The sequence below is a fragment of the Microbacterium nanhaiense genome (assembly GCF_014646015.1).
Classification (GTDB): Bacteria; Actinomycetota; Actinomycetes; order Actinomycetales; family Microbacteriaceae; genus Microbacterium; species Microbacterium nanhaiense.
Genome location: NZ_BMMQ01000008.1, coordinates 57,672 through 113,277 on the forward strand (window position 1 = coordinate 57,672; position 55,606 = coordinate 113,277).

General features: G+C 68.4%; 58 protein-coding genes, 3 tRNA genes and 1 riboswitch (2 of these 62 only partly in view). Of the genes, 20 read left to right on the forward strand and 41 right to left on the reverse strand.

Annotated elements, in window-relative coordinates:
* On the forward strand, nt 1-231 hold the 3' portion of the coding sequence (locus tag IEX05_RS12265) for an NAD(P)-dependent alcohol dehydrogenase (protein WP_188702279.1). It extends 810 nt beyond the left edge of the window; the window shows 231 of its 1,041 coding nt (coding positions 811-1,041); the start codon falls outside the window, past its left edge; the stop codon is at nt 229-231.
* 13 nt (nt 232-244) lie between these two features.
* Here IEX05_RS12265 and IEX05_RS12270 read toward each other — a convergent pair whose 3' ends face one another.
* Nucleotides 245-997: a lytic transglycosylase domain-containing protein gene (locus tag IEX05_RS12270; RefSeq protein WP_188702280.1), complete on the reverse strand. Its 753-nt coding sequence runs from the start codon at nt 995-997 to the stop codon at nt 245-247.
* A 234-nt stretch (nt 998-1,231) separates the two neighbouring features.
* On the opposite strand from IEX05_RS12270, the gene IEX05_RS12275 reads away from it, so the two are divergent.
* Complete coding sequence (locus IEX05_RS12275; protein ID WP_188702281.1) at nt 1,232-2,671, forward strand: XRE family transcriptional regulator; 1,440 nt, start codon at nt 1,232-1,234, stop codon at nt 2,669-2,671.
* Nucleotides 2,672-3,752: 1,081 nt separating this feature from the next.
* On the opposite strand, the gene IEX05_RS12280 is transcribed toward IEX05_RS12275, so the two are convergent.
* From IEX05_RS12280 to IEX05_RS12290, 3 genes are all read right to left on the reverse strand, one after another.
* Entirely contained in the window at nt 3,753-4,634 is an 882-nt protein-coding gene (locus tag IEX05_RS12280) for a bifunctional methylenetetrahydrofolate dehydrogenase/methenyltetrahydrofolate cyclohydrolase (RefSeq protein WP_188702282.1), read from the reverse strand.
* Nucleotides 4,631-5,935 (reverse strand): serine hydroxymethyltransferase, encoded by a 1,305-nt coding sequence (gene glyA / locus IEX05_RS12285; RefSeq protein ID WP_188702283.1) that lies wholly within the window; start codon nt 5,933-5,935, stop codon nt 4,631-4,633. The genes IEX05_RS12280 and glyA overlap by 4 nt, the downstream gene beginning before the upstream one ends.
* Nucleotides 5,936-5,975: 40 nt before the next feature.
* Nucleotides 5,976-6,063, reverse strand: a riboswitch (ZMP/ZTP riboswitch).
* Between the two features lie 89 nt (nt 6,064-6,152).
* Nucleotides 6,153-8,435 (reverse strand): hypothetical protein, encoded by a 2,283-nt coding sequence (locus IEX05_RS12290; RefSeq protein WP_188702285.1) that lies wholly within the window; start codon nt 8,433-8,435, stop codon nt 6,153-6,155.
* A gap of 350 nt (nt 8,436-8,785) precedes the next feature.
* Here IEX05_RS12290 and IEX05_RS12295 point away from each other — a divergent pair, with 350 nt between their 5' ends.
* The gene (locus tag IEX05_RS12295) at nt 8,786-9,175 is read left to right on the forward strand and encodes an META domain-containing protein (RefSeq protein ID WP_188702286.1); all 390 of its coding nucleotides are present in this window, start codon (nt 8,786-8,788) and stop codon (nt 9,173-9,175) included.
* Between the two features lie 303 nt (nt 9,176-9,478).
* Nucleotides 9,479-12,946 (forward strand): sigma-70 family RNA polymerase sigma factor, encoded by a 3,468-nt coding sequence (locus IEX05_RS12300; RefSeq protein ID WP_188702288.1) that lies wholly within the window; start codon nt 9,479-9,481, stop codon nt 12,944-12,946.
* 103 nt (nt 12,947-13,049) lie between these two features.
* Here IEX05_RS12300 and rplL read toward each other — a convergent pair whose 3' ends face one another.
* From rplL to IEX05_RS12315, 3 genes are all read right to left on the reverse strand, one after another.
* On the reverse strand, nt 13,050-13,436 hold the full coding sequence (gene rplL, locus IEX05_RS12305; protein ID WP_188702290.1) for a 50S ribosomal protein L7/L12: 387 nt from the start codon (nt 13,434-13,436) through the stop codon (nt 13,050-13,052).
* A gap of 54 nt (nt 13,437-13,490) precedes the next feature.
* Entirely contained in the window at nt 13,491-14,012 is a 522-nt protein-coding gene (gene rplJ, locus IEX05_RS12310) for a 50S ribosomal protein L10 (RefSeq protein WP_188702292.1), read from the reverse strand.
* Nucleotides 14,013-14,257: 245 nt separating this feature from the next.
* Nucleotides 14,258-14,938: a YqaJ viral recombinase family protein gene (locus tag IEX05_RS12315; RefSeq protein WP_188702293.1), complete on the reverse strand. Its 681-nt coding sequence runs from the start codon at nt 14,936-14,938 to the stop codon at nt 14,258-14,260.
* A gap of 169 nt (nt 14,939-15,107) precedes the next feature.
* Between IEX05_RS12315 and IEX05_RS12320 the strand changes: the two genes are divergently transcribed.
* The 5 genes from IEX05_RS12320 to IEX05_RS12340 all read left to right on the forward strand — a co-directional run bounded on the left by IEX05_RS12320 (nt 15,108) and on the right by IEX05_RS12340 (nt 19,515).
* Nucleotides 15,108-16,844 carry an MDR family MFS transporter gene (locus IEX05_RS12320; RefSeq protein WP_229661296.1) on the forward strand — a complete coding sequence of 579 codons (1,737 nt, stop codon included), beginning with the start codon at nt 15,108-15,110 and terminating at the stop codon, nt 16,842-16,844.
* Nucleotides 16,841-17,341 (forward strand): MarR family winged helix-turn-helix transcriptional regulator, encoded by a 501-nt coding sequence (locus IEX05_RS12325; protein WP_229661297.1) that lies wholly within the window; start codon nt 16,841-16,843, stop codon nt 17,339-17,341. Before IEX05_RS12320 ends, IEX05_RS12325 begins: the two co-directional genes overlap by 4 nt.
* 55 nt (nt 17,342-17,396) lie before the next feature.
* Nucleotides 17,397-17,861: a MarR family winged helix-turn-helix transcriptional regulator gene (locus tag IEX05_RS12330; RefSeq protein ID WP_188702295.1), complete on the forward strand. Its 465-nt coding sequence runs from the start codon at nt 17,397-17,399 to the stop codon at nt 17,859-17,861.
* Between the two features lie 46 nt (nt 17,862-17,907).
* Nucleotides 17,908-18,793 (forward strand): IS5 family transposase gene (locus IEX05_RS12335; protein WP_188702297.1). Its coding sequence is split into 2 segments (ribosomal slippage): nt 17,908-18,258 and nt 18,260-18,793, totalling 885 coding nucleotides; the frame shifts between segments, so codons are not numbered across the junction.
* A 170-nt stretch (nt 18,794-18,963) separates the two neighbouring features.
* Complete coding sequence (locus IEX05_RS12340; protein ID WP_188702299.1) at nt 18,964-19,515, forward strand: hypothetical protein; 552 nt, start codon at nt 18,964-18,966, stop codon at nt 19,513-19,515.
* Between the two features lie 18 nt (nt 19,516-19,533).
* Here the strand turns inward: IEX05_RS12340 and IEX05_RS12345 are convergent, their stop codons facing one another.
* From IEX05_RS12345 to IEX05_RS12375, 7 genes are all read right to left on the reverse strand, one after another.
* Entirely contained in the window at nt 19,534-20,112 is a 579-nt protein-coding gene (locus IEX05_RS12345) for a hypothetical protein (protein WP_188702301.1), read from the reverse strand.
* Nucleotides 20,109-20,657, reverse strand: a complete 549-nt coding sequence (locus IEX05_RS12350) for a signal peptidase I (RefSeq protein WP_188702303.1) — start codon at nt 20,655-20,657, stop codon at nt 20,109-20,111. The genes IEX05_RS12345 and IEX05_RS12350 overlap by 4 nt, the downstream gene beginning before the upstream one ends.
* Complete coding sequence (locus IEX05_RS12355; RefSeq protein ID WP_188702305.1) at nt 20,654-21,277, reverse strand: SipW-dependent-type signal peptide-containing protein; 624 nt, start codon at nt 21,275-21,277, stop codon at nt 20,654-20,656. The genes IEX05_RS12350 and IEX05_RS12355 overlap by 4 nt, the downstream gene beginning before the upstream one ends.
* Nucleotides 21,277-21,885 (reverse strand): SipW-dependent-type signal peptide-containing protein, encoded by a 609-nt coding sequence (locus IEX05_RS12360; protein WP_188702307.1) that lies wholly within the window; start codon nt 21,883-21,885, stop codon nt 21,277-21,279. The genes IEX05_RS12355 and IEX05_RS12360 overlap by 1 nt, the downstream gene beginning before the upstream one ends.
* A gap of 167 nt (nt 21,886-22,052) precedes the next feature.
* Complete coding sequence (locus IEX05_RS12365) at nt 22,053-23,555, reverse strand: tripartite tricarboxylate transporter permease (protein WP_188702309.1); 1,503 nt, start codon at nt 23,553-23,555, stop codon at nt 22,053-22,055.
* A gap of 3 nt (nt 23,556-23,558) precedes the next feature.
* Entirely contained in the window at nt 23,559-24,098 is a 540-nt protein-coding gene (locus IEX05_RS12370; protein WP_188702311.1) for a tripartite tricarboxylate transporter TctB family protein, read from the reverse strand.
* A complete protein-coding gene (locus IEX05_RS12375; protein WP_188702312.1) occupies nt 24,095-25,093 on the reverse strand; it encodes a tripartite tricarboxylate transporter substrate binding protein in 999 nt (332 codons plus the stop codon). Before IEX05_RS12375 ends, IEX05_RS12370 begins: the two co-directional genes overlap by 4 nt.
* A 113-nt stretch (nt 25,094-25,206) precedes the next feature.
* On the opposite strand from IEX05_RS12375, the gene IEX05_RS12380 reads away from it, so the two are divergent.
* Entirely contained in the window at nt 25,207-26,427 is a 1,221-nt protein-coding gene (locus IEX05_RS12380; RefSeq protein ID WP_229661298.1) for a sensor histidine kinase, read from the forward strand.
* Nucleotides 26,424-27,143 carry a response regulator gene (locus IEX05_RS12385; RefSeq protein WP_188702313.1) on the forward strand — a complete coding sequence of 240 codons (720 nt, stop codon included), beginning with the start codon at nt 26,424-26,426 and terminating at the stop codon, nt 27,141-27,143. Before IEX05_RS12380 ends, IEX05_RS12385 begins: the two co-directional genes overlap by 4 nt.
* A 52-nt stretch (nt 27,144-27,195) precedes the next feature.
* Here IEX05_RS12385 and rplA read toward each other — a convergent pair whose 3' ends face one another.
* The 5 genes from rplA to IEX05_RS12410 form a co-directional block, all read right to left on the reverse strand.
* Entirely contained in the window at nt 27,196-27,888 is a 693-nt protein-coding gene (rplA, locus tag IEX05_RS12390; RefSeq protein WP_188702314.1) for a 50S ribosomal protein L1, read from the reverse strand.
* 12 nt (nt 27,889-27,900) lie between these two features.
* Nucleotides 27,901-28,332 (reverse strand): 50S ribosomal protein L11, encoded by a 432-nt coding sequence (gene rplK / locus IEX05_RS12395; RefSeq protein ID WP_114118738.1) that lies wholly within the window; start codon nt 28,330-28,332, stop codon nt 27,901-27,903.
* 188 nt (nt 28,333-28,520) lie between these two features.
* A complete protein-coding gene (nusG, locus tag IEX05_RS12400) occupies nt 28,521-29,486 on the reverse strand; it encodes a transcription termination/antitermination protein NusG (RefSeq protein WP_188702315.1) in 966 nt (321 codons plus the stop codon).
* Between the two features lie 19 nt (nt 29,487-29,505).
* Nucleotides 29,506-29,769: a preprotein translocase subunit SecE gene (gene secE, locus IEX05_RS12405; RefSeq protein WP_188702316.1), complete on the reverse strand. Its 264-nt coding sequence runs from the start codon at nt 29,767-29,769 to the stop codon at nt 29,506-29,508.
* A 38-nt stretch (nt 29,770-29,807) separates the two neighbouring features.
* Nucleotides 29,808-29,880, reverse strand: a tRNA-Trp gene (locus tag IEX05_RS12410).
* Nucleotides 29,881-30,048: 168 nt separating this feature from the next.
* Here IEX05_RS12410 and IEX05_RS12415 point away from each other — a divergent pair.
* Nucleotides 30,049-31,248, forward strand: a complete 1,200-nt coding sequence (locus tag IEX05_RS12415) for a pyridoxal phosphate-dependent aminotransferase (protein ID WP_188702317.1) — start codon at nt 30,049-30,051, stop codon at nt 31,246-31,248.
* A gap of 99 nt (nt 31,249-31,347) precedes the next feature.
* Here the strand turns inward: IEX05_RS12415 and IEX05_RS12420 are convergent, their stop codons facing one another.
* The 15 genes from IEX05_RS12420 to IEX05_RS12490 form a co-directional block, all read right to left on the reverse strand.
* The gene (locus tag IEX05_RS12420) at nt 31,348-32,460 is read right to left on the reverse strand and encodes a UDP-N-acetylmuramate dehydrogenase (protein ID WP_188702318.1); all 1,113 of its coding nucleotides are present in this window, start codon (nt 32,458-32,460) and stop codon (nt 31,348-31,350) included.
* Entirely contained in the window at nt 32,457-32,861 is a 405-nt protein-coding gene (locus IEX05_RS12425) for a MaoC/PaaZ C-terminal domain-containing protein (protein ID WP_188702320.1), read from the reverse strand. Before IEX05_RS12425 ends, IEX05_RS12420 begins: the two co-directional genes overlap by 4 nt.
* Nucleotides 32,861-33,310 (reverse strand): FAS1-like dehydratase domain-containing protein, encoded by a 450-nt coding sequence (locus IEX05_RS12430; RefSeq protein ID WP_188702322.1) that lies wholly within the window; start codon nt 33,308-33,310, stop codon nt 32,861-32,863. The genes IEX05_RS12425 and IEX05_RS12430 overlap by 1 nt, the downstream gene beginning before the upstream one ends.
* Before the next feature lie 9 nt (nt 33,311-33,319).
* Nucleotides 33,320-34,108, reverse strand: coding sequence for a sulfite exporter TauE/SafE family protein (locus IEX05_RS12435; protein ID WP_188702323.1), 789 nt, complete (start codon nt 34,106-34,108; stop codon nt 33,320-33,322).
* A 193-nt stretch (nt 34,109-34,301) separates the two neighbouring features.
* Complete coding sequence (locus IEX05_RS12440; protein ID WP_188702325.1) at nt 34,302-35,168, reverse strand: DUF4097 family beta strand repeat-containing protein; 867 nt, start codon at nt 35,166-35,168, stop codon at nt 34,302-34,304.
* Nucleotides 35,165-35,857 (reverse strand): response regulator transcription factor, encoded by a 693-nt coding sequence (locus tag IEX05_RS12445; RefSeq protein WP_188702327.1) that lies wholly within the window; start codon nt 35,855-35,857, stop codon nt 35,165-35,167. Before IEX05_RS12445 ends, IEX05_RS12440 begins: the two co-directional genes overlap by 4 nt.
* Complete coding sequence (locus tag IEX05_RS12450) at nt 35,845-37,104, reverse strand: sensor histidine kinase (protein ID WP_188702330.1); 1,260 nt, start codon at nt 37,102-37,104, stop codon at nt 35,845-35,847. The genes IEX05_RS12445 and IEX05_RS12450 overlap by 13 nt, the downstream gene beginning before the upstream one ends.
* 64 nt (nt 37,105-37,168) lie before the next feature.
* The gene (locus IEX05_RS12455) at nt 37,169-37,573 is read right to left on the reverse strand and encodes a GGDEF domain-containing protein (RefSeq protein ID WP_188702332.1); all 405 of its coding nucleotides are present in this window, start codon (nt 37,571-37,573) and stop codon (nt 37,169-37,171) included.
* 114 nt (nt 37,574-37,687) lie between these two features.
* Nucleotides 37,688-38,110, reverse strand: coding sequence for a DUF6098 family protein (locus tag IEX05_RS12460; RefSeq protein WP_188702334.1), 423 nt, complete (start codon nt 38,108-38,110; stop codon nt 37,688-37,690).
* 58 nt (nt 38,111-38,168) lie between these two features.
* Nucleotides 38,169-38,846, reverse strand: a complete 678-nt coding sequence (locus IEX05_RS12465; RefSeq protein WP_188702335.1) for a DUF6766 family protein — start codon at nt 38,844-38,846, stop codon at nt 38,169-38,171.
* A gap of 578 nt (nt 38,847-39,424) precedes the next feature.
* Nucleotides 39,425-39,498, reverse strand: a tRNA-Met gene (locus IEX05_RS12470).
* Between the two features lie 23 nt (nt 39,499-39,521).
* Nucleotides 39,522-39,593 (reverse strand) — tRNA-Thr (locus IEX05_RS12475).
* 96 nt (nt 39,594-39,689) lie between these two features.
* Nucleotides 39,690-40,694: a M23 family metallopeptidase gene (locus IEX05_RS12480; RefSeq protein ID WP_188702336.1), complete on the reverse strand. Its 1,005-nt coding sequence runs from the start codon at nt 40,692-40,694 to the stop codon at nt 39,690-39,692.
* A 125-nt stretch (nt 40,695-40,819) separates the two neighbouring features.
* Nucleotides 40,820-41,602, reverse strand: a complete 783-nt coding sequence (locus IEX05_RS12485; RefSeq protein WP_188702337.1) for an inositol monophosphatase family protein — start codon at nt 41,600-41,602, stop codon at nt 40,820-40,822.
* Between the two features lie 52 nt (nt 41,603-41,654).
* Nucleotides 41,655-42,521: a hypothetical protein gene (locus IEX05_RS12490; RefSeq protein ID WP_188702338.1), complete on the reverse strand. Its 867-nt coding sequence runs from the start codon at nt 42,519-42,521 to the stop codon at nt 41,655-41,657.
* 238 nt (nt 42,522-42,759) lie between these two features.
* Here IEX05_RS12490 and IEX05_RS12495 point away from each other — a divergent pair, with 238 nt between their 5' ends.
* From IEX05_RS12495 to IEX05_RS12530, 8 genes are read left to right on the forward strand one after another with little or no spacing between them, the layout of a single operon-like run.
* Nucleotides 42,760-43,911: an ABC transporter ATP-binding protein gene (locus IEX05_RS12495; RefSeq protein ID WP_188702339.1), complete on the forward strand. Its 1,152-nt coding sequence runs from the start codon at nt 42,760-42,762 to the stop codon at nt 43,909-43,911.
* Between the two features lie 34 nt (nt 43,912-43,945).
* The gene (locus IEX05_RS12500; RefSeq protein WP_188702340.1) at nt 43,946-45,310 is read left to right on the forward strand and encodes an extracellular solute-binding protein; all 1,365 of its coding nucleotides are present in this window, start codon (nt 43,946-43,948) and stop codon (nt 45,308-45,310) included.
* A gap of 28 nt (nt 45,311-45,338) precedes the next feature.
* Nucleotides 45,339-46,697 carry an extracellular solute-binding protein gene (locus IEX05_RS12505; RefSeq protein WP_188702341.1) on the forward strand — a complete coding sequence of 453 codons (1,359 nt, stop codon included), beginning with the start codon at nt 45,339-45,341 and terminating at the stop codon, nt 46,695-46,697.
* A gap of 8 nt (nt 46,698-46,705) precedes the next feature.
* Nucleotides 46,706-47,470 (forward strand): tyrosine-protein phosphatase, encoded by a 765-nt coding sequence (locus IEX05_RS12510; protein WP_188702343.1) that lies wholly within the window; start codon nt 46,706-46,708, stop codon nt 47,468-47,470.
* Nucleotides 47,471-47,504: 34 nt separating this feature from the next.
* Nucleotides 47,505-48,443 carry a phosphodiesterase gene (locus tag IEX05_RS12515; protein ID WP_188702345.1) on the forward strand — a complete coding sequence of 313 codons (939 nt, stop codon included), beginning with the start codon at nt 47,505-47,507 and terminating at the stop codon, nt 48,441-48,443.
* 5 nt (nt 48,444-48,448) lie between these two features.
* Nucleotides 48,449-49,447: a carbohydrate ABC transporter permease gene (locus tag IEX05_RS12520; RefSeq protein WP_188702347.1), complete on the forward strand. Its 999-nt coding sequence runs from the start codon at nt 48,449-48,451 to the stop codon at nt 49,445-49,447.
* 21 nt (nt 49,448-49,468) lie between these two features.
* Nucleotides 49,469-50,398 carry a carbohydrate ABC transporter permease gene (locus IEX05_RS12525; RefSeq protein WP_188702349.1) on the forward strand — a complete coding sequence of 310 codons (930 nt, stop codon included), beginning with the start codon at nt 49,469-49,471 and terminating at the stop codon, nt 50,396-50,398.
* Between the two features lie 60 nt (nt 50,399-50,458).
* Entirely contained in the window at nt 50,459-51,346 is an 888-nt protein-coding gene (locus IEX05_RS12530; RefSeq protein WP_188702351.1) for a MurR/RpiR family transcriptional regulator, read from the forward strand.
* 526 nt (nt 51,347-51,872) lie between these two features.
* Here the strand turns inward: IEX05_RS12530 and rplQ are convergent.
* The 7 genes from rplQ to IEX05_RS12565 all read right to left on the reverse strand — a co-directional run.
* A complete protein-coding gene (rplQ, locus tag IEX05_RS12535) occupies nt 51,873-52,547 on the reverse strand; it encodes a 50S ribosomal protein L17, sunset domain variant (protein WP_188702353.1) in 675 nt (224 codons plus the stop codon).
* Nucleotides 52,548-52,583: 36 nt separating this feature from the next.
* Nucleotides 52,584-53,576: a DNA-directed RNA polymerase subunit alpha gene (locus IEX05_RS12540; RefSeq protein WP_188702355.1), complete on the reverse strand. Its 993-nt coding sequence runs from the start codon at nt 53,574-53,576 to the stop codon at nt 52,584-52,586.
* Nucleotides 53,577-53,715: 139 nt separating this feature from the next.
* Nucleotides 53,716-54,114 (reverse strand): 30S ribosomal protein S11, encoded by a 399-nt coding sequence (gene rpsK / locus IEX05_RS12545; protein ID WP_114118757.1) that lies wholly within the window; start codon nt 54,112-54,114, stop codon nt 53,716-53,718.
* A gap of 24 nt (nt 54,115-54,138) precedes the next feature.
* A complete protein-coding gene (gene rpsM, locus IEX05_RS12550) occupies nt 54,139-54,510 on the reverse strand; it encodes a 30S ribosomal protein S13 (RefSeq protein WP_188702358.1) in 372 nt (123 codons plus the stop codon).
* A gap of 140 nt (nt 54,511-54,650) precedes the next feature.
* The gene (rpmJ, locus tag IEX05_RS12555; protein WP_114118759.1) at nt 54,651-54,767 is read right to left on the reverse strand and encodes a 50S ribosomal protein L36; all 117 of its coding nucleotides are present in this window, start codon (nt 54,765-54,767) and stop codon (nt 54,651-54,653) included.
* 65 nt (nt 54,768-54,832) lie between these two features.
* The gene (gene infA, locus IEX05_RS12560; RefSeq protein WP_188702360.1) at nt 54,833-55,051 is read right to left on the reverse strand and encodes a translation initiation factor IF-1; all 219 of its coding nucleotides are present in this window, start codon (nt 55,049-55,051) and stop codon (nt 54,833-54,835) included.
* Between the two features lie 151 nt (nt 55,052-55,202).
* Nucleotides 55,203-55,606, reverse strand: partial view of a DsbA family protein gene (locus IEX05_RS12565; RefSeq protein ID WP_188702362.1) — the 3' portion only. The gene runs 307 nt beyond the window's last position; 404 of the gene's 711 nt are visible here — the last part of the coding sequence; the start codon falls outside the window, past its right edge; it ends in the stop codon at nt 55,203-55,205.

The following is a 55,606-nucleotide window of genomic DNA, read 5'->3' on the forward strand; positions in this document are numbered from 1 at the left end:
CCGGAGGCGCTGTCGATGCACATCGGCTCGGTGATCAGCGGCCGCAAGGTGCTCGCCGGGTCGAACATCGGCTCGATCAAAGAGACGCAGGAGATGCTCGACTTCTGCGCGGAGAAGGGCATCGCGCCCGAGACCGAGCTCATCTCGGCGGACCAGATCAACGAGGCCTACGACCGCACGGTCGCGGGCGACGTGCGATACCGCTTCGTCATCGACACCGCGACGCTGTGAAACGCGCCGAGCGCTACGCGGCGGGGATGTCGGCCTCGCGGGCGTAGCGCTCGGCCCTCGTCGCGACCTTCGTCTGATAGTCGAGCGTGTCGTTGTACGAGCGGATCGCGCGGATCCACGTCTCGTCGCTCGCGAGCGTGCCGTCGAGCCGGCAGAGGTAGCGCGCCGCGGTCGCCGCCGCGTCGTCGATGTTGTGCGGATCCGCGACGCCGTCGCCCGAGACGTCGACGCCCCAGATCCGCCAGGTCTCCGGGATGAACTGCATGGGGCCGACGGCGCGGTCGTAGACGGTGTCGCCGTCGAAGGATCCGCCGTCGGTGTCGCGGATCTCCATGGTGTTGTTCGTGCCGTCGAGCGGGATGCCGATGATCGCGGGGCGCGCGACGCCATCGGCGTCGATGGATCCGCCCTGCAGGGTGCCGTGGTGGCTTTCGATCCACCCGATGCCCGCGAGGGTGTTCCAGCCGACCTCGCACCCGTCCGCTCCCGCGCGGTTGGCGGCCGCGACGTATGCGGACAGCGCCCGGCGCGGGATCCCCGTCGCCTCGGCCGTCTGCTCGAGCCAGGCGCCGTCTCCCGCGACGGCAGGGGTCGCGGCGGTTTCGACCGCCTCGGGGGTGTATTCCGCCAGCGCATCGATGCCGGAGAAGTCGGGCGGCTCGATCCACGAGATTAGCCAGGTCACGGCGCCCACGCCGATGGCGCCGACGCCGCCAAGCACGGCGACGGCGACGGCCGTGACGCCGATGGCCTTCTTTACCCCCACCCGTCTATTGTGAGGGACGAAGATATGACAACAGCCGCCCCGGATCGGTGGGGCGGCTGTTGTCAGCGTGGTCGGCGTGCGGTCCGTCCAGCGCTTCGAAGGATCCGAGTGCGGTCGGAATGCACTTCGAGAGTCCGCTTGAGGTTTCCCTCCATTCAAGAATCGCTCATGACGGAGAGCGCTTACCGACGTGGGCACTGGTAATAAATCTGATTCTTTCGATATTGTGAAGGAATGACCCCCTCGCGCATCGAGCTAACCACGCTCGGCCATCGGATCCGCCACCACCGCCTCGAGAAGCGCCTCACGCTCGACGAGCTCGGCGCCCTCGTCGGCGTCGCCGGCAGTCAGCTCAGCCTTATCGAGAACGGCAAGCGCGAACCAAAGCTCACCCTGTTGCAGGCCATCGCCGAGGCGACGGACACCACGGTCGGCGACCTCATCTCTCACGAGCCCCCGAACCGGCGGGCGGCTCTCGAGATCGAGCTCGAGAAGGCCCAGCAGACCCATTCCTTCCTCCAGCTCGGCGTGCCGCCGATCAAGGTGACCAAGGGCCTCAGCGACGAGGCCATCGAGACCGTGCTGGGCCTGCACCGCGAGCTGCAGCGGCGCGACCGCGAGGCGAACGCGACGCCGGAGGAGGCCCGCCGCGCGAACACCGAGCTGCGGATCCGCATGCGCGAGAAGAACAACTATCTTCCGGAGATCGAACGCCTCGCGGAGGAGCAGCTCGCGGCCGCGGGGCACACGCGCGGCGCGCTGACGCACCGCACCGTGAGCATCATGGCCGAGCGACTCGGCTTCCAGCTGATCTACGTCAACGACCTGCCGAGTTCGACGCGGTCGATCACAGATCTCGAACACGGGCGCATCTACCTGCCGCCGGCGTCGATCCCGGGAGGCCACGGCCTGCGCTCGATGGCGCTGCAGGCGATCGCGCACCGGCTCCTCGGGCACAAACCGCCGACCTCTTACGCGGACTTCCTCGAACAGCGGCTCGAGATCAACTACTTCGCCGCCTGCTGCCTCATCCCGCAGACCCCGGCGGTCGAGTTCCTGCAGCAGGCGAAGAAGGACCGCAACCTCGCCGTCGAAGACTTCCGCGACGCCTTCGGCGTCACGCACGAGTCGGCCGGCATGCGCATGACGAACCTCATGACCGAACACCTCGGCATGCGGCTGCACTTCCTGCGCGTCGGCGCTCAGGGTCAGATCGAGCGCGTGTACGTCAACGACGGCCTCCCCGTTCCGGAGGACGTCACGGGCGCCGTCGAGGGCCAGATCGCCTGCCGCAAGTTCTCGGCCCGCCGCGCCTTCGACCGCCAGAACCGCACGACCGAGCACTACCAGTACACCGACACCCCCGCCGGAACGTTCTGGTGCGCGACGCAAACCGGTGCCGCCGACGTCGGTGAACACTCGATCACGGTCGGCGTTCCCTTCGACGACTCGCGGTTCTGGCGCGGGCGCGAGACGCAGGCTCGCGAGGTCTCGACCTGCCCCGACGAGAACTGCTGTCGCAAGCCCGCACCCGAGGTTCTCGAGCGCTGGGGCGAAAAGGCATGGCCGAGCGCCCGCGTGCACACCCACATCTTCAGCCCTCTCCCCCGCGGCCGCTTCCCGGGCGTCAGCGAGACCGACGTCTTCGACTTCCTCGAGCGCCACGCGGACTGAGGCCCGGGGTCCCAGGTTCGGGTGCGCGTGCGGGTGCGCCGCGTGCACGAAACTCGGAAAAATCACGAGAATCGGGAGATTCCGACCCAGGGATCCGAGATTCGTGATTTCTCCGAGTCTGGTGCGCGCTGCGCGCGCACACCGGCCGGGGAGTCCGCGGCCCCGGCTGCACGAAACTCGGAACAATCACCAGAATCGGAGGAATCTGTGCCGGGGCTCCGACATCCGTGATTTCTCCGAGTTTCGTGCGGCCGACAGCCAGGCGGAGGGCGGATCCGCACGCACGAGAAGCGGAAGAATCACGAGAATCGGGAGATCCCACGCCAAGGAGCCGAGGTCCGTGATTTCTCCGAGTCTGGCGCGCCATGCGCATGCGCCCCGGCTGGGGAGGCCGCGGTCCCGGCTGCACGAGACTCGGAAGAATTACAAGAATCGGGAGATCCCACGCCAGGGATCCGAGATCCGTGATTTCTCCGAGTTCCGTGCGCCGCGCGGCCGCGCGGAGGCGGATTCGCACTCACCAAACTCGGATAGATCACGAGACTTGGACGAATCCGCCCCAGAGATCCGAGACTCGTGATTTCTCCGAGGTTCGTGCTGCGGACAGCGAGGCGGCGGGCGGGCCCGCACGCACGAGAATCGGAAGAATCACGAGAATCGGGAGATTTCACACCAGGGATCCGAGATCCGTGATTTCTCCGAGTTTGGTGCGCGCTGCGCGTACGCATCGGGCCGAGCGAGCCCGCGGCCCGGAAGGCACGAAACTCGGAGAAATCACGAGGATCGGACGAATCCACCGCAGGGATCCGAGACTCGTGATTTCTCCGAGATCCGTGCCGGGGCAGCCAGGCGGTGGGCGGATCCACGCCCACCTAACTCGGGAAAATCACGAGATCCGGAGGAACCTACCCCATGGATCCGAGAACCGTGCGCCGCCGCGCGGAGCGCCGGCACGCACCAAACTCGGAAAAATCACGAGAATCGGACGAATCCACCCCAGGGATCCGAGACTCGTGATTTCTCCGAGATCCGTGCGGGTACGCGAAAGGGGGCGGATCCGTGGATCCGCCCCCTTGGTGAGTTACGCGAGCGAGCGCTCGGCCGCCTCGACCACGTTGGTCATCAGCAGCGCGACCGTCATCGGGCCGACGCCGCCGGGGTTCGGCGAGAGGTAGCCGGCGACCTCGGCGACAGCCGGGTCGACGTCGCCGTAGACCTTGTTCTTGCCGGTCTCGGGATCCGTCTCGCGGGTCACACCCACGTCGAGGATCGCGGCGCCGGGCTTGACGTCGTCGGCCTTGATGAGGTGCTTGACCCCCGCGCCCGCGACGATGACGTCGGCCTGGCGGAGGTAGGGCGACATGTCCGGCGTACCCGTGTGCACCTGCGTGACCGTCGCGTTGATGTCCCGACGGGTGAGCAGGAGCCCCATCGGGCGCCCGATCGTCACGCCACGCCCCACGACGACGACGTGCTTGCCGTTGAGGTCGTAGCCGTTGCGCAGCAGCAGCTCGATCACGCCGCGCGGCGTGCACGGAAGCGGGGTGCTGATCGGCGAGTTCACGTTGAGCACGAGCTTGCCGAGGTTGGTCGGGTGCAGGCCATCGGCGTCCTTGGCCGGATCGATCCGCTCCAGCACCCGGTCCGTGTCGATGTGCTTCGGCAGCGGCAGCTGCACGATGTAGCCGTGGCACGTCGGGTCGGCGTTCAACTCGTCGATCAGCGCCTCGACGTCCTCCTGCGTGGCGTCCGCGGGGAGCTCACGCTGGATGGAGTTCATGCCGATCGCTTCGGACTGCTTGTGCTTCATGCCGACGTAGAGCTGGGAGGCCGGATCCGCGCCCACGAGCACCGTCGCGATGCCCGGCGTGACGCCGCGCGCCTTCAGCGCGGCGATGCGCTCCGCCAGCTCCTCCTTGATGGCCGCCGAGGCGGCCCGCCCGTCGAGAACCTGCGCGGTCATGCCGCGCTGCCCGCGTAGCCCTGGCCGGCCTGCTCGATGCCGGGGTAGAGCGGGAACTTGTCGGCGAGCACCGCGACGCGGGCGCGCAGCGCCTCGAGGTCGGGGTTCGGCAACAGCACGCGCGCGATGATGTCGGCGACCTCGGTGAACTCCTCGTCACCGAAACCGCGGGTCGCGAGCGCCGGCGTACCGATGCGCAGACCCGAGGTGACCATCGGCGGGCGCGGGTCGTTGGGAACCGAGTTGCGGTTCACGGTGATGCGGATCTCGTGCAGAAGGTCTTCCGCCTCTTTACCGTTGATCGCGGCGTCGCGCAGGTCGACGAGAACGAGGTGCACATCGGTGCCACCGGAGCGGAGCGTGATACCCGCCTCCGCGACGTCGGCCTGGTTGAGGCGCTCCGCGAGGATCTGCGCACCGCGCACCGTGCGGCGCTGGCGGTCGGCGAAGGCCTCCGTCGCGGCGAGCTTGAACGCGGTCGCCTTGGCGGCGATCACGTGCATGAGCGGGCCGCCCTGCTGGCCGGGGAAGACGGCCGAGTTGATCTTCTTGGCGATCTCGGGGTCGTTCGAGAGGATGAAGCCCGAGCGGGGGCCGCCGATGGTCTTGTGCACCGTCGACGACACGACGTGGGCGTGCGGGACGGGGCTGGGGTGGATCCCCGCGGCGACGAGGCCGGCGAAGTGCGCCATGTCGACCCAGAGGTACGCGCCGACCTCATCGGCGATCTCGCGGAACTTCGCGAAGTCGAGCTGTCGGGTGTACGCCGACCATCCCGCGATGATCACTTTCGGCTTGTGCTCGAGGGCGAGGCGGCGCACCTCGTCCATGTCGACGAGCGAGGTCTCGGGGTCGACGCCGTACGCGACGATGTCGTACAGGCGGCCCGAGAAGTTAATCTTCATGCCGTGGGTAAGGTGCCCGCCGTGGTCGAGCGACAGGCCGAGCACGGTGTCACCCTGGCGGGCGAGGGCGTGCAGCACCGCGGCGTTCGCCGAGGCGCCCGAGTGGGGCTGGACGTTGGCGAAGTTCGCGCCGAAGAGCGACTTGGCGCGCTCGATGGCGAGGTTCTCCGCGACGTCGACCTCCTCGCAGCCGCCGTAGTAGCGACGCCCGGGGTAACCCTCGGCGTACTTGTTGGTGAGGACGGATCCCTGCGACTGGAGGACCGACAGGGGAACGAAGTTCTCCGAGGCGATCATCTCGAGGAAGCCGCGCTGGCGGTCGAGCTCGCGCTGCAGAACCTGCGCGATCTCGGGGTCGACCTCGGTCAGGGGGGCGTTGAACAGCGAATCGGTCATGCGTGCTCCAAGAACGGACTCTGCGGACATCGTGGATAATCGCTTCGGCCCAGGCGCGCGGTCGAATGCCGTTCATTGTGCCGCTTCCCGGTGGTGACCCACCTCGGGCGCCAGTCGCGACGGCTCGATCATACCCTGTGAGCCTGCGCAAAAAGCCGCGAGGCGGGACGAGGTGCGTTCACCTCGTCCCGCCTCGCGGGCTGTCTAGCGGATCCTCTTAGGCGCGGGCCTTGCGGCGAGCGATCAGGAGGGCCGCACCGGCGACCATCAGGAGGGCCGCACCACCCGCGAGGGGCAGGACGGTCTCGTTCTGGGTTGCGCCGGTCGGAGCCAGGCCGTCGTTGTCACCGGGCGTCGGAGCCGGGGTCGGCTCGTCGGTCTGCTCGGGGGACGGAGCCGGGGTGGGCTCCGAACCGCCGCCATTGCCGGCGTTCTCCGCAGCGACCGTGAAGGTCGACTTGGCGGCCGAGCTGGTCACGCCGTCGATGCTCTGGGTCACCGAGATGGTGTACTCGCCGGCGGCGAGGGCCTCCGGGAACTCGACCATCCATGCGCCACCCTCAACGGTGGTCTCACCGATCAGGCCGCTGCCGTTTGCCGACTCGAGGCTGACGGAGACCGTCGCACCGTTCAGCGGCGACTCACCGATGACAGCGGGGAGCTTGCCCTCGGCGTAGGAGGCGCCGTCACCGGGGGTGACGATCGAGGGGGCACCGGGAACCACCGAGAAGGTGATCCAGCGGGTCTCCGACGTGAGACCGCTCACCGACTGCGTGACACCGACGGTGTACTTGCCGAAGCCGAGCTCGGTCGCGATCGAGTAGTTGCCGTCCTTGTCTACGGTGGCGGTGCCTTCGGCGTCGCCCGACAGGGTGACGGTCGCGCCCGCAACACCGGTACCGGTGATCGAGGGAGCGGCCTCGGTGGTCGACGACTCGTTCGCCGGGCTCGTGATCTCCGGGGCACCCGGGGTCGCGACGACCTGGAACTTCAGCGTCGACTTCTTCGAGGTGATGCCGTCGCGCGTCTGCGTGGCCGAAACCTCGTAGCTGCCCGCGCCGAGGTTGGCCTCGACCGACCAGGTGCCGTCAGCGGCAACCGTGGCGGAGCCTTCGACGTCGCCCGTGAGGGTGACCTTGGCGCCGGCCTCGCCGGTACCCGAGATCTTCGACGCCTTGTCGGCGACGACGGAGTTCGCCTCGGGCGAGGTGAACTTCGGAGCGGCGGGGGCGTTGACCGTCTTCACGGTCGCCTTCACGGTCTTCGAGGTGTCGAAGCCCTTCTTCGCCGAGAGCGTGATGTCGAACGAGCCAACCTCCGCCGGAGCGGCGAACGAGAAGTTGCCCGCGTCGTCGGCCTTGGCCGTGGCGGTGATGTCACCCGCGACCGTCACGGTCGAGCCCGCGGGAGCGGTGCCCGTGAAGACGTCGCCCTTCGCGGCCGTCGCGTCGGCGATCGCCGGCTCGGCGATGTCGAGGGCGATCTGGTAGTTGGCGCCGTTCGCGCTCGCGACGCGGAGCGCCTCGGGCAGGTCAGCGGCCCAAACGTAGTTGCCCACGCCACCACCGGAAGCGATTCCGACGGCCTGGTCGCCGACGAGGATGCCGCCGCCCGAGTCGCCGGGCATAGCGAAGTCTTCGCTGCCGTTGTTCTCGGCACCGAAGCCGTAAACGATGTGACCGTCGATGTTGCCGTAGCCGACCTCGACGACGGTGCCCTGGTGCGAGCCCGTCGTGCGACCCGACGTCGTGATGACGTCGCCGACCTCAGCCGAGCGCACGCCGCGGACCGGGTTGGTCGATGCCGCGAGGTCGTCGCTCGCCGCCGTCGTCCAGTCGGTCACGGCCGGAAGCGTGTTGTACTTCTCGTTGAGCGAGTCGATGAACGCGACGTCGGTCGTGTTGGCGAGGGTCTCTTCCGTGACCTCGGTCGAGGGGTCGTAGGTCGAGTTGCCCGGGCCGCCGAACTGCGACCAGCTGAACTCACCCAGGACCTCGCCGTCGAGCGGCATGAATCCCGGGCCACCCACGGCCTCGTCGGTCGAGGGCTGCGACAGGGCGGTGAGAACGCTCGGGTTCGCGCCGGCCTGAACCTCGGTCTGGCAGTGGCCGGCCGACACGAGCGACGGCTCGCCAGCCGGGTTCCACGCGGTGAAGCCGATCGAGCAGGCACCGTTGATGTTGCCCTCGGAGTCGAGCGACATGTAGCCCGCGCCACCCACGACGTCGTCGGCAGCCAGCGGCTTGATCTCCTCGCCGGGCACGACCGTGACGTTCGAGAACTTCGCGGCGATCGCCTCGGCGCTCGGAACCTCAGTCGTAGACGTTGCCGAAAGCGCGGTGAGACCGCCCTCGCCGGACTCGTCGACGACCTTGATCTGGATGCCGTTGCCGTTGGTCACAACGGCCACAACGCCGGGAACCTGGAACGCTTCGGCGGCGACGGCGTCGAGCGAAGCCTTCGGCGCGGCGTCGGCGGCGAATGCGGGTGCTGCGACCACGCCTCCCGCCACGAGGGCAACTGCGGCGCCAAAGGCACCGAGCTTTGCCCCTCGGTTGATAGTGAATCGCAAGGAACTCCCCATTCCTTCGGGCGGTGGTGCCGCCATCTCGCAAAATATGAACTGCGCTCGTCCTGCGCTCAGGAAGGCCTCAGCTCGGACATAAGCTTTGCCAGCATACATAACGACCAGGTCACGCACCAGCCTGGGCGGATCTCTCACCCGGCCTTCACCCCGGCAGTATCCGGATATCTCCATATAGTCACCCACGTGTCGACGATTCCTCGTCCGAGAACGTTTCCCCGCGTTACCCTGGAGTTCCAGCCGGACCACGACGACCGGAGGCCAGGATGACCATGCGACGCCTCGCAGTAGCGCTTGCACTCATCGCGCCCGCCGCTTTCGCGGCCGGATGCGCAACCCACAGCGACGCAGGAGCGGCACCGATGAAGGAAGAAGAGTACGTCGGAGCGATCTTCGCGAGCACCGACAAGGGCGAGCCGTTCCTGAAGTTCGCCGACGACGGCACCTATAGCGGATCTGACGGGTGCAACGGGCTTCGCGGCACCTACGAGGTCGGCGACGACGAGCTCGTCCTCAACCCGGGCCTATCGACCCTGCGCGCGTGCCCGGGCATCGACACGTGGGTGCGCAACGCCACCTCCGTCAAGCTCGACAGCGACACCCTCGTCGTCTTCGACAAGAGCGGCTCCGAGATCGGCACCCTCGCCCGCTCGTAGTCACCCCATGAGACATAGGTAAGGCCCGGGCCATGTTCCACGAACGTCCCGGGCCTTCCTCTCTTGATGCGGGCCTCGAGGGCGCCGCACCCGCCTCGGACTTACTCCCCCCGGATGCCGAGAATTCCTCTCTCACCCCACAAGACGCGCACCCGTGCGTTTTATGACGCGAGTTCGCCGATTTTCTCGTCTCGCACCAAAATCCCGGATCGGGTGGCAAATTTTCTGTGAAGATCACCACCCACTTGGCATCTCGGGGCCAGGAGGAGGAGAATCTAACGCGGTCTTTACCTCTGGGGGAACATGTCGGATCAGCTCGAGCCCGGCGTCGATCACGCCGATGGCGCGTCTGACGCCGACCTAGTCCTGCGTTCACGCTCTGGCGACGCGGAGGCGTTCGGCGAGCTCTGGGCTCGTCACTACCGCTCCGGGATCGCCGCGGCGCGCGGCATCAGCTCGGCAATCGACCCGGACGACCTCGTTCAAGAGGCGTACACAAAAATCTTCCAGACGGTAAAGCGCGGCGGCGGTCCGACCGGATCGTTCCGCGCGTACCTCTTCACGGCGATCCGCAACACCGCCGCGAGCTGGGGGCGCGAGGCTCGCGACGTTCCCATCGAAGTCGCCGACGACATCGAGGATCCGGATTCTTCCGAGGAGGCCGCCGAGGCGGCCCTCGATCGCGGGATCACGCACTCGGCCTTCCGCAGTCTCCCGACGCGATGGCAGGAGGTGCTCTGGTACACCGAGATCGAGCAGCTCAAGCCGCGCGAGGTCGCTCCCCTGCTCGACATGAAGCCCGTCGCGGTCTCGCAGCTCGCGGCGCGAGCGCGCGAGGGGCTCCGCGAGGCGTGGATCCAAGCGCATCTCGCGAACGTCGCTGACGGATCCGAGCACCAGTGGGCGATCGAACGCCTCGGCGCGCACACGCGCGGCAACCTCGCCGCGCGCGACCGCAAGCGCCTCGGCGCGCACCTCGCGGAGTGCACGCGCTGCAAGATCGTGGCCGAGGAGGCGCAGCACGTCGGCAGCCGCCTCGCGATGGTGCTGCTTCCGCTCGCAATCGGGATTCCCGCCGCGGGCGCGTATCTCGCGATGCTGCAGCGTGGCGAGCACGCGGCCATCGCCCTGGTGGCGATGCCCCCGGAGGTCGTCGAGGGCGGCATCGCCATCGGTGGCGCGGCGGTAGGCGGTGGCGCGGCACTCGCGTCCACCGGCTCGGGATCCGGCGGATCCTCGGGCGGCGCCGCGAGCACGGGAGCCACCTGGACGCTCGGCGGAATCATCACGGCGGGCCTCGCGACGGCCGCGATCGCCGTCGCCGTCGCCACGGGCCTGCCCGGGAGCGACAACGGCGCGTCGTCTCCCGCCGCGGGAGCGTTCGGCGCGGGGGCTCCAGGAGACGCATCGATCGAGGCGTCGGACGAGCTCGCCGAGGCCATGGACGCGACGCAGTCGCCCACCCCATCGCCGAGCCCTGACCTCGACAAGGACGCGCATCAGCTCGGCATCACCGGCGCCCGGGTCGTGAACGCACCCCGCGGATCCGTTGCCGTCGACATCACTGGCATCCCCGGGGCCGTCGCGAGCGTGCACGCGCCGGGCGCCTCGGATCCGGTAGGCGCCGGCGGATCCGCCGACCGGCCCGCGACCGCGGCGATCGCGGCCGTCGACGGCGCGCGCCTCGACGACACCACAATCGGCGCCGACGGATCCGGTCATCTCGCTTTCGCGCTGTCGCCGGCCCAGGTGCGCGCGGACGTGACGCTGACGGTTCTCTACGCGAACTCGGCGGAGCCGCCCGCACGCGCGACGCTGTCAGGGCTCGGGATCCGCGACGAGCTTCTCGCGGCGCTCGACGGCCCCGCGCCGACGCCGACCGCGAGCAGCGAGCCGACGCCCAGTCCGGAGCCCGAGGAAACGACGGAGCCCGCGGAACCGAGCCGGCCCGCCGAGCCGGCGGAGCCTTCTGAGCCTACGGAGCCCTCCCCCGCGCCGACTCCCACTCCGACTCCGACGCCTGCCCCTCAGCCGCAGCCGCAGCCGTCTCCGAGCCCGGAGGCACCGAGCCCCGCGCCCACGCCGGAGCCGACTCCGACGCCCGACCCGGAGCCGACGCCCGATCCGGAGCCGGCGCCGCCCAGCCCGGAACCCGAGCCGACCCCGGAGCCCACGCCAGAGCCAACGCCGGTGCCGACGCCCGAGCCGAGCCCCGAGCCCACGCCGACCCCGACGCCGGATCCCGCACCGACCCCCAGCGCTGAGCCGACGCCGGAGCCCACTGCGACTCCGACTCCCCAGCCGACCCCGGATCCCACTCCGTCGGCCGCGCCTGAACCCACGCCGACACCGACCCTCACGCCGACGCCCGGCCCCACGGAATCCGTGGAACCGGAGCCGACCGAGACGCCCCGACCAACGGTACCTCCGACTCCGGAGCTGCAGGCTCCGTCAGACGTCGAGGCCACTCTCAGCGGCCAGCGCATCACGATCACGTGGAGCGACGTCAACGACGCTACCGGGTACGACGTCTTGCTTCAGGGCGCGGACGCATCGCCCGATGCGCTCGAACCCCTCGGGTCAACCGAAGATCTCGGCGCGCGATTCGAGGCCGATGCTCCGCTCGAGCCCGGCACATATGTGTATCTCGTCGTGGCGACCGACGGCGAGCGCAAGAGCACGGCGGGTCGGTCCAACGACATCAAGGTCGATGACGTTTACGCGCCCAGCACCCCGGAATCGCTGGTTGTCAACGACGCCGGCGAACTCGAATGGCAGCCATCGACCGACTACGACAAGCGGATCGGTTACCTCATCTACCGCAACGGCGTGCAGATCACCACCGATGCCATCACGACAACGACTTACACGGATCCGCACAACGCCCCCGGAAAGTACTCCTACGAAGTCGTCGCGGTCGACGCCGCGGGAAACAAGAGCGAAAAGAGCGCGTCCGCCGTTCGTTCCATCGCTCCCGCAGCACCGGAGAACGTCACGGCCACGGTGGGCGATGATGGCGTTCGCGTGACATGGAACGCGTCTGTCGGTGCCGACTCGTACGAAGTGTCGTACTCGACCTCAGCCGATGGTCCCAATACGATCGCACCCGGCAGCCCTGTCAGCGGCACCGAGGCCGGTCCGATCCAGCTCGCTCCCGGTACGTACTACTTCTACGTCACCGCCATCGGCGAGGGCGGACGCAGCCCGGTTTCTGAAGGTTCGGCGGTAAGCGTCGTAGGGGAGCCGCAGAACGTCAACGTGACGGCAGACGGACTGGTCACGTGGGACGCCATCCCCGGCGCCGACGGCTACGAGGTTTATGTCGACGACGGCGTTAACGGATCCTCGACGACCACGGAGTACCAGCTGGCGCTTGGCCCCGGCACCTACGCGATTTCGGTCGCCCCGGTCGTGGAGGGAGTCAGGTGGCCCGCGGGCTCGGCTGCTCAGAGCTACACCGTGCCGGAACCGCCGGTTCTGACGAATGTCTCCGCCTACGCGGATGGCACCCTGACGTGGACAGCAGAGAACGCCGACTCCGTCGAATACTACGTTTATCGCGTGGCCGTCCCACCTCCCGGTTGGCAGCCGGTGTCGGAGTGGGGTGAACCGATCAATTCGGCTCCGATAACCGCGACCACCTTCACCGACAACGCCACGCTCCCATCCGGGATCTACCGGTACAAGGTCGTTGCGCGTGAGGGCTCAAACGAGGTCGCTTCGAGGGAAGCATGCACACCCCGATACGTCATCGGTCTCGGTACCAACTAGGCAGCCGAACCACAGCGGTTGCGTTCACGCGTAGCGATGCGCACACACGACGAAGCCCGCCGCTCCAAAAGGAGCGACGGGCTTCGTGCGTGAAAAGCTGAGATTACTTAACGGTAACCGAGGCGCCGGCCTCTTCCAGCTTCGCCTTCGCGTCCTCAGCGGCTTCCTTGGCAACGCCCTCGAGGACGGCCTTGGGGGCACCGTCGACGAGAGCCTTGGCCTCGCCGAGGCCGAGCGAGGTGAGCTCGCGGACAGCCTTGATGACCTGGATCTTCTTGTCGCCGGCCGACTCGAGAACGACGTCGAACTCCGACTTCTCCTCGGCAGCGGCCTCGCCACCCGCGGCGGGGGCACCCGCAGCGGCAACGGCAACCGGGGCAGCAGCGGTGACGTCGAACTTCTCCTCGAACGCCTTCACGAACTCGCTGAGCTCGATGAGCGTGAGCTCCTCGAACGCGCTGAGCAGCTCTTCGGTGCTGAGCTTCGCCATGATGTATCTCCTGTAGTTAGAGGTAGGTAGGTGGTTGTTGTGAACGCGTCGGCTTTACGCCGCGTTCTCCTGCTTCTCGCGCAGAGCCTCGACCGTGCGGACCGTCTTCGACGGAAGCGCCTGGAAGACGGCAGCAGCCTTCGACATCGAGGCCTTCATCATGCCGGCGACCTTCGACAGAAGAACCTCACGGCTCTCGAGGTCAGCAAGCTTGTTGACTTCCTCAGCCGAGAGCGGGGCACCATCGAAGTACCCGCCCTTGATCACGAGAAGAGGGTGTGCCTTGGCGAATGCGCGCAGACCCTTCGCGACGGCGACCGGGTCACCGTGCACGAACGCGAGCGCCGACGGACCCTTGAGGTTGTCGTCGAGGCCCTCGACTCCTGCCTTAGCGGCAGCGAGCTTGGTCAGCGTGTTCTTCGCCACGGCGTATTCCGCATCCTGACGAATGCTGTCGCGGAGCTCCTTGAGCTCGGCAACCGTCAGGCCGCGGTATTCGGTGAGCAGAACGGCGGTCGAGCTCTCGAACTTGTTCGTGAGTTCGGCGACCGATGCTTCCTTCAGCGCCATGGCCACTCCTTGATACGTACGAGGCGCCTCACGGAGGTGAGGTGCCGGCCGATCCGCCCGCTGACATGACAAAAGCCCCATGCGCAGAGCGCACGGAGCTTCAAAAGATTCTCAGTACACCTGCGCGGGCCCCTGCGTTAGCAGCGCTTCGTTCGAGAACTTTCGCACTCGACGACCGGCGGTCTTCGGCTTCGACAAGCCTACGACACCGGGATCCGGATCCGCAAACCGGGCCGACTGGGGATCCGCTGTCAGTCGATGAGCGCGAGCGCGCGGTAGGCGTCCTGCGTCGCCGCCCGGAGGATCGCCTGCTCGCGGGGCGAGAGGTTGTCCTGCGGCACATTCTGCCCCGTCGTCAGCCGGTACAACTCGTCGATGAGCTGCGTCGCCATCGAGACGAGATTCGCGATCTCCTTCTCGTCGCGGTCGATCCACATCGTCCGCGGCTCCTCGTGGAGCGGCCGGAAATCGCGGTGTTCCTCCCACGCGAAGAGGGTGCGCTCCGCGCCGAGCACGTGCTGCTGCCACCACACCTGGCGGAGATAGTGGCGCGGGATCGTGCGCCACGACTTGTTCGTCGTCTTGATCTCGGCGAGCACGACACGGCCCTCGGCGTCCTGCGCGATCCCGTCGGGGGTCGCGAGGTGCCGCTTCTCGATCTCCGCGCGGAACAGGGCCCCGGAGGGATGGATCCCATGGTTCTCGAGGATCCACGCGGCGATCTCCGGCTCGCGCCGGCGCCCGTGATCCGTGTACGCATTGCCCGAGAAGCCCGCCGGCTGCAGCTTCTGCTTCGCGGCCCGCAGGATCGAGGCGGGCGTCGACAGGTGGGCGACGTCGGTCGCCGTGATTCCCTGCGACCGCGCCCGGAGCCACGCCACCCGATCGCTCGAGTCGGCGACGATCCGCGCCTGCAGCTCCCGGGACAACATGATGTCGAGGCTAATCGACACCGCTGGGGGAACTCGGGAAAGACACAGCCTCATTAGTTGCGTGGGGTCAACCTTCGGGGATATAGTTGAGAAACTTCAACCTTTGATATCGGTCAACCTTCTGCGTCAGCGTCGCCGCAACGACCACCATCCGTCTGTGAGGAACGCCATGCCCAAACCCTCTTCCGCACCGCCGAAGATGTCGCAGCGCCAAGTGCTCGAGGCGCTGTCCGGCCTGATCCTCGGCATGTTCGTGTCGATGCTCGCATCGACCGTGGTCTCCAGCTCGCTGCCCGTCATCGTCTCCGACCTCGGCGGAACGCAGACCTCCTACACCTGGGTCGTCACCGCGACGCTGCTGACGACGGCGATCTCGACCCCGATCTGGGGCAAGCTCGCCGATCTGACGAACCGCAAGTTCCTGTACCAGCTCGCGATCGTGATCTTCGTCGTCGCGACCGCCATCGCCGGCTTCTCCCAGGACACCCACCTGCTCATCGCGATGCGCGCCGTGCAGGGCATCGGCGCCGGCGGCCTCGCTGCCCTCAGCCAGGTGCTGATGGCCGACATCATCAGCCCCCGCGAGCGCGGCAGGTACATGGGGCTCTTTGGCGCCGTCATGGCCGTGTCGACCGTCGGCGGGCCGCTGCTCGGCGGTTTCATCACCGACTCGATCAACTGGCGCTGGAACTTCTTCATCGCGCTGCCGTTCGCCGTCGCCGCCCTCGTCCTCGTGCAGGTCACGCTGAAGCTCCCGAAGCGCGAGCAGAAGAAGGCCACGATCGACTACGCCGGCATCGTGTTCCTGTCCGCCGCGGTGTCGTCGCTCCTCATCTGGGTCTCGAACGCCGGATCCACCACGACCGATGACGCGGGCAACGCGCTCGCGTTCACCGACCTCGCCAACAACGACTGGTGGAGCCTGCTCACCGTGCTCATGGTCGGCGGCGCGATCGTCGCGACGATCGCCTTCATCGTCGTCGAGCTCAAGTCGCGCGAGCCGCTGATCCCGCTCAGCCTCTTCCGCAACAAGACCTTCACGCTGTCGGTCATCGCGTCGATCGCCACGGGCCTTGCCATGTTCGGCTCCTCGGTGTTCCTCAGCCAGTACATGCAGCTCTCCCGCGGCGCCACGCCGACGATGGCGGGCATCATGACGATCCCGATGATCGCGGGCCTGCTTCTGTCGTCGATCATCATCGGCGCGTTCATCTCGAAGTACGGTAAGTGGAAGGCGTACCTCGTCGTCGGCGCGGTTCTGCTGATCGCCGGCTCCTACCTGCTGTCGACGATCCACTACGACACGAACTTCGCGCTCGTCTCCGTGTACATGTTCCTGCTCGGCGCGGGCGTCGGCATGACGATGCAGAACCTCGTGCTCGTGGTGCAGAACGACACCGACCCGCGCGAGATCGGAGTCGCGAGCTCCGGTGTGACCTTCTTCCGCTCGCTCGGCGGTACGATCGGCGTCTCGGTCATGGGCGCGGCGCTCAGCTCGAAGGTGGCGAGCCTGATGACCTCCTCCGACACCATGGATCGCTTCATGGCCGCCGTCGCGGAGACCGGCGAAAAGGGCGCGGCCGCGCTCGAGAGTCTCGGATCCGGCACGCTGCCGAAGGTCAGCGAGCTGCCGCACGCCATCGCGATCATCGTCGAGGACGTGTACGCCCAGGGTATCTCGCACTCCTTCCTCATCGGCGTTCCCTTCGCCGTGATCAGCCTCATCGCGATCCTGTTCATGCCGAACAAGCCGCTGACGCGCATGACGACCTCGGAGCGCACCCACGCGGGCGAGGCCGACCTCGCGACCGTGTCGGTCTCCGAGGGCATGGGCGTCCTGACCGCCACCGGCAGCGTCACCGTCGTGGGCACCGACGACGCTCGCTCGGCCGCCGACAAGCGATGAACACCCGGACGCCCGCCGCTGCCGCTTCCCCGGAGGCGGTGACGGCGGGCGTCTCCGCGCGAGCGGAGGCGATCGCCGCGCTGGAGGGATCCTTCGAGCGCCTGATGCAGCAGTGGCGGCGGTCGTACGCCGATGCCGCCGAGTGCGTCGCGCCGGGCATGCTGCCCGCCACATACAAGGTGCTCACGATGATCGCGCGCGAGGGCGCCGCAACGGTATCGACCCTGGCGGATCACCTCTCCGCCGACAAGGGCTTCGTCAGCCGCACGGTGTCCGAACTGGAGGAGCTCGCGCTCGTCACGCGCGTGCCGGATCCGCACGACGGCCGGGTGCGACTCATCTCGCTGACGGAGTTCGGGCGCGGACGCCTACACCTCGCCCGCGCGCCGTACCAGCACCGGCTCGAGGAGGAACTCGACAACTGGCCGGTGACGACCATCGACCGCCTCACGACCCTGCTCGACGCCCTGACAACGGGCGAGACGCCGCACTCGTGATGGGCGCGATCCCGGCGTTTTGCTCCCCCGCGGACAACAGGCGACAATGAAACCGATGAGCACCCCGGATCCTTCGCCGTCGACCTCTCCCGAGCGCGACGAAGCGATCCGCGCCGTCGAGGGCGAGTTCGTGCAGATGATCAGCCGCTTCCGGCGGCTGATCGCGCGGCGGGCGGAGGAGCTCTCCCCCGGCCTGCTGCCCGGTGCCTACAAGGTGTTCTCGACGATCGCCCAGTCCGGCCCGCTCACCGCATCCGCGCTCGTCGAGCAGCTCATGCTCGACAAGAGCCAGCTCAGCCGCACCATCGGGCAGCTGGAAGAGCGAGGCCTCGTCGAGCGCACCCCGGATCCGCACGATCGACGCGCACAGCTCCTCTCCGCGACCGACGAGGGCAAGGCGCGCTACGACGCGATCCACGCGTCCTCCGACAACCTCAGCATGCGGGCGAAGCTCGACGAGTGGGACGTCGCCGACATCCGCCGCCTCGCGGGGCTGCTGCACGCACTGAACGACGATTAGGGCATGTCTCATAAAGATTGAGGCGTTCGGCTGAGAGGGTGGAGGGGTGTCGCGTTTCCAGCTTCTCTCGGATGATCAGTGGGCGTTGATCGCGCCGTTCCTCCCCTCCCGGACGGGCCGCCAGGGCCGCCCGTTCTCGGACGCGCGGACGGTCGTGGAGGGCATCATCTATCGGTACCGGTGCGGGATCGCGTGGCGCGATCTGCCGCGGGAGTTCGGCCCCTGGCAGACCGTGTGGCGATGGCATCGCAACCTCGCCGGCGACGGCACCTGGGACCGGATTCATCAGAGCCTGCTCGCTACGGCAGACCAGGACGGGAAGATCGGCTGGTCTGTGTCGGTGGACTCCACGATCGCCCGTGCGCATCAGCACGCGACCAACCTCACGCGCCTCACAGGGGGCTGGATCGAATTACACGAATCCGGCCGTCGAGCCGCCTGATCACGCGATCGGACGCTCCCGCGGCGGACTGTCGACGAAGATCCACCAGCTCGTCGACGACCACGGTCTGCCGTTGGTGATCGCTGTCGCCCCCGGTCAGTCTGGCGACGCGCCCGCGTTGCTGCCGCTGCTGTCCAGGCTATGCGTCACGCGCCCGGTCGGGCGTCCCCGCACCCGTCCCGACGCGGTCCGTGGTGACAAGGCGTATTCCTCGCGAGCGATCCGCAGTCACTTGCGCGACCGCGGCATCCGCGCCGTGATCCCGCAACGGCGCGACCAGCAGGCGCATCGGAAACGACGCGGGTCGCGCGGAGGGCGACCACCTGGATTCGACGCGGTCGACTACAAGGGACGCAACGTCGTGGAGCGACGCTTCTGCGACGTCAAGCAATGGCGGGGGCTGGCGACGCGCTATGACAAGCTCGCGGTTGTGTTTCGCGCCGCGGTGGTGCTCAACGCGGTGGTCTCATGGACCCAGAGATGTTTATGAGACATGCCCTAGGCGTGCCCGCGGGCTTCCCCGTCCGCGAGACCACCCCGAGCTCGATGTGACGTCGACAGGAGGGCGAGATCTCTCTGGCGTCCCGAGCGGCCGTACCGAAACGGCGTAGGCGGGGCATCCCTCTATCCGTCGACCGCGACGCCCCGTACGATGAGAGCGTGCAGCCAGACGTCGTGCAAGAGGTGATGAGGCCGCCGCGACCCAAGGCGCGCCTCCTCGCTGCGGCGCTCCTTCTCGGCGTGGGTCTTGCCTTGCCATCGGCGGTGGCGCCGTCCGATGCCACCTGGACCGACTCGGAGGCCGCCTCCGCTTCGCTCTCCGCGGCGACGATTCCGGCTCCTACCCACGCCACCGCGTGTCGATACGTTCCCGGTGTGCTCGGTCTGGGCGCCCGCGTGGAGATCTATTGGAAGCTGCCGACGGGATACCAGCTGAGCAATGTCGTGACGGAGGCCTCGACGAGCGGCCTCGGCTCGGTTCTCGCGCCGCTGACCGGTTTCAGTCTCGTCACGAACACGACCCTTCTCGCCGACGGTAGCTACCGCACGAACGTTCCGGCCAACCTGCTGGGTGGCCTCCTGGGCCTGGGCACTGAACTGGAGATTGCGTTGTCGATCGCGGATCCGAGCGGGTGGCGTTCGCAGCCGCTGCGCGTCGCGACGAACGCGGGTCTCATCGCCGGCATCGGCGGAACCTGCCGCAACCTCTGACCCCAGCCGCGGAGCGGCTCAGCGTGTCCGCGGGGTTCGACGTCTAAAGATGCGTGTGAGTGTGATCGCCGCCCCCGCGCCCAGCGCTCCGACGGCGGCACAGACGAGGGCCGATAGCGAGAGGGATCCGGTCGGTTGCAGCGGCGAGCGGGGCCCCTCCACGTCCTTCGCGTCTCCCGCGCCCTGCGCGAGGAGACGCAGTGCGCCCTGCGCGGAGGCGGGGAGATCGTCCGCCGCCACGACGACCATGCGGAGATGGGCCGTCTCCGTATCCGGGATCGCGAGCAGAGACGCCTCGCCCGCAGGCAGCGGGCTCTGTTCGCGCAGACGAGTCGCCCCCGCCGCGCACACGGATCCTTCCCACTCGCTCTCGCAGCGGAACGCCGCGACCTCGAGGCCCAGGTCGCCGATCTCGGCGATCGAGATGTCGACGGTTCCGGGCTCCCCCGGCGTCGTGGTCACGTCGACGAACCAGTCGACCGTCTCCCCCGGCGCGAGCTGCGACGCGGCCGCGGCGTCGAGCTCGGAGACGATGCGGATCCGGTCATCGGGCGCCGTCGCGAGCCCCACGGCGACGGCGAAAAGCAGCGCGCTCATTCGTCGCTCCGCTCTCGCGGCCAGAACGCCCACCCCACGAGCGCGCCCGCGACGAGCGTCATCGCGCCCATCATGAGCGGGTTGCCGAACGACGCGAGCGTCGTGGCGATGCCCGGGATCGAGAACAGCACCGAGCGCACCGTCGTCACCGTGTACGGGTACGGATCGTCCTGCTCGTTCGCGTCGCCTCGCATCGTGATGACGCGCTCGTCGGCGCTCGGCCCCGGCTCGACGCTCGTCACGCGGTGCGTGACGGGAAGCTCATCCTCGCCCCGGTCGACCGTGACGACGTCGCCGACCTCGATTTCGCTCGCGGGAATCTCCTGCACGATCGCGACGGATCCGGTCGGGATCGCCGGCGACATGGATCCGGTGCGGAACATGATCAGCGAGATGTTCAGCGTGAACGCGAGCACAAGCAGCACGAGGCACAGGGCGCCGAGCGCCGCGGCGATCCACAGCAGCACATCGCCGATCACCCGCACGGGGTGCGGGCGCTTCCTGCGGGCCTCGCGCAGCGACGCCCTGGTCTCGGTGAGGGTCATGTGTTTTGTGCGTTCACGGTCCAGCGCGGCGCCACCGTCAGTCCTTGCGCGGCGTTGTCCGTGTTCGCGGGCATCGTGATCTCGAAGCAGTAGGTGATCGTGGATCCGCCGTTCGCGTCGAGATTCTGAGTCGCGGTGGGCGCGGTGGTGAGGACGGATCCGCGTGGCACGAGGACCGTGCCCGCGTCGAACGCGGCCGCGTCGTTGCAGGGTTCCGGGGTGCTACCGCTGTCGTATATCTGGTAGCTCACGCCGTATGTCAGGTACGCACCGAGCCCGGATCCGTTGTCCGCGTCCGCGTCGAGGCTCGCGGTGCCGGCGGCGGATCCGCTCGTCGTGCGAACCGAGAACGACGCGTGCACGGTTGTTCCGGGAATCAGCCCGGCCGCCGGAACGTCGAACGTGAGCTGCGCGGGGCCCTCGGCGGGGTGATCCGTGAAGGTCGCGCCGTCGGTGGATCCGACGATTCCAAACGTTCCGGCGGTGAGGTTCGCCGTCACGGTCTCGTTGTCGGTCCAGGCGGCGAGGGTCGATGCCGCGCCGATACCGACGACGACGCCCGCGGCGAGGAGGGCGCGCACCTTCTGCGATGCGCGCCTCCCCCGCCGACGATCCGTCATTAGCTAGCGTCGTTCGACGTTGCCACGAACTCCCACGTTGCCTCGGCTGTCTGGCCCTGGGCGAGGTCGGGCGATGCCGTCACCTGGATGCAGAGCTGGACGGCGGTGCCGGCCGCGCCATCGCCGGCGACAAGATCGACGGTGTTCGTCGCGGCGTTTGCACCGTCGAGTGCGTCGGCGGATCCGAGGAGCGTGCCGGCCGCGAGGGTCGTCGCGTCGCAGGTCGCGGTCGGGTCGATGGCCGCGATCTCGTACGCGTAGTCGGCGACGGCGCCCGTCGCGGTGGCCGCGGAGGGCTGCGCCAGGGTTCCGGAGACCGTCGTGGCGTCGTCGAGGCGCACGAAGAACGAGTCGTAGACGACCTGCTCCGGCACCATGTTGTCGGTCGTGAGCGTGAACACCTCGGCGGCGGCCGGCGCCGACTCGTGCTCCGAATAGGTCGTGCCGTCGAGGGATCCTTCGAGGTTGAAGGATCCGGACGCGAAGTTCGCCGTCGCGAATTCCGAATCGTTCCAAGCGGCGAGAGTGTATGCGCCACCGACGCCGACCACGGCGCCTGCGGCGAGAAGAGCGAGCACTTTACGGCGACGCGCGGTCAGCTGAGACATGTGTGGAGCACCTTTGCGCACCGCGGGCCGCGCACGGTCGGCGCTCGGAACCCGCGGTATGCGTTAAGTATGTGGAAATATCACTACCCCCGCAAGACCCCCCGAGCAAAGCCCGTGGAACGACGAAGGACCGGCCCCGTCACGGGCCGGCCCTTCGATTCGGATCCTCAGAGAGCGCGGCGCCTCGCCCGCATCCGGTTCACCACGGACGCACCGACGACCACGACGAGCACGCCGTAGAGCGTGAGCGCGATCGGGCTCTGCACCAGCACCGTGAAGTCGCCGTTGGCGCTCATCGCGGCGTCACGCAGGCTCGTCTCGGCGAGGGGACCGAGAACCATGCCGATGATGAGCGGAGCGAGCGGGAAATCGAGCGCCCGCATCAGGAATCCGACGATGCCGACGCCGAGCAGCATCGCCAGGTCGAAGGTCGAACCCGACGAGGCGTAGATGCCCATCGCGCAGAACATCGTGATCCCCGCGTACAGGTACGGACGCGGGATCAGCAGGAGCTTCGCCCAGAGCATCGCGAAGGGCAGGTTGAGGATCAGCAGCACGACCATCGCGATGAAGAAGCTCGCCAGCAGCGCCCACACGAGGTCCGGCGCGCGGTCGAACAGCAGCGGGCCCGGCTGCAGGCCGTACTGCTGGAACGCGGCAAGCATGATCGCGGCGGTCGCCGAGATCGGCAGGCCGAGCGAGAGGAGCGCACCCATCGCCATGCCGGTCGTCGAGTTACCCGCCGCCTCCGGCGCGGCGAGACCGCGGATCGCGCCCTTGCCGAACTGCGGATCCTTGCGCCGCGCATCGAGACGCTTCTCGAGCCCGTAGGCGAGGAAGGTGGGGATCTCGGATCCGCCGGCCGGCACGACGCCGAACGGCAGACCGATGGCGGTACCGCGCAGCCACGCGGGCGCGGCCTCGCGCAGTTCGCTCTTCGACAACCACGGACGCCCCTTCGGGCGCACGATCGCCTTGCCGACGATGTGGCGCTCCATGCACGCCACGTAGATGACCTCACCGAGCGCGAGCACCGCGACGGTGACCGTCACGAGCGAGATGCCGTCGAAGAGGAACGGCGAACCCATGGTGAAGCGCTGCGCGCCCGAGACGCCGTCGATGCCGATCACGGCGATGCCGAGCCCGAGGAACAGCGACGCGAGGCCCTTGACGGTGTCGTCCGTGACGACGGTCGACGTGGCGGCGAACGCGAACACGGCGAGCGCGAAGAACTCCGCCGGGCCGAACTTCGTCGAGAACTCGGCGAGCACGGGTGCGAGGAACACCACACAGATCGAGGCGATGAAGCCACCGATGAACGCGCCGATCGCGGCGGTCGCGAGCGCCTTCGCTGCGCGGCCGTCGAGCGCCATCTTGTGGCCCTCGAACGTCGAGGCGATCGCCGAGGCCTGGCCCGGCGTGTTCATCAGGATGCCCATCGTCGAGTCGCCGAACAGGCCGCCGAAGTACACGCCCGAGAACATGATGAAGGCCGCGGTCGGGTCGAGCGCGAAGGTCACGGGCAGGAGCAGGGCGACCGCCATCGACGATCCGAGCCCCGGCAGCACGCCGACGGCGGTGCCGAGCACGCAGCCGATGAGCACCCAGAGCAGGTTCTGCAGGGTGAGCGCTCCGAGGAAGCCATCACCGAGAAGCTGAAGTGTCTCCATGGTTCAGAACTCCCATCCGAGAATGCCCGACGGCAGCGACATGCCGAGGGCCATGTCGAAGGCGATGTATACGAGCGAGCTGGCCGTGAGGCCGATGATCAGGCTACGGAGGTGGCGGCGCTCGCCGAAGCCGCGCGCGATCGCCCAGAACAGCAGGCCCGCGCCGATGATCCAGCCGAGCCAGGGCAGCAGCACGATGAACGCGCCAAAGCCGAGAATGATCCAGGCCATCGAGGCCCAGTCGACGCCGACCGACGACTCGTCGCCCGACTCCGCCTCGCCGTGCGGCGTGCGGAGGGCACGGACGATCAGCAGGACCGCGAAGAGCGCCATGCCCGCCGCGATCAGGCCGGGGAAGAATCCGGGGCCGGGGAAGCTGGTGCCCGCCGGCACGGTCATCGTGACGATGCCCACCACGAGATACGCCGCGAACGCCAGCAGCACGAGCGGCATGATGAGGTTCTTCGCGAGCGAGCGGCCGCCGAAGCGGAGCCGCTTGCCGTAGGTCGCCGACAGCGCCGTCGGGTTATTCTGACCGCTCATCGGCCCATCTCCTCGTACAGCATCTCGATGCGCTCCTTCTCGCTCGCGAGGAACTCGTCGAGCTCCTCGCCCGTGCGCACGTTGACCGTCCAGTGGAAGCGCTCGACGGCGTCCTTCCATTCGTCGGTGGCGATCGTCTCGGCGATAAGCTCGTCGAGCGCCTCGACCTGTTCCTCCTCGACACCGGGAGGCGCCGACAGGCTGCGCCAGTTCGACAGCGTCACGTCGTAACCCTGCTCGCGCGCCGTGGGGATGTCGATACCGTCGACCCGTTCCTCCGCGACGAGCGCCAGCGCGCGCAGACGGCCCGCCTCGATCTGGTCGATGTTGTCGGAGTAGCCGCCCATGGCCGCGGCGGCCGTTCCGTTGAGCAGTGCCTGGATCGCCTCGCCGCCGCCGTCCGACGAGATGTACGTCGTCTGGGTGGGATCGATGCCGGCGGCGAGCGCGAGGTCGGTCGCGACGAGCTGGTCGAAGGATCCGCCGCCCGTCCACGGAAGGGCCGCCGGCTCTTCGCGCCAGGCGTTCACGAGGTCGTCGAGCGTCTCGTACGGCGAGTCGGCGGGCACGACGATGACGTCGTACTCCTCGAACAGGACCGCGAGGTTCGTGACGTCGTCGTAGGTCTTGTCGCTCGAGTACTGCACGCTCGCCGCGAGCAGACCCGTGCCGCCCACGAGCAGGTTGTTCGACCGGCCCTCGAGGCTCGCGACGTTGCCGAGCGCGATCGTGCCGCCCGCTCCGGGCATGTTCACGACCTGCACGTTGTTCACGAGCGAGTTGGCCTTCTGCGCCTGTTGCAGTTCGCGAGCGACGGTGTCCCACCCGCCGCCTGCGGCCGCGGGCGCCACGATCGTCAGCGATGCGTGCACGTCCTGTCCCGCGGTCGCCGCGCTGATGGATCCGTATGATGCGATGCCGATCGAGGCGACGGCGATGACGCCCCCGATCGTGCGACCGACCGCGCGGCGGCCGGGTTTCGCGTTCTCTGACATGGTTACACTCCTTTGTGCTGACAGCACAGCCGCCAGCTACCCTGCCCCAGGTTCGCGCTTCGCGGCAAGACGCGAAAGAATTGTGCTCTTTGATGCTCACGGAAGGACGCGCGATGGTGAGGGGACGCTTGGCTCGGCTGGTGCTGCTTGCCCTGCCGACGCTGCTCGTGCTCGTGTGCGTCGGCGGCACGACCGCGATCGCGATGTCGGTGCAGCGGGACGGAATCCGCGCCGCAACGGCCGAGCGCGTCACCGAGGTCTCGTCCGAGCTCGCGGGCCTCGATCAGGTGCGCGATGCGCTCGAGGACCTCGACTCCCTCGAGCGGGCCATCGCCGAGCTTCAGCCGCTCGCGAGCCTCGTCGAACGGGCCGCGGGAGTCGACTACGTCGTGGTCATCGCCCCCGACGAGCGGCGCGTGACGCACCCGACCCCGACCGAGCGGGGGCGCCCCGTGTCGACCGACGCGACCGGCGTGCTCGCGGGCGAGACCGTCGTGAACACGATGGACGGCACCATCGGCCGCACCCTGCGGGCGAAGGTGCCCGTGATCGGAACCGACGGATCCGTGGTCGGCGCCGTCTCCACCGGCATACTCGAGCGGCGCATGACGCAGGACGTCGAGCAGGCGCTCTGGCGGCTGCTGCCGTGGGACATCGGCGCACTCGTGCTGGGCATGGCGGCGAGCACGGCGCTGACGACCGCGATGCACCGCCGGATCCGGCTGCACGACGAGGCGGCGCGCGAGCTCGAACACGCCGAGGCGACGGCCGCGGCGCTGCGCGAGCAATCCCACGAGTTCGACACGCGCCTGCACGTCGTCCGCGGACTCGTGGCGAACGACGACCGCGCCGAGGCGCTCGACTACATCGACGCCTCCTCCCGCGTGACGACGCTCGCCGATCCCGCCCTGCGCGGCGCGCCGCCGCTCCTGCGCGCGACGCTCGAGGCGCTCACCGCCGAACTCGCCGCGCTCGGCACGCGCCTCGAGCTCGACGTCGAGCTCACGCACGACGCCGACGACCAGCTCGTGCTGGTGCTCGCGAACCTCTGCCGCAACGCCGGCGAGGCGGGCGCGCACACGGTGCGCTGCGAGCTGCGCGAGCGCGATGGGCGTTTCTTCGGCGTCATCTCCGATGACGGGCCCGGCATCCCCGCCGCGCACGCCGCGCAGATCTTCGCCCGCGGCTTCTCCACGAAACCGGATCCGAGCGGCGCCGGCCGCGGCGTGGGGCTCGACCTCGTGCGCCGCACGCTCGCCGAACGCGGCGGTTCCATCGAGGTCTCGTCGGCCGGCGGCGCCCGCTTCGCCTTCGACATGGAGGTGTCCCGGTGACGTCCTCCCCCATCCGCGTTCTCATCGTCGACGACGACGCGCACGCGCGCGATCTCCACGCCCGCTTCATCGCGGAGCTCCCCGGCTTCGTCGTCGCCGCGCGGGCCGGATCCGGGACCGCAGCGATCGACCTCGGCCGGCGCGGCGACATCGACCTGATCCTGCTCGATCTGCGACTGCCGGACGTCAGCGGCATCGAGGTCATGCACCGCATCCGGACGCTCGCCGACCACTCCCCCGACATCATCGTCATCAGCTCCTCGCGCGACCAGATCACGGTGCGCCAGGCGCTCGCGGGGCGTGTTGCCGGATACCTCGTGAAGCCCTTCAGCCAGGAGGTCTTCGCCGAGCGGCTCGCCTCCTACCGCGCCGGCCGCGCGGCGCCGGATCCGCTCGAACGCGATCTCGAGCTGGCGCAGGGCGAAATCGACAGCCTTCTGCAGACCGGGCGGATCCCGATCGCGGCCGCGATCCCGGCCCAGATCGACCAGCTCCCGAAGGGCATCTCCCCGGTCACCCTCGAGCGGGTGCGCGAGGCGCTGGATCCGGTCGCGCCGAGCTCCGCGGCGGACGTCGCCGCGCGCTGCGCGATCTCCCGCGCGAGCGCCCGGCGCTACCTCGACCACCTCGTCGCCCGGGGCGAGATCTCCCTCTCGCACCGCTACGGCGGCCGCGGGCGGCCCGAGGTGCTCTACCGGCTCGCGCCATCGCCCTGAACGCGACGAACCCCCTGCAGGAGCTGCAGGGGGTTCGTCGTCAGAACGCGAATTACGCCGCGAGGCCGTTCACGTCGAGCGGGATGCCCGGACCGAAGGTCGTCGAGACGGCGCCCTTCTGGATGTAGCGACCCTTCGCCGACGACGGCTTGAGGCGGACGACCTCGTCGAGGGCGGCCTGGATGTTCTCGTTCAGCTTCTCAGCGTCGAACGAGGCCTTGCCCACGATGAAGTGCAGGTTCGCGTGCTTGTCGACGCGGAACTCGATCTTGCCGCCCTTGATCTCCTCGACCGCCTTCGCGGGGTTGGGGGTCACGGTGCCGGTCTTCGGGTTCGGCATGAGGCCACGGGGACCAAGAACCTTACCGAGGCGACCGACCTGGCCCATGAGCTCCGGAACGGCAACGGCCGCGTCGAAGTCGGTCCAGCCGTCGGCGACCTTCTGGATGAGCTCGGCGCCGCCGACCTCGTCCGCGCCCGCGGCGATGGCGGCCTCGGCGGCCTCACCGTTCGCGAACACGATGACCTTGGCGGTCTTACCGGTGCCGTGCGGGAGCATGACGGTGCCGCGCACCATCTGGTCGGCCTTGCGCGGGTCGACGGCGAGCTTCAGCGCGACCTCGACGGTCGAGTCGAACTTCTTCGAACCGGTCTCCTTGGCGAGCGCGACGGCCTCGGCGGGAGTGTAGAACTTGCCCTCAGCAACCTTGGCGGCGGCTGCGGCGTAAACCTTGGACTTAGCCATTTTCGTTTCCCCTTAGCCCTCGACCGTGATGCCCATGGAACGGGCGGTGCCGGCGATGATCTTCGACGCAGCGTCGATGTCGTTCGCGTTCAGGTCGGGCGCCTTCTGCTTGGCGATCTCCTCGACCTGAGCCTTCGTGAGCTTGCCGACCTTGACGGTGTGGGGCGTGCCCGAACCGCTCTTGACGCCAGCAGCCTTCTTGATGAGCTCCGCCGCCGGCGGGGTCTTCAGGACGAAGGTGAAGCTGCGGTCCTCGTAGACGGTAATCTCCACGGGGATGACGTTGCCGCGCTGCGACTCGGTCGCCGCGTTGTACGCCTTGCAGAACTCCATGATGTTGACGCCGTGCTGACCGAGCGCGGGGCCGATGGGCGGGGCGGGGTTGGCCGCACCAGCCTGGATCTGAAGCTTGATCAGACCCGAGACCTTCTTCTTAGGTGCCATTGGGTTTCCTTTCGTCGAACACGCGCCGAATGCGCATGCTCTCCCACGCCCTGGCGGGGCGTGGTGTCTGCGAGCGCGCCGAGACGACGCGCAAACCATGCAAGTCTACCGGATCCGATTCCGTGCCTTCCTCAGGATCCGCCGAAAACGACGATGCCCCGCCGAGGCGGGGCATCGTGCGAAGAACGTCAGTTCATCTTGGTGACCTGGTCGAACGCGAGCTCGACCGGGGTCTCGCGCTCGAAGAGCGACACCAGAACGGTGAGCTTGCCGCTCGCGGCGTTGATCTCGCTGATCGAACCGGGAAGGCCAGCGAACGAGCCGTCCTTGATGGTGATCGTCTCGCCGATCTCGTAGTCGACCTCCGCGGCGATCGTGCGCTGCGCGTTGATCTCCTTCGCCTTCGCGTCGCCCGCGGCAGCCTTCTCGGCCTCGCGGATCTCGGCGAGCGGCTTCAGCATGTTGAAGGCCTCTTCGAAACGCAGCGGGGCGGGGTTGTGGGCGTTGCCCACGAAGCCCGTCACGCCCGGCGTGTGGCGAACGACCGACCAGGAGTCCTCGTTCAGCTCCATGCGCACGAGCACGTAGCCCGGCACGCGCACGCGGGTGACCATCTTGCGCTGGCCGTTCTTGATCTCGACGACATCTTCCATCGGCACCTCGACCTGGTAGATGTCTTCCTCGACCTCGAGCGTCGACTTGCGCTGCTCGATGTTGGCCTTCACCTTGCGCTCGAAACCGGCGTAGGTGTGGATGACGTACCACTTGCCCTCGAGGCTGCGCAGCTCGGCGCGGAACTCCGCGTACGGGTCCTCATCCTCTTCCGGCTCGTCGGCCGCCTCATCCGCGGCATCCACGAGCTCGCCGTTCTCTTCGGCGTCCTCGGCGAGGACCTCGGCCGCAGCCTCGGCCTCGGTGGTCTCGTCGATCTCGAGTGCGTCGTTCACGATTGCGTCTGCCTCCGGGTCTTCGATGTCGAATTCTTCGTTGTCGGCAAGGCCGGCACCGTCGTCGACATGCATTGCCCGATGCTCTGCGGCTTCGCTCGCACGTTCGTCCTCTTCGAGGACGCGGCCCGTCTGGGCCTCGTCGTCCTCGCTGGACTGCTCCGCCGCGGGAGCCCAATCAGCGTCGTCGAGATGCTTCTCAGACACGACTACACCCTCTTTCGGTTTACTTCGGAACGCCGAAAACGACGTCGACAATCCAGGAGAAGGCCGTGTCGAATCCGAACACCAAGGCGATCATCACGATGACGAAGCCGAGCACGATGCTCGTGAACTTCACGAGCTCCTTGCGCGTCGGCGTGACGACCTTACGGAGCTCCGCGATGACCTCGCGGAAGAAGATCACGATGCGACGGAAGAAGTTGACCTTCTTACCGGAACTCGCGCCTCCTGCGGCGGCGACTGCGCCGCCCGCTGCGTCCTGAGCCATTCGTCACCTTTCGTGGATCAGCCATGTGCTGAGACGAGCAGGGCGGACAGGAATCGAACCTGCAACCTGCGGTTTTGGAGACCGCTGCTCTGCCAATTGAGCTACCGCCCTAGAGTCATCAGACCCTAGTGTTCTCGCCGCACCCCGAAGGATGCAGTGAAGAACCGCTCTAGCGATCATACGGCATGCGTCCTGTGGGCGCGAACCGGCGCGGGTTCTCGCGCGTGGCGGATCCGCTTCTCACGCGCGCGGATCCGCGCGGGGAAGTACGCTGAGCGTGTGACTGAACGCGCATCCCTCTCGAAGAAGATCACCGCCATCGCCGAATCGGCGACCCTCAAGGTCGATGCGAAGGCCAAGGCCCTGAAGGCCGAGGGGCGCCCCGTCATCTCGTATGCCGCGGGCGAGCCCGACTTCGCGACGCCGTCGAACGTCGTCGAGGCCGCGCAGGCCGCGCTCGCGGATCCGGCGAACTACCGCTACTCCCCCGCCGCGGGCCTTCCGGCGCTGAAGCAGGCCATCGTCGACAAGACGAAGCGCGACTCCGGCCTCGCGGTGGAGCCGAGCCAGGTCGTCGTCACCAACGGCGGCAAGCAGGCCGTGTACCAGGCGTTCCAGGTGCTACTGAACCCGGGCGACGAGGTTCTCCTGCCCGCTCCGTACTGGACGACCTACCCCGAGGCGATCCAGCTCGCCGACGGCACCCCCGTCGAGGTGTTCGCGGGTGCCGAGCAGGAGTACAAGGTCACCGTCGAGCAGCTCGAGGCCGCCCGCACGGAGCACACGAAGGCCCTCGTGTTCGTCTCGCCGTCGAACCCCACCGGATCCGTGTACACCCGCGAGGAGACCGCCGCAATCGCGCGCTGGGCCCTCGAGCACGGGATCTGGATCGTCTCGGACGAGATCTACCAGAACCTCACCTACGACGGCGTCCGCGCCGTGTCGATCGTCGAGGCCGTGCCCGAGGTAGCCGAGCAGACGATCCTGCTGAACGGCGTCGCGAAGACCTACGCCATGACGGGGTGGCGCGTGGGCTGGATGGTCGGCCCCGCCGACGCCATGAAGGCCGCCGCGAACCTGCAGTCGCACCTGACGAGCAACGTCAACAACGTCGCGCAGCGGGGCGCGATCGAGGCCCTCGCCGGCCAGCAGGACACCGCCGAGGAGTTCCGGCAGGCGTTCGACCGCCGCCGCAAGCTCATGGTCGACGAGCTGTCGAAGATCGAGGGCGTGACGGTGCCGACGCCGCAGGGTGCGTTCTACGTGTACCCCGACGTACAGGGTCTGCTCGGCCGCGAGTGGGGCGGACGCCGCATCGAGACGAGCCTCGAGCTGGCCGACTACATCCTCGACGCCGCCGAGGTGGCGGTCGTTCCCGGCGAGGCCTTCGGCCCCAGCGGATACCTGCGCCTGAGCTACGCGCTCGGCGAGGACCAGCTCCTCGAGGGCGTCCGGCGCCTCCAGCGCCTGTTCGCGTAATTCATCCCTTTCGCCACACCTCATCAAGTCTCCGACGAATCATCACGCAGCAGCGGATGATTCGTCGGAGACGTGATGCTTTGGCGGGGAATGGATGAGTTAGAGCTCGACGCCGACGAAGACCGGCTCCGGGTTGAGGGTGATCCCGTACTCGCCGGAGACGCGCATGCGCACGTAGCGGGCGAGCTCCGCGATCTCGTCCGAGCTCGCGCCGCCGCGGTTCGTGATCGCGAGGGTGTGCTTCGTCGAGAGCGCGGCGCGGGATCCGGGAAGGGAGAAACCCTTCGGCAGCCCCGAGTTCTCGATCAGCCACGCGGCGCTCACCTTCACGCGCGAGGCGGGGGCTTCGACGCGCGGCACCTGGCCGTCCCACGTGGCGAGGTCGAACACCTGCACCGTCTCGGCGACCTCCTCGACGGGCCAGCGCGGGCACGACTCGGGTAGGAGCCGCGCGTCGGCCTCGGCGATGATCGGGTTGTTGAAGAAGCTGCCGGCGCTGCGCGTATCGGCGTCCGTCGGATCCAGGACCATGCCCTTCGACGCCCGGATCGCGAGCACCCGTTCGCGGATCTGCGCAAGCGTGACGGCGTCATCGCTCGCGAGCGACAGCGCCGCGCGGATCCGCTCGTCGGCAACGGGGGCCGGATCCGTGCCGACGACGCGCAGGTCGAGCGTGATCCCCGCGATCACCGCCACGCGGGCGGGCTCCTCGCCGTAGTGGCGCTTCAGCTCGGAGGTGCGCGGGCCGAGGCCCAGCTCGCTCGCGGGCACCGTCACGATCTCGGAGGATCCCTCATCGATCAGGTCGACCGAGACGAGCGTCTGCACGATCTCCTGCCCGTAGGCGCCGACGTTCTGGATCGGCGCCGCACCGGCCGTGCCGGGAATGCCGCTCATCGCCTCGACGCCCTGCAGGCCCTGGGCGACCGTCCACGCGACGAACTCGTCCCAGTTCTGACCGGCCTCGATCGACACGCGCTGGAAGCCCTCGGGCGCGCCGTCGATGCGCGCGAAACCGCTCGTCAGGATCCGGATCACGGTGCCCGCGAACGGTTCGTCGGAGGCGAGCAGATTGGATCCGCCGCCGAGCACGAACCAGTCGCCGTCCCACGCGTCGTTCAGCGCCGAGACGAGCTGCTCGCGCGTGTACGCGTCGACGATGAGCTCGGGCTCGCCGCCGACGCCGATCGTGGTGAGATCGGCCAGCCTCACGCGGCCACCACGAAGGCCTGTGCCTTGCCGAAGACCTTGTCGCCGCCGGCCGTGACGGTCAGGTCCACGCGGGCGGATCCGTCGTCCTTCACGAGGCCCACGGTCGCGACGTAGGTGACGTCCGCGCCCTCGTCGGGGGCGACGACGACGGGCTTCGTGAACCGCACGGCGTACGACTGCAGGCGCGCGGCGTCGCCGAGCGCGTCGACGAGGATCGAGGATCCGATACCCATCGTCAGCATGCCGTGCGCGAGCACGCCGTCGAGGCCCACGCGCTCGGCGACGTCGTCGCGGTAGTGGATCGGGTTGAAATCGCCCGATGCCCCCGCGTAGCGCACGAGGTGCTCGCGGGTGAGATGCACGGTCTTCTCGGCGAGAATCTGGCCCTTGTCGAACGTCATCACGCGTCCTCCGATCCGATGAGAAGCGTCGAGGTGGCGGTCACGACGTGCTCGCCCGCGGCGTCGGTGATGACGGTCTCGCTCGTGAGCATCGCGCCCGTTCCCATGGCGCGCACGCGCGTGACGCTGAGCCGGCCCGTGAGCTCATCGCCGGCGACGATGGGGCGGGTGTAGGTGAACTGCTGGTCGGTGTGCAGCGCGCGCTCGAGCACGATTCCGGTCGTGGCATCGTTTAGGAGCATCTGCAGCGTCTGATCCGCGATCACCATCGCGAAGGTCGGCGGTGCGACGACGTCGGCGTAGCCCTGCGCGCGGGCGGCCTCCACGTCGGTGTGCTGGGGCGCGGTCGCGAAGACGGCGCGGGCGAACTCGCGCACTTTCTCTCGTCCGACCAGGTACACGGGCGTCGGCGGGAATGTCCGCTCGACGAGATCGGGGTTCACAGTCACCCCCCGAGTCTACTTCCGGCCGGCTCGCACGGCCTTGATGGCCATCTGCACGCCGATGACGAAGAGGAATGCGGCGAAGAAGACGTTCGCCGTGAACGGATCCAGCAGCGCCGCGACGATCACGCCGAGCGGGGTCGTGATGAGGGTCGCGAGCCCGACGGCGCCGGCCGCGACGAGGTCGATGTTCTTGTTGCGGGCGTTGCGGATCGCGCCGGAGATGGTCGTCGGGATCATCATCAGCAGCGAGGTGCCCTTCGCGACGAGGTCGCTGGATCCGAAGAGGAACATCATCGCGGGAACGACGATCACTCCCCCGCCGACGCCGATCAGGCCCGAGAGGATGCCGGTGGCGACGCCGAGGGCGACGAGCGCGATGCCCGTGCCGACGTGCAGGTCGACCGTCGCGCCGCGCTCGGGGACGACGAGGAACATCATCACGACCATGCAGGCGATGAAGACGACGAAGATCCAGCGCACGATGTTCTCGCGGATCACGTGCAGCAGGTGCGCCCCGATCTGCGCGCCCACGATGCCGCCGGCGGCGAGCAGGAGTCCGGCAATCCAGTCGACCTGATCGTGCAGCGCATAGCTGATGACGCCGACCGCCGCGGTCACGATGATCGAGGCGCCCGAGGTGCCGGAGGCGAGCTTCTGCGAGAACAGGGCGATCCCGACGAGCAGCGGCACGATGACGGTGCCCCCGCCGACGCCGAACAGGCCCGACATGAAGCCGGACACGAGCCCGATCCCAACGAAGGTGAGCAGTGCCTTGGGGCCTCGGGATCGGATCGCGTTCATCGGATCCACTCTATGCCCGGCCCCGCACCCCCGGTAAATCCCCCTCCTCCCCTGCCGCCCCCCTGTACACAACGACGCAAGTTTTGGCTTCTGCCGGGACCGAAACCGGTTCATACGGCAACTCAGCCAAAAATCTGCGTCGTTATGTACGGGGGTGGGGCTCCGGGCCAAGCGGACCCGGTGCCGGCCCGGGTCAGCCGGCGGCGAGGGTGACGTCGCCCGCGGAGACGTCGATGTCGATCATGCGGGGGGCGCGGCTCGACTCGTCGAGGTTCGAGGTGACGTCGCCGAAGGCGCTCTCGGTCCGCACGTCGTAGGGCACGTCCGGCAGCTGCAGTTCGACGGATCCGGCTGACAGCTCGATCGTGATCGCGTCGGGCGCCTCCCCGCCGCGCAGGTCGCCCCAGAGGCGCCCGGCGGACACCTCGAAGGAGGCGGTGCGGAGGTCCGCGAGCTCGATCACGCTGTCACCGGCCGACATGTCGGCGTCGAGCGAGGTCGCGGATCCCTCGATCTCGAAGCTGCCCGCGCTGAGGCTGTACGAGACCTCGCCGAAGGCGCCCGCGGCGTCGAAGGATCCGGCCGAGACGTCCACGTCGAGGGCGACGCCCTCGAGCGACTCCGGCAGGGTGAGCACGGCGTTCTGCTCGGCGTTCCACGAGAAGCCGAACCACCGGCGCGGGGAGTCGACGACGAGGGAGTCGCCGTCGCGCCGCATCGTCCAGGCACCCGTGTTCGAGTCACCCTCGAGCACGGCCTCGTCCACATCGTCGAAGACGACGCGGAACTCACCCGAGTCCGATTCGATCTCGATCTCGCGCACGCCGTCGGCGCTCGCGCTCAGCAGCTGGTGACCGCCCTTGCCGCCGGATACCGCCGAGGACACGGCGCCGGCCGCGGCGAGCGCCGCCGCGCCGACGACCACAACACCGCCGACCACGCCGAGCGTGATCGCCAGGGCACGGGATCCGGTGCGCGCCTCGGGCGTCTGCGTCGGGGGCGTCGGGGGTGTCGGATCCGCGGGCGGGACGGGAGGAGGGGTGGGGATCTGGTTCGTCATCGGACTGGTCCGTTCTGTGAAGGCCCGACCGGGCCCGGCTGCGTGGTGGCGTCGATGTGGGCGAGGACGGCGAGTACCCGGCGGTTGCCGGTGTCGTCTTGCTCGAGCCCGAGCTTGCCGAAGATCGACGTGATGTGTTTTTCGACGGCGCCCTCGCTGATGAACAGCAGTCGGGCGATGGCGCCGTTGGACTTGCCCTCCGCGATGAGCGCGAGCACGGATCGCTCGCGATCGGTGAGGCGCGAGATCTGCTCGTCGCGGGAGCGGCGGGTGAGGAGCTGGGCGACGACCTCCGGATCCAGAACGGTCGCGCCAGAGTGGATCCGGTCGATCGACTCGAGGAACTCGGCGACGTCGGTCACACGGTCCTTGAGCAGGTACCCGATCGCCCCGCCCGGCTGGGCGATGAGCTCGGCGGCGTAGCGCTCCTCGACGTACTGCGAGAAGACGAGCACGGCGAGGGCGGGATCCTGCTTGCGCAGCGCGAGCGCCGCGCGGATGCCCTCGTCGGTGAAGCTCGGCGGCAGGCGCACGTCGACGATGGCGAGGTCGGGATCCTGTTCGGCCGCGGCGTCGAGCGCCCGGGAGGCGTCGGGAAGCGCGGCGGTGATCTCGTGCCCGGCGTCTTCGAGCAGCCGCACTAGCCCTTCGCGCAGGAGGACGGAGTCTTCGACGATCAGGATGCGCATGGCACGTTCACCTCCAGCGAGGTCGGTCCGCCCGCGGGGCTGTCGAGGCGGCAGGTGCCGCCGAGCGCGGTGATGCGGTTCTGGATTCCGTCGAGGCCGCCGCCGGGGAGCACGCGGGCTCCGCCGACACCGTTGTCCTCGACGCGGGCCCACAGTGTGCCGCTCTCGGGCCGGGTGCGCACCGTGACGCGCGCCTCGGTCGCCCGCGAGTGCTTGGCGGCGTTCGTGAGCGACTCGGCGATCGCGAAGTACACGGCGGCCTCGGCGTCGCGGCCGACGCGGCCCGGCATGCGCACGTCGAGCGCGACGGGGATGTGCGAGCGGCTCGCGACGGCGGACAGCGCCGCGTCGAGCCCGCGGTCGTCGAGGACGGAAGCGTGGATCCCTCGAGCGAGCTGGCGCAGCTCGGTGATCGCCGCCTTCGTGGACGTGTGCGCCTCGGCGAGGAGTTCCTTCGCCTTCTCGGGTTCGGCGTCGATCTTCTGCTGGGCGAGGCCCAGCGTCATGCCGACCGAGACGAGGCGGGGTTGGACGCCGTCGTGCAGGTCGCGCTCGATGCGGGTGCGCTCGACGTCGCTCGCGCGGATGGCGTCCTGTCGCTGGGCGGAGGCGTCGCGCGCCGCCGCGGCGAGCTGGGCCTCGCGGATCGGGGCGATGAGCACCCGGGAGAGGGCACCGTGCAACAGGGCGAGCCCGAAGAGCAGGGCGAGGGCGAGCAGCACCGCGGCAACGCCGAAGACCGGCGCGAGCGGGCCGCCAACGGGGAAGCCGAGGATGTACACCGTCCCGCCGGACGCGTAGAGCGGGGCGAACGCCGCGGCGATGCCCGTTCCGATCGCCGCGACGGCGGCGAACGCCACCCAGCCGAGGACGGTCACGATCGCGAAGTGCGCGACCGCGCGCCACATGCCGGCGTCGATGAACTGGAGCCAGACGGTGTGCAGGAAGCCGACGAAACCGGGCTTCGGCGAGCGCCGCGGCTTCAGCATCGGCATGCCGAAACCGTAAAGGCCCTCGACGCGGGCGGTCTCGGTGAACGCGGTCGCGAAGAGGAGGTAAACGAAACCGATCAGCAGCAGCGCGCCGATGCCCAGCACGGGCACGAGGCCGACGCCGACGCCGAGCAGCGTGATGAGCACCGTGAAGACGGCGATGCCGACGAAACCGACGACGACCATGTGCGCGGCCGCGCCGAGGAGCCTCAGCGTGGCATTGACCCGGGGTGCGGGCGTGGATATCGAACTCATGCCCCTAACGCTACGGAACGGCCGCGGTCCGCACAGCGGGGCGGGCCGCCGGATCCGGGTGGGGTTATCCCCCGGGCTTCGCCCGATACAGCGCGCGGTCCGCGCGCACGAGGGCCGCCTCGAGAGGTTCCTGCGGCGCGCGTTCGGCGAGACCGACGGACCAGCTGCCGGCCGAACGCCGCCGTAGCTCGGCGAGGGCGCGTTCGGCGTCATCGACCGAGCCGTGACGGAACACGACGACGAACTCGTCGCCGCCGATACGCGACACGATCGCGGTGCGGCCGAGCGCGGTGCGCCAGGCCGCAGCGGCGTCGACCAGCACCTGGTCGCCGCACGCGTGCCCCTGAGTATCGTTCACGCCCTTGAAGTCGTCGAAGTCGATCGCCGCGACCGCCAGGGACCGCCGGTGTCGGTCTGCCTTCGCCACCAGCGGCACGACCGCTTCGGCAAGGCCCCGGCGGTTCAGCACGCCCGTGAGAACGACGATCCAGCCTAGGGGAGCCGGCTATGGGCCGACAAAGGCCGGAGGCGCGGGCCCGATCGCGATGCGGATACGCGCGGAGGCCTTACGCGGTCGACCGTCTCAGTCCTCGGGCCCCTGCCCGGCATCGAAGTTCTGCTCGTACCGCTCCTGCGCCTCCGCGAGCACGCCCGCGTCGAGCACGAAGAGCGGCTCGACGTCCGCGAGGAGCGGCTCGCAGTCCGGCCCGCGGCCCGCGAGCCGGCCGCGAAGGATCCAGGCGATCCGCTCCGGGTTCTCCTCCGCCAGGTGCCGATACTGGCACAGCTGCCGGGCCAGCCAGTCCTCCAAGGGGCGCGTCCACCAGTTCTCCGCGTCGAGGGGGTTCACGGACAGGCCGGGAAGCGTCAGACCGCTCTCGGCGTCGACGCTCTGCTGATGGGCGTCGCTCTGCGGCCCCTCGGAGTAGCGCACGTGCAGGCCGGGCGTCGCCCTGACGAGCTCGGCGAGTTCCGAGAGGTGCGTCACGCGGCTCACGCGGTCCATGGATCCATCCTTCCCTCCGCCGGACACCGACGGGGCTGTCATTGCGAGCGAGCCGAGGCTATTCGCCTTCCTCGGCGCTCACCGCGTGCGGAGTCCCGACCGGTTTGGACTCGCTCGATCCGCGCTGGCGCAGGTAGATCGACAGCGCCACCATCGCGCCCACGGCGAGGAACTCGGATTGCCAGTTCTGCAGGGTTCGGTTCCAGAACTCCGGCGAGACGACGTAGTCGCCGAGCGTTTCGAGCGGGAGTCCGTGCTCGGCGTTCTCCTCGTTCGCGACGACGTGCCCGGCAAGAGCCTGGGCCAGCCACGAGAGGAAGAAGATCGCACCCATGGTCAGGAGCAGCGAGTTGGAGTAGAGCCGCAACCGGACCCCATCCGCCCGGGCCCACCGCGGCGAATCGGCCCGAGCATACGCTCCCACCAGCTGTTCCTCGTCGGTGCCGACGCCCTCATCCCCCGGTTTCTTCGACTCGGGAGAACCGCGCTGCACGAACCAGACCGTGGCAAGGATGAAGAGGAAGAACTGTAGGAACTCCGACTGCCAGTTCTCCGCCACATCGACGAGGAACTCCGAGGAACGGATGAAATCGAGGTATCCGACCGGTGGCTGCCCGTGCTGCGCGAGCTCTTCGTTGTTGTATGCGTGACCCACGATCGACTGGGCGACGAGGGTGACGATGAAGATGGCGAGGAAGACCAGGCTGAGGCCCGTGTCCCGGATGAAACGGCGCATGCTCACCACCCCATCAGCGGGAGAACGATCATGATCGCGAGCCCGACGCAGATGATGCTCATCCAGGACCAGAAGGCGAAGCGCATCGCGCCGCTCGAACCCTCGCTCTTCGACATGACGTGCCCTTTCTATGCGCGTACGGCCCGGTCGGACCGGGCACCCGCGAAGCTACTCCTCGCACGCGACGGGGAAGACCCCGTTGCGAGGGGTCACGGAAGTCGCTAAGGCCACCGGGCGGGGTGTCGCGTTAGCGGGCTGTCAGGGTCGGGCGGTTCGCCGTATGGGTTCCGTTAGGAGACCGGATTCCGGCGGCACACGGGTGTTCGATCGGGAGTTGCGCCCGTATCGCGGGCCGTGCGGCCGAGCGTTCTGCTGCCGCTGTCGTCCGAATGGAGCTTGCTGTGCTGGACATCGTCTACGTACTCGGCGCGATCGCCGTGTTCGTCGTCATCGGAGTGTTGGGGAAGGCGGTGGAGAAGCTGTGATCGTGTTCGAGCTTCTCGCGGCCGCCCTCGGCGTCGCGGACGAGCAAACCAGATTGAACGACAAAACCCCCGGAATCCGGGGGTTTCACGCTGTAGCAGGAGCGGGGCTTGAACCCGCGACCTCACGATTATGAGTCGTGCGCTCTCACCAACTGAGCTACCCTGCCGCAAAACGACTATTCTCGTTTCGAGCCCCGAGTCAGGATTGAACTGACGACCCCTTCCTTACCATGGAAGTGCTCTACCACTGAGCTATCGGGGCGTTTCCCGTCGTGCGGGCAACTAGAAAATCATAACAACGACGTGACGTTCTTTTCAAAACGGCGTGTCGCCCGGGCGTTGCGGCCTAGCGCTTCTTTCAGAAGTCGGTGAAGTCCGCGCCGAGCAGCTCGGTCTCGAGGGCCTCCTGAGCCACGCGCTCCTCCTTCGAGTAATGCGTGCCGGCGTGCTCCGCGAGCCACGGCTTCGGGTCGACGGCAACGCCGTTGTACCGAATCTCGAAGTGCGTGTGAGCGCCGGTCGAACGGCCCGTGTTGCCGGTCTGGCCGATGACCTGACCCACGTGCACCTGATCGCCGACCTGCACGGTCATCGAGCCGTTGATCATGTGTGCGTAGTGGCTCTCGACGACCTCGCCATCGATGACGTGCTGGATGCGGACGCTGACGCCGTATGCACCGCCCGCCTCCGTCGCCTCGGTCACGACGCCGTCGGCGATCGCCTGGATCGGCGCGCCGAGGCCCGGCGTGAAGTCGATTCCCTCGTGCATGCGACCCCAGCGCGCGCCGAAGCCCGAACTCATGCTCGTGCCCACCGCGAACGGATACTGGATGTCGGCCGTGATGTCGTTCTGGTAGAACGCGCCCGAGGAGTTGATTCCGCTGACGGTGGTCAGCTGGCGGAAGGTCGAGGCCTCGTAGCCCTGCACCTGCGTGAGCGGCTCGGATTCGGCCGAGGAGCCGGCGACGTAACCCTGCAGCTGTTGCGCGGCGACCGTGGCCTTCGGATCCGCCGTCGGCTGCGCGGCCTCGGCCTCGGCAGTGGCGGGTGCGGCGAAGGGCAGCACCACACCAGCGACGATCGCGGCGATGGCGCCCGCTGCGGCGACCGAGGCGGTTGCGGCGGCGAACTTGCGGAACGGCGTGTTCAGCGACTTCTGCTTGTGCGTGCGCTCGCGGATCTCGCGCTGCTGCGCGGCGATCGTCTTGCGCGTGACGGGGGCATTGCCGGAAAAGTTGAGGGCCGCGGCGGCAGCGGCGAACTCATCGGCCGCTTGAGGCTTGCTGTCGCCGGACACCGGAGCCGCTGCGTTGCGGCGCGAGCGGCGCAGGGGCAGCTCGGGAGCGGTGTTATCGGAGGTCACGCACGCACTTTCATTCAGCACCCGGATCGGGTGTCGATCAAGAAGAAGGAGCTCGTCTTGCGGGGGAGCAAAGTAACGAACGGATAACTACGTTACGCGATCTTCACTGAAAAGGCCAAGTGAGTTCACTCGGCTTCGACCCGATCGGCGATCTTCCGGGCGAGATCGGGGTGTGCCGCGACCGTCATCTCGCGCCCGAAACCATCCGCGGAGAGAGTGAGAACCGCTCCCCCGGCCTCTGCCACAATGAGCGCGCCCGCGGCCACATCCCAGGGCTTGAGACCCCGCTCGAAGTACGCGTCGAGACGCCCGGCCGCGACGTAGCTCAGGTCGATCGACGCGGCGCCGATCCGGCGCACATCGCGGGCGATCGGCATGACGGCCTGCACCGTCGCGATGTCGCCGGCGTGGGTCGCCGGGTCGTAGCCGAAGCCCGTCGCAATGAGCGCTCCCGCCGGGTGCTCGCTCGACACGCGCAAGCTCTCGCGCGCGCCGTCCGCCTCCACGAAGGATCCCTCGCCGCGCGCCGCGACGAAGGTCTCGCCGAGCGCGGGGGCACGCACGACTCCGGCGAGCGCCTCCCCCTCGCGTACGGCCGCGATGCTCACGCCGTAGCTCGGCATGCCCGAGGCGTAGTTGACGGTGCCGTCGATCGGATCCACCACCCAGGTGATGCCCGTCGTGCCGGTCGTTGCGTCGGATTCCTCCCCGAGGAAGCCGTCGCCGGGGCGCTCGGCCGCGAGGCGTTCGCGGATGAGCGCCTCGACCTCGCGGTCGGCCTCGGTCACGATATCGGCGAGCGTTGACTTGCTGGCGGCGATCCGCACGCCCTCCGCTCGGCGCCTGCGGGCGAGATGCCCCGCCTCCAGCGCGACGGCTCGGGCAAGGTCCAGCAGCTCGATGCTCATGCGGTCCACGCTACCGCGCGAGCCCACTCACTCCCCGCGCACGCGCGCCGGCTCACAGGGGCGGGCGGGGCGCGCCCGCGGCGGGATCCTGCGGGCCCGGACGGTGCGGTGCGGGCGGGGTCGCCTGGGGGCCGAAGGCGCGGGCGCCCGGCGAGGGCACGCCCGTTCGCTGTGCGTCGAAGTCGGGCTGGCCGTTGTCGAGCATCGGCAGCGGCGTCACGCCGTCACCGTACGTCGGCCAGGGCAGCAGCGGCCGCCCGTCGGCGGCGGTCGCTGCGGCGGGCGCGCGTCGCGGCCGCGGGGTGCGCGGGGCGAACATGGCCGTCACGAGCGGCACGAGCGCCGTACCAACGGCGGCGAGAATCGCGAGCGCCACCATGACACGGCCGTAGAGCGGCGGGTAGTCACCCGGAAGAACGAGCGGCACGATCGCGGTCGCGAGCAGCGCCAGCACGAAGCCCGTCGTCGCGAGCATCAGCGCCCGCGTGAAGACCGTCACGTAGCGCGCGTGGGCGCGCCACATGATCCGCTGGTGCACGAGCGCCAGCTGCACGTAGATGATGACAAGCACGAAGTTCCAGAACTTCAGCGCGCCGCCGAAGCCGTAACTGAGGTCGAATGCGTCGTTCGGCACCCAGATCAGCGCAAGACCCGCCAGCAGGATCAGGACCCACGCGGCCATGCTCGCCGGAACCACCCACGCGGGGCGGTTGTGCGCGAGGTAGGAGTCACCCAGGGCGACGCCGGCGAAACCGGCGAGCAGCAGGATCGTCGTGAACGCTCGCGGGATGATGTCGCCGCTGGGCGTGAACAGCACCCAGTAGACGCAGATGAGGGCGCCGGCGATGAGGGCCACGATGGCGACCCACATCACTCCCTTGAGGAGCCGCGGGATGTCTGACTTCGGTGATGACGACATGCCTTCATCATTCCACTTGCGGGGCGCGAAGACTCCGGATCAGGGGTTCTGTGGATAACTCTTGGTAACGCGGCGGGCCCGCTCAGCGCGCGCACGCGAGAGCGTCGGCGCCGAGCCAGCCGTTCACACACGCCTCGCCGAGCGTTCGTTTCGGAGACACCGCGAATTCACGTTCCACAAACACACTCCTTGTGAAAGCCGCTTCCTTGCGGCCCATTTCCGATAACAGGGGTGAAACATGGGAGCCATTTCCATCACCGGCCTCGCCCGGTCGTTCAAGGGCACGGTGGCGGTCGACGCGGTCGATCTCGAGATCGCGGACGGCGAGTTCTGCGTCTTGCTCGGCCCATCCGGCTGCGGCAAGACCACTCTTCTGCGCATGCTCGCGGGGCTTCTCGAGCCCACCGCGGGCGCGATTGCAATCGACGGCGTCGACATCACCGACCGCCCGTCGAAGGATCGCGACATTGCGATGGTGTTCCAGAGCTACGCGCTCTACCCGCACCTGAGCGTGTACCGGAACCTCGAGTTTCCGCTCACGCAGGCGCACAAGCACACCGGCGTCACGCTCGACAAGGCGCAGCGTCGCGCGCGCATCGAGGAGGTCGCGGCCGCGCTCGACATCGGCCACCTGCTCGACCGCCTGCCGAAGGCCCTCTCGGGCGGTCAGCGGCAGCGCGTCGCCGTGGGGCGTGCGCTCGTGCGCGAGCCCAAGGCGTTCCTCATGGACGAGCCGCTGTCGAACCTGGATGCGGCCCTGCGGACGCAGACGCGTCAGGAGCTCAGCGCGCTCCACCAGCGCCTCGGCGCGACCTTCGTCTACGTCACCCACGACCAGGTCGAGGCGATGACGATGGCCACGAAGATCGTGGTGCTCAACAAGGGCCGCATCGAACAGGTGGGCACGCCGCTGGACGTCTACGACCGCCCGGCCTCCACCTTCGTCGCGACCTTCATCGGTTCACCCGCCATGAACCTCTTGCCCGCGCGGATCACCGACATCGACGGCGTCGTGCGCCTCATCGGCGCCGACTTCGCCGCGGACCTCTGGGATGGCCGCGTCGACGAGTTCGAGGCCCTCATCGGCGCCCGCCCCGAGCACATGCGCGTGCTGGGCCACGGCGAGCGCGGCGACATCGAGCTCGCCATCCAGGTCGCGAGCGTCGAGCAGCTCGGCCACGAGACCATCGTCTACGGCAAGGCCGCCGACGCCGACGTGTGCGTCCGCGGCGCACGCACCGGCGACATCCGTGTAGGCGACATCGTGCGCGTCGGCCTCGACCTGGCCCACCTGCACATCTTCGACGCCGCCACGGGCCGCCGCCTCGAATGGCAGCCCGACCCCACCGACGCGGTCGAGGCCTCCGCCGACCCCGCGCTCACCTACTGACCGACGCCGTTCCCCGCACAGGAAGTCACCCCACATGCGCGTTCGCCCCCTCCGCCGCCTCGCCACCGTTGTGGCCCTCGCCGGCTCCGCCGCCCTCGTCATCTCCGGATGCGCGACCGCCGGCGCAGCCCCCGGATCCGCACCGAGCGGTGCCCTGCCCGAGCTCACGGCCGACGAGCACGTCGAGATCGTGTTCGAGTCGTACAACCTGTCGGGCCAGGGAATCTGGGGCGACACCATTCAGGGCCTCATCGAGCAGTTCAACGCCGAGCACCCCAACATCGTCGTGACCGGCCAGGGCATCGATTCGGCGAGCACCGCCGCATCGATCCAGCAGCAGGTGCTCGCGGGCGACCCGCCGGACGTCGGCCAGATGACCTTCGACACCATGTCGTTCTCCGCCGAATCCCTGAACGGGGCCAATCTCACCGAGGTCGTCGGGCAGGACAAGCTCGACGAGCACTTCGGCGGAGAGTACCCGTATCACGAGCGCGCCCGCGTGCTCGCCGACATCGACGGGGCGACGTACGGCCTGCCCTACGTCTTCTCCACCCCGGTGTTCTGGTTCAACCGGACGCTGCTGGAAGACGCGGGCATCGATCCGGACACCATGGACATCTCCACGTGGGACGCGGTCGCCGAGCTGGCCGCGCAGGTCACCGAACACACCGGCAAGCCCTCCGTCTCGAACACCTGCGTGCTCACGGGCGGCAACTGGTGCATGCAGTCGATGTTCCTCTCGGGCGGCGCGCGCGTGCTCTCCGAGGATCGCTCGAGCATCGAATTCGGATCCGACGAGGCCGTCGAGACGGTCGACACCTTCGCCCGGATGTACGAGGACGGCCTGCTCGAGAACACCGACACGAACGCGAGCTACGAGAGCTTCGCCCGCGGCGACGCGATCGCCTTCCACGTCAACACCTCGGCACTCCAGGCCACCTACATGCAGGGCGCCGAGGCGAACGGCTGGGAGCTCGACGCCGCCGTGCTCCCCCAGTTCGGCGAGCGCGAGGCCGTGCCCACCAACTCCGGATCCGCCCTCGTGATGTACGCGCAGGATCCCCAGAAGCAGGCAGCCGCGTGGGAGTTCATGACGTTCATGACCTCGCCGGAGGCGTACGAGGCCATCACCACGGGCATCGGCTACCTGCCGCTGCGCTCGACGATGACCGAGGGCGACGGGCCCCTCGCCGAATGGGTGCAGGCGAACCCGCTCGTGCAGCCGAACCTCGAGCAGCTCGACCGCCTCTCACCGTGGGTCTCCTACCCGGGCGACCAGTACGCCGAGGTCGATCGCCTGCTCGCCGTCGCCATCGAAGACTCCGTCTTCAACGGCAAGGACGCCGCCACCGAACTGCCGGCGACCGCCGAACGCGCGCAGGCGCTCATCCAGGACTGACCGGTTCCACCCCATCAGGAAAGCGACCATGAACACCACCCTCACGCGCAGCCTCGCGCTCTCCGTGCTCGCCCTATCGGCCGTCGGTCTGACCGGCTGCGTGACGAGCGGCTCCGCGGTCGGAGCCGACTCCGGCGGATCCCTCGCCGAGCTCTCGTCCGACGAAACGGTCGAGATCGTCTTCGAGTCATACAACCTCAACAGCGCCGGTCCGTGGACCGAGGCCATCGAGGGCCTCATCGCGGCGTTCGAGAAGGAGCACCCGAACATCACCGTGACGGGCCAGGGCGTCGACACGGCCAACATCGTCTCGTCGATCCAGCAGCAGGTGCTCGCGGGATCCCCGCCCGACGTCGGACAGCTCGGCTTCGGCCAGCTCGACTTCGCACAGACCGACCTGCAGGCGGCGAACCTCACGGAGCTCGTCGGTCAGGAGGCTCTCGACGAACACTTCGGCGGCGACTACCCCTTCCACGAGCGCGCCCGAGTGCTCGCCGACATCGACGGCTCGGCCACGGGCCTGCCGTACGTGTTCTCGACCCCCGTGCTGTGGATCAACGAGACGGTGCTGGAATCGGCCGGTATCGATCCGGCGACGGCCGACTACTCCACCTGGGACTCGGTCTCGGCGCTCGCCGAGCAGGTCACCGCGAAGACGGGCAACCCCTCGATCAATGTGCCGTGCATCGTCACCGGCGGCAGCTGGTGCATGCAGGGACTGTTCTTCTCGAACGGCGCCGACGTGCTCTCGGACGACCGCTCGACGATCGAGTTCGGATCCGCGGAGGCGATCGACACCGTCGAGGTCTTCCAGGGCATGTACGCCGGCGGCATCCTGTCGAACGAGGAGGAGATGACGCAGTACGAGTCGTTCTCCCGCGGCGACACGGCCGCCTTCCAGCTCACGACCTCGGCCCTGCAGTCCAGCTTCATGCAGGGCGCCGACGCGAACGGCTGGACGCTCAGCACGAGCGAGATGCCGCAGTTCGGCGAGCAGGAGGCGCAGCCGACGAACTCGGGCTCGGCGCTCGTCATGTTCGCGCAGGATCCGAAGAAGCGCGCGGCAGCGTGGGAGTTCATGAAGTTCATGACCTCGGCCGAGGCGTACGAGGTCATCACGACGCAGATCGGCTACCTGCCGCTGCGCAAGACCATGACCGAAGAGGGCGGTCCGCTCTACGACTGGGTGCAGGCCAACCCGCTCGTGCAGCCGAACCTCGACCAGCTCGACCGCCTCGTCGCGACGAAGGCCTACCCCGGCGACCAGTTCCAGGAGGTCGACCGCCTGCTCGACGTCGCGATCCAGGACGCCATCTTCCAGGGCAAGGACGCCGCCGACACGCTGCCGGAGGCAGCAGAACGCGCCCAGGCGCTCATCGAGAAATAAGGAAAGCAATGACCATCGACACCGCCCTCACCGCCAACCCGGCACTGCCCGTCGCCGGAACCTACAACTTCCGCGATCTCGGCGGCATCCCACTGCGCGACGGCGGATCCACCGCCACGGGCCGGGTCTACCGTTCCGACGCCTTCCACACGCTCGACGACGCGGGCCGCGGCAGCCTCGCCGAGCTGGGCGTCACGACGCTCGTCGACCTGCGCCGCCAGGCCGAACTCGACCAGATGCCGAGCGCGATCGACGGCACCCCGATCGCGATCGTGCACGTGCCGATCTTCGACGAGGCCGCCCCCGACCGCCAGGTCGACCAGGCGGAGATGCTCGATCTCGAGCGCATCTACGACGTCATGGTCGGCACCCGAGGCGCGCAGTTCGCGCTGGCGGCGCGGCACATCGCCCGCGCCGAAGGATCCGTCGTGTTCCACTGCACCGCGGGCAAGGACCGCACCGGCGTGCTCGCCGCGCTGATCCTCGACGCCGTCGGCGCCGAACGCGAGGCGATCATCGCCGACTACGCCGCGACGGCCGCGAACCTCGCGGGCGAGTGGGCCGAGCGCATGCTCGCCGGCCACGACCTCCGTGCCATGGAGCAGGCGGGCGTCGACATCGTCGGGATCACGACGCAGAGCCCCGCGCCGCTCATCCGCGCCGTGCTCGAGCGCGTCGATGCCGAGCACGGCGGCGGCGCCGCCTACCTGAGCGCCCACGGCCTCACCGCGTCCGACCTCGAGGCGCTTCGCGCCCTTCTCCTGTCCGCCTGACGGCCTCTCTCCTCTCTGATCGCAAAGGATCCTCATGAACCCCCAGTTCCCGGCCCCCAGCCACACCATCCTGCACATCTCTGACACCCACTTCGTGGAGGACGACGCGCTCCTGCACGAAAAGATCGACTCCGACGCGAACCTCGTCCGCCTGTTCGAGGGCCTGCGCGCCTCGTCGATCACGCCCGACGCGCTCGTCTTCACGGGCGACCTCGCCGACGCCGGCCAGCCCGAGGCGTACGCCCGCCTGCGCGCGATCGTCGAGCCCGTCTGCGAGCAGTACGGCGCCGAGCTCATCTGGATCATGGGCAACCACGACGCCCGGCCCGAGTTCCGCCGCGGCCTGCTCGACCTCGAGCCCACCCAGGAGAGCGTCGACCGCGTCTTCGACATCAAGGGCCTGCGCCTCATCGCCCTCGACTCGACGGTCCCCGGCCACCACCACGGCGAGCTGAGCGACGAGCAGCTCGACTGGCTCGCGGGCGAGCTCGCGACCCCGGCCGAGCACGGCACCCTCATCGGACTGCACCACCCGCCGATCCCCAGCCCTCTCGGGCTGATCTCGCTCGTGGAGCTGAAGGACCAGCAGCGCTTCGCCGATGTCGTCGCCGGAACGGACGTGCGCGGCGTGCTGGGCGGCCACCTGCACTACAGCACGACGTCGACCTTCGCCGGGGGCGTGCCCGTCTCGGTCGCGAGCGCCACGTGCTACACGCAGGACCTGCAGGTCGTTTTCCCCGGCGCGCGCGGCATGGACGGCGCCCAGGGATACAACCTCGTGCACGTCTACGACGACCGGGTGCTGCACACCGTCGTGCCGATCGGCGCGCACCCGACGGTCTACGAGATGACCCCCGAGATCCTCGAGGCGTTCATGGCGAAGTCGGCCGACGAGCAGGCGCAGATGGTCGACGCCGCCTCGCGCACCGAAGACGCGGACGCGCTCGTCGGATCCGCGCCCTCGGCTGGATGAGCGGCATGTTCACCCCGGTTCTGGAACGGCCGGAGGCGCCGGCTCCCGCGCGGATCCCCGCGCCGGCGGATCCGGTCGCCCCCGCCGGCCGCGCGGGGCGGCGCTCCACGCGCCCCGCGCGGCGCCGCCGCCGGGGAATCGCCCCGTACCTCTATCTGCTGCCCGCCCTGGCGATGCTGCTGCTGTGGACCTACTGGCCCCTGGCGCAGACGTTCGAACTGTCGGTCTACGACTGGAACCTGCTGCCGACCTCGCCCCGCGAGTTCGTCGGTCTGGAGAACTTCGTCGAGGTCGTGACGCTGCCCGAGATGCAGCGGGCCGTGGGCAACACGGTGCTCTACACGGTGGCGTTCGCGGTATTCTCGCTCGTGCTGCCGCTGATCATCGCGCTGCTCTCTCAGCACGTCCGCGGGCGCTGGAAGACCTTCTACCAGGCACTCATCTTCGTTCCCTACCTCCTGACGCCCGTCGCGACGGCCGCCGTGTGGCGATGGCTGTTCGCACCGAACGGCGGCACGATCCCGACCGTCATGTCGTACTTCGGCGCCGACATCGGAAACGTGTTCCGCGACCCCTCGATGGCCCTCTGGGCGATCGTCGTGATGGTCGGCTGGCAGATGCTCGGCTTCGGCGTGCTCGTCGTCTCCGCGGGCATGGCGGGCATCAGCCCCGAGTACGCACAGGCCGCGGGCCTCGACGGGGCGGGCCCCCTCACGGTCATCCGCCGGATCACCCTTCCGCTGCTCTCCCCCACCCTCGTCTTCCTCGGGTTGATGACGGTGCTCCTGGCCGCGCAGTGGACCTACCCGATGATCGACGTGCTGACCAAGGGCGGCCCCTCGAACAGCACCACGAACATCTACTACATCCTGTATCAGTTCGGTTTCCAGAACTTCGACTCGGGCCTGTCGAGCGCCGCCGGTGTGCTCTTCTTCCTCGTGTTCGGCGCGATCGCGATGATCTACCTCCGGCTGACCGAGAAGTTCAGCTTCTACGACGACTGACGTCGGATCGAAAGGCATCTCATGGCATTCGTCATCGACTCCTCCGCCCCCGCCGACGAGCTCGCCGCGCAGCGCACGTCCGCCGCGGCGCCCGTGCTCGCCGGCACCCGCCGCGGCAGCGACTCGGATCTGCCGGTGGGCGCGCGCCGCTCGGGCGGCGTGGCGACGGGACACATCGTGCTCGCCCTCGTCGCCCTGTTCAGCGTGTTCCCCGTGTACTGGTTGTTCGCCACGGCGTTCCGCCGACCCGAGGATCAGCTCTCGCAGAGCCCGATCCCCTGGCCGTTCAGCGTGCAGAACTTCATCGATGTGTTCGCGCGGCTGCCGCTCGTCGGCATGATCGCGAACACGCTGACGATGGCGCTCGTGCTCACGGTGTTCCAGCTCGTCACCTCGGTGCTCGCCGCTTACGCGTTCGCCCGCTTCGACTTCATCGGAAAGAACGTCGCCCAGTTCCTCTTCGTCGGATCCTGGCTCGTGCCGTTCCAGATCACGATGATCCCGAACTACCTGCTGGTGTCGCAGATGGGGCTGCTGAACACCATCGCGGGCGTCGTCGTACCGAACCTCGTCTCGGCCTTTGGCGTGCTCATGCTCATGCAGCACATGCGCGCCTTCCCCGGCGAGCTGCTCGACGCCGCGAAGATCGACGGGCGCGGATCCTGGCGCTCGCTGTGGCAGGTCGTGGTGCCGAACATGCGGCCCGCGCTCGCGGCGCTCGCGATCATGCTGTTCATCTCGGCGTGGAACGACTACCTGTGGCCCTCGCTGATCCTGCGTCAGTCGGATGCGCTCATCCAGGTCGGAATCCGGTCGTTCCTCACGGCGGAGGGCAACAACTGGGGCGCCGTCATGGCGGCCGCCGGCGTCGCCTGCCTGCCCGTCTTCCTTATCTACATCGTGCTACAGAAGCACGTCGTAGCGGCCTTCGTCCGGTCGGGACTCAAGTGAGCCCCGCCGGGCGGAGCCCGATTTTCTGCCGCGCAACGGTCGTGTGATAGACATCGAGACATGGGGGCAATCATCGAGCCGGGAATCGGCGAGACCATTGATCACGTGCTGGCGATGCTGCCCGATCTGCTGCCGAGCGAGCAGCGCGTCGCGAGAATGTGCGCGGAGTCGCCGGATCAGGTGATCGACATGTCGGGCGCCGACCTCGCCGCCCGCACCGAGACCTCACCGGCCACCGTGAGCCGCGCCTGCCAGGCGATGGGCTTCCGCGGCTTCCAGCATCTGCGGCTTCTGCTGGTGCGCGACCTCGGCGCCAGGGCGCAGCGGGAGAGCGAGCTGCCGGAGGGCACCGCGGGCCGCCTGCAGGCTCTGTCCGAGCGCGCGGCCGACATGGTGCGCGGATCCCTCTCGAGCGTCGACGCCGAGTCCTTCGAGGCCGCCGTCGAGGCGATCGCGACCACGAGGCGGCTGCTCATCGTCTCCACCGGTGCCTCGGCGCCCTCGGCGCAGGCCGTCGCGGTGAAGTTCATCATCGACGGACGCTCGTGCGAGGCGCCTGCCGACGGGATCGTGCAGCAGCTGACCGCGAGCGTGCTCCAGCCCGGCGACGTGTGCCTGGCGGTGAGCGAGAGCGGCGCCAACTCGGCGACCCTCGCCGCCGCCGCGGCCGCCCACGAGGCGGGCGCCACCGTCATCGGCGTGACGAGCTTCGCTCGCGCGCCGCTCGCCGAGCACTCCGACCTCATGCTCATCGGCGGCGCCCGCACGCAGGCGTGGTCGAGCGGCGCCCTCGCCGGAAACCTCATCCAAGTTTTGCTGCTCTCGGCGCTGCAGATGGAGGTGTCGCGCCGCATGTCGGAAGACAGCGCCCGCGCCCGCCGCGCCGCACAGGGCGAGATGATGAGCATCGGCGCCACCGACGACGACGTCCCCGACACGGACGCCTAGCGGGGCACGCACGGCGCCGTGATCGGCCGTTCACGCGCCTGAGCGAAGGGTGCAACACGGCGAAGGCCCCGACCTGATTCAGGTCGGGGCCTTCGCTTCCCGCTGGTGGCAAGTGAGCAACTTGCCATACGCGCGTCCGTCCGACTTTTCCAGACGACCGGAGGCGCAAGCAACAATAATACGCAGGATAACGCGCGAGGCGAAATCGGCGCCACCCCGGGCGCGCCCCTCCCGAATCCCCACCCCGCGACGACGTGCCCCGCCTCCCCCGCGACGACGTGCTTCCACCTCGCCGCGAGATCGCATTCTTTTCGCGAAGTCGCACCGAAATTGATGCGACCTCGAGAAATCGGTGCGATCTCGCGGGCGGGGGGACACGCGAAGCCGCCCAAGGGGCACGCGAGGCCGCGGAAGGGGCCGCGGAGCGACCGCGCACACGGCACGGGGCGCGGCACCCCGTCACCCCGCCCCGGGCACAGCGAAGCGCCCCGCCTCCCGAGGGAGGGCGGGGCGCTTCGGCAGCGACTTACTTGGCGTAGCCGGCGGCCTCAGCGGCCTCGACGGATGCGAAGTAGATGTCTGCCTTGACGTTGGCGTAGCCAGCGTCGCCGGGGGCGTAGAACTTCTTGGTCGAGTTCTTACCCTTGACGTCGAAACCCTCGGGAGCCGAACCGTCCTCGAGCGGGGCGGCCGAGTCGGCAGCCTCGTCGGCGGTGGCCTCGGCCTCGGGGGCCTCGGTCTCGGCGGCCTCGACCTCGGTGGCCTCCTCGACGACCTCGGCGGCGGGCGCCTCAGCAGCGGGAGCCGCGGTCTCGGTCTTCTCGGCCTTGACCTTGGGGGTCACGGGCTCGAGAACGAGCTCGATGACACCCATGGGGGCGTTGTCACCCTTGCGGAAGCCGATCTTGACGATGCGGGTGTAGCCGCCCTGACGGTCGGCGACGAGCGGCGCGATCTCGGTGAAGAGAACGTGCACGGCTTCCTTGTTACGCAGCACCGCGAGGGCGCGGCGACGCGAGGCGAGGTCGCCGCGCTTCGCGAACGTGACAAGGCGCTCGGCGACGGGACGCAGGCGCTTCGCGCGAGCCTCGGTCGTCTTGATCGACTTGTTGATGAACAGCGCCGACGCGAGGTTCGCGAGGATCAGGCGCTCGTGTGCGGCACCGCCACCGAGGCGGGCACCCTTCGTGGGCTTAGGCATTTCTCAATACTCCTGTATCGAACAGTTAAGGATGGATCAGAGCGTCTCGTCGTTCTCGTATCCGGCGTAGAAGTTCGTTCCCTCGAAACCGGGGACCGAATCCTTCAACGACAGACCGAGCGAGATGAGCTTGTCGCGCACCTCGTCCACCGACTTCTGTCCGAAATTGCGGATGTTCATGAGCTGCGTCTCCGAGAGGGCGACGAGCTCGCTGACCGTGTTGATTCCCTCACGCTTGAGGCAGTTGTACGAGCGAACCGAGAGGTCGAGGTCTTCGATCGGCATCGAAAGCTCGGTCGTGAGGACCTCGGCGACCGGCGCGGGTCCGATCTCGATGCCCTCGGCCTCTTCGTTCAGCTCGCGCGCGAGACCGAACAGCTCGACGAGCGTGCGACCGGCGGATGCAACGGCGTCGCGGGGAAGCATCGAAGGCTTCGTCTCGACGTCGATGATCAGCTTGTCGAAGTCCGTACGCTCACCGGCGCGAGTCGCCTCGACGCGGTACGCGACCTTCACGACGGGCGAGTAGATCGAGTCGATCGGAATCTGACCGGCCTCGGCGTACTCGTTGCGGTTCTGGCCAGCCGAGACGTAGCCGCGACCGCGCTCGATCGTGATCTCGAGCTCGAACTTCGCGTCCTCGTTGAGCGTGGCGATGACGAGCTCGGGGTTGTGCACCTCGACGCCCGCGGGAGCCGAGATGTCGGCCGCCGTGACCTCGCCGGCACCCGTCTTGCGCAGGTACGCGGTGATGGGCTCGTCACGCTCGCTCGACACGACGAGCTTCTTGACGTTCAGGATGATCTGCGTGACGTCCTCGAGGACACCGGGGATCGTGCTGAACTCGTGCAGGACGCCGTCGATGCGGATGCTCGTGACGGCGGCACCGGGGATCGACGACAGCAGGCTGCGGCGCAGCGAGTTGCCGATCGTGTATCCGAAGCCGGGCTCGAGCGGTTCGATAACGAAGCGGCTCCGCGACTCGGAGAGCTTCTCCTCGGTGAGGGTCGGACGCTGTGCGATGAGCACTATGTGTTCCTTTCGATCAAGTGCCCGCTATATGACACTTGTGAATGAGGTCTGTGAATTGTGAGACCTGCGCGCGGACGCGCAGTTGGAACGACGAGTTGCCGGGGTGAGCGAGGGGCTCACCCCGGCAGAAGCGTACTCAGACGCGGCGGCGCTTCGGCGGACGGCAGCCGTTGTGGGCCTGCGGCGTCACGTCCGAGATCGAACCGACCTCGAGGCCGGCGGCCTGCAGCGAACGGATCGCGGTCTCACGGCCCGAACCCGGACCCTTGACGAAAACGTCGACCTTCTTGACACCGTGGTCCTGCGCCTGGCGGGCGGCCGACTCGGCGGCCATACCAGCGGCGTAGGGGGTCGACTTGCGCGAGCCCTTGAAGCCCACGCCACCCGACGAAGCCCAGCTCAGGACGGCGCCCGAGGGGTCGGTGATCGAAACGATCGTGTTGTTGAACGTCGACTTGATGTGGGCCTGGCCCAGCGCGACGTTCTTCTTCTCCTTGCGGCGCGGCTTGCGCGCGGCGCTCTTCGGTGTAGCCATGGTGTTCTCCTAAACCCTTACGCCTTAGCGAGCCTTCTTCTTACCAGCGACCGTGCGCTTCGGGCCCTTGCGGGTGCGCGCGTTGGTCTTGGTGCGCTGGCCGTGCACGGGAAGGCCGCGGCGGTGGCGGATACCCTGGTACGAGCCGATTTCGACCTTGCGACGGATGTCAGCGGCAACCTCGCGGCGGAGGTCACCCTCAACCTTGTAGGCGTCGATCGCGTCGCGAAGCGCCACGAGCTGGTCGTCGGTGAGGTCCTTCACACGGATGCTCTGGTCGATGCCCGTGTTGGCGAGGATCTCGACCGAACGGGTACGGCCGACACCGTAGATGTACGTGAGTGCGATCACCACGCGCTTGTCGCGCGGGATGTCAACGCCGGCAAGACGTGCCATGCGATTCTCCTGTAGATAAGTGGAGGTATGGAGCAGGATCGGTGTCCGGGCCTCCACCCCGAAGTGTCCCCCGCGTGAGCGAGTTCTGATCCTGCCAAACTGTTGAGTTGTCAAACCTTCCCTCAGAACGAGGGGAAGTCTTAGCCCTGGCGCTGCTTGTGGCGCGGGTTCGACTTGCAGATGACCATGACCACGCCGTGACGACGGATCGTCTTGCACTGGTCACAGATGGGCTTGACGGAGGGCTGAACCTTCATGATGTTCCTTATGCGCTGTCTTCGTACTCGCGGATGCGCGAGCCGTTACTTCTCGGCTGGGCCGATCAGCGGTAGCGGTAGACGATGCGTCCTCGAGTGAGGTCGTAGGGACTGAGCTCCACAACGACACGGTCCTCCGGGATGATGCGGATGTAGTTCTGTCGCATCTTTCCGGAGATCGTGGCGAGCACCTTGTGACCGTTCGTCAGCTCAACGCGGAACATCGCGTTGGGGAGAGATTCGATCACCGTGCCTTCGATCTCGATGACACCGTCTTTAGCCATAAATTCGCTAACCTTCTGTGCAGACCAGCCGGTCTGCGGTAGTTGGATGGAAGGCGTTCCGTGCACGCGAGAACGCAGGCACAAGACACCAAAGAGCAATCATACGCGACACGCCCGCGTGTAACAAGTTGGGCGTGTCGCGTATGTGCTATCAGTCGAGGTTGGCGACGAGGTCGTTCTCGGCGTTAAAGCCGGTCGAGGCGACGCTCACGAATTCGCCGTTGACGAGGATCGTCGGGGTGGCGCGGCCCGTGGCACCCGGCATGATCGGCATCTTCGTAGTCTGCTCGGCGGCGAAGTCGGTGTACTTCTCGTCGGTGATGCATGTCTCCGAGTTCGTCGCACCGGCGCGCTCGGCGAGCGAGACGAGCTCGTCGTTCGGCAGACCCTCGGTGTTCTCCGCGGGCTGGTTGTCGAAGAGCAGGTCCATGAAGGGGTAGAACGCGTCGGGGTCGTTCTCGGCGACGCAGTACGCGGCCGATGCGGCGCGCGAGGAGTACTTCGTTCCTTGCGAGTAGTTGTCGAGCAGGTTCGTCGGGATGATCTCGAAGGTGA

Bases quoted from the DNA above. Each gene is read 5' to 3' on its own strand.
- IEX05_RS12275 (WP_188702281.1), top strand. From the start codon at position 1,232: ATGACCCCCTCGCGCATCGAGCTAACCACGCTCGGCCATCGGATCCGC.
- IEX05_RS12280 (WP_188702282.1), bottom strand. From the start codon at position 4,634: ATGACCGCGCAGGTTCTCGACGGGCGGGCCGCCTCGGCGGCCATCAAG.
- glyA (WP_188702283.1), bottom strand. From the start codon at position 5,935: ATGACCGATTCGCTGTTCAACGCCCCCCTGACCGAGGTCGACCCCGAG.
- IEX05_RS12295 (WP_188702286.1), top strand. From the start codon at position 8,786: ATGACCATGCGACGCCTCGCAGTAGCGCTTGCACTCATCGCGCCCGCC.
- IEX05_RS12300 (WP_188702288.1), top strand. From the start codon at position 9,479: ATGTCGGATCAGCTCGAGCCCGGCGTCGATCACGCCGATGGCGCGTCT.
- rplL (WP_188702290.1), bottom strand. From the start codon at position 13,436: ATGGCGAAGCTCAGCACCGAAGAGCTGCTCAGCGCGTTCGAGGAGCTC.
- IEX05_RS12315 (WP_188702293.1), bottom strand. From the start codon at position 14,938: ATGTTGTCCCGGGAGCTGCAGGCGCGGATCGTCGCCGACTCGAGCGAT.
- IEX05_RS12320 (WP_229661296.1), top strand. From the start codon at position 15,108: ATGCCCAAACCCTCTTCCGCACCGCCGAAGATGTCGCAGCGCCAAGTG.
- IEX05_RS12325 (WP_229661297.1), top strand. From the start codon at position 16,841: ATGAACACCCGGACGCCCGCCGCTGCCGCTTCCCCGGAGGCGGTGACG.
- IEX05_RS12330 (WP_188702295.1), top strand. From the start codon at position 17,397: ATGAGCACCCCGGATCCTTCGCCGTCGACCTCTCCCGAGCGCGACGAA.
- IEX05_RS12345 (WP_188702301.1), bottom strand. From the start codon at position 20,112: ATGAGCGCGCTGCTTTTCGCCGTCGCCGTGGGGCTCGCGACGGCGCCC.
- IEX05_RS12350 (WP_188702303.1), bottom strand. From the start codon at position 20,657: ATGACCCTCACCGAGACCAGGGCGTCGCTGCGCGAGGCCCGCAGGAAG.
- IEX05_RS12355 (WP_188702305.1), bottom strand. From the start codon at position 21,277: ATGACGGATCGTCGGCGGGGGAGGCGCGCATCGCAGAAGGTGCGCGCC.
- IEX05_RS12360 (WP_188702307.1), bottom strand. From the start codon at position 21,885: ATGTCTCAGCTGACCGCGCGTCGCCGTAAAGTGCTCGCTCTTCTCGCC.
- IEX05_RS12365 (WP_188702309.1), bottom strand. From the start codon at position 23,555: ATGGAGACACTTCAGCTTCTCGGTGATGGCTTCCTCGGAGCGCTCACC.
- IEX05_RS12370 (WP_188702311.1), bottom strand. From the start codon at position 24,098: ATGAGCGGTCAGAATAACCCGACGGCGCTGTCGGCGACCTACGGCAAG.
- IEX05_RS12375 (WP_188702312.1), bottom strand. From the start codon at position 25,093: ATGTCAGAGAACGCGAAACCCGGCCGCCGCGCGGTCGGTCGCACGATC.
- IEX05_RS12380 (WP_229661298.1), top strand. From the start codon at position 25,207: ATGGTGAGGGGACGCTTGGCTCGGCTGGTGCTGCTTGCCCTGCCGACG.
- rplA (WP_188702314.1), bottom strand. From the start codon at position 27,888: ATGGCTAAGTCCAAGGTTTACGCCGCAGCCGCCGCCAAGGTTGCTGAG.
- rplK (WP_114118738.1), bottom strand. From the start codon at position 28,332: ATGGCACCTAAGAAGAAGGTCTCGGGTCTGATCAAGCTTCAGATCCAG.
- secE (WP_188702316.1), bottom strand. From the start codon at position 29,769: ATGGCTCAGGACGCAGCGGGCGGCGCAGTCGCCGCCGCAGGAGGCGCG.
- IEX05_RS12425 (WP_188702320.1), bottom strand. From the start codon at position 32,861: ATGACGTTCGACAAGGGCCAGATTCTCGCCGAGAAGACCGTGCATCTC.
- IEX05_RS12435 (WP_188702323.1), bottom strand. From the start codon at position 34,108: ATGAACGCGATCCGATCCCGAGGCCCCAAGGCACTGCTCACCTTCGTT.
- IEX05_RS12440 (WP_188702325.1), bottom strand. From the start codon at position 35,168: ATGACGAACCAGATCCCCACCCCTCCTCCCGTCCCGCCCGCGGATCCG.
- IEX05_RS12445 (WP_188702327.1), bottom strand. From the start codon at position 35,857: ATGCGCATCCTGATCGTCGAAGACTCCGTCCTCCTGCGCGAAGGGCTA.
- IEX05_RS12450 (WP_188702330.1), bottom strand. From the start codon at position 37,104: ATGAGTTCGATATCCACGCCCGCACCCCGGGTCAATGCCACGCTGAGG.
- IEX05_RS12460 (WP_188702334.1), bottom strand. From the start codon at position 38,110: ATGGACCGCGTGAGCCGCGTGACGCACCTCTCGGAACTCGCCGAGCTC.
- IEX05_RS12465 (WP_188702335.1), bottom strand. From the start codon at position 38,846: ATGCGCCGTTTCATCCGGGACACGGGCCTCAGCCTGGTCTTCCTCGCC.
- IEX05_RS12485 (WP_188702337.1), bottom strand. From the start codon at position 41,602: ATGAGCATCGAGCTGCTGGACCTTGCCCGAGCCGTCGCGCTGGAGGCG.
- IEX05_RS12490 (WP_188702338.1), bottom strand. From the start codon at position 42,521: ATGTCGTCATCACCGAAGTCAGACATCCCGCGGCTCCTCAAGGGAGTG.
- IEX05_RS12495 (WP_188702339.1), top strand. From the start codon at position 42,760: ATGGGAGCCATTTCCATCACCGGCCTCGCCCGGTCGTTCAAGGGCACG.
- IEX05_RS12500 (WP_188702340.1), top strand. From the start codon at position 43,946: ATGCGCGTTCGCCCCCTCCGCCGCCTCGCCACCGTTGTGGCCCTCGCC.
- IEX05_RS12505 (WP_188702341.1), top strand. From the start codon at position 45,339: ATGAACACCACCCTCACGCGCAGCCTCGCGCTCTCCGTGCTCGCCCTA.
- IEX05_RS12510 (WP_188702343.1), top strand. From the start codon at position 46,706: ATGACCATCGACACCGCCCTCACCGCCAACCCGGCACTGCCCGTCGCC.
- IEX05_RS12515 (WP_188702345.1), top strand. From the start codon at position 47,505: ATGAACCCCCAGTTCCCGGCCCCCAGCCACACCATCCTGCACATCTCT.
- IEX05_RS12520 (WP_188702347.1), top strand. From the start codon at position 48,449: ATGTTCACCCCGGTTCTGGAACGGCCGGAGGCGCCGGCTCCCGCGCGG.
- IEX05_RS12525 (WP_188702349.1), top strand. From the start codon at position 49,469: ATGGCATTCGTCATCGACTCCTCCGCCCCCGCCGACGAGCTCGCCGCG.
- IEX05_RS12530 (WP_188702351.1), top strand. From the start codon at position 50,459: ATGGGGGCAATCATCGAGCCGGGAATCGGCGAGACCATTGATCACGTG.
- rplQ (WP_188702353.1), bottom strand. From the start codon at position 52,547: ATGCCTAAGCCCACGAAGGGTGCCCGCCTCGGTGGCGGTGCCGCACAC.
- rpsK (WP_114118757.1), bottom strand. From the start codon at position 54,114: ATGGCTACACCGAAGAGCGCCGCGCGCAAGCCGCGCCGCAAGGAGAAG.
- rpsM (WP_188702358.1), bottom strand. From the start codon at position 54,510: ATGGCACGTCTTGCCGGCGTTGACATCCCGCGCGACAAGCGCGTGGTG.
- rpmJ (WP_114118759.1), bottom strand. From the start codon at position 54,767: ATGAAGGTTCAGCCCTCCGTCAAGCCCATCTGTGACCAGTGCAAGACG.
- infA (WP_188702360.1), bottom strand. From the start codon at position 55,051: ATGGCTAAAGACGGTGTCATCGAGATCGAAGGCACGGTGATCGAATCT.